Annotated in this window: 33 protein-coding genes; 4 read left to right on the top strand and 29 right to left on the bottom strand. The window is 53.9% G+C overall.

All coding sequences use genetic code 11. The features are described 5' to 3' along the window. Nucleotides 1–1,038, top strand: a 1,038-nt coding sequence (locus K0B87_01865; GenBank protein ID MBW6513482.1) for a M23 family metallopeptidase, incomplete at its 5' end; no start/stop codon positions are given. A gap of 108 nt (nucleotides 1,039–1,146) precedes the next feature. Here the strand turns inward: K0B87_01865 and K0B87_01860 are convergent. From K0B87_01860 to K0B87_01790, 15 genes are all read right to left on the bottom strand, one after another. Continuing rightward, nucleotides 1,147–2,928, bottom strand: coding sequence for a peptidylprolyl isomerase (locus tag K0B87_01860; GenBank protein ID MBW6513481.1), 1,782 nt, complete (start codon nucleotides 2,926–2,928; stop codon nucleotides 1,147–1,149). Between the two features lie 384 nt (nucleotides 2,929–3,312). Further along, nucleotides 3,313–6,129: a choice-of-anchor J domain-containing protein gene (locus tag K0B87_01855; GenBank protein ID MBW6513480.1), complete on the bottom strand. Its 2,817-nt coding sequence runs from the start codon at nucleotides 6,127–6,129 to the stop codon at nucleotides 3,313–3,315. Between the two features lie 169 nt (nucleotides 6,130–6,298). After that, nucleotides 6,299–8,467, bottom strand: a complete 2,169-nt coding sequence (locus tag K0B87_01850; protein MBW6513479.1) for an ABC transporter ATP-binding protein/permease — start codon at nucleotides 8,465–8,467, stop codon at nucleotides 6,299–6,301. Beyond that, nucleotides 8,464–10,215, bottom strand: a complete 1,752-nt coding sequence (locus K0B87_01845) for an ABC transporter ATP-binding protein/permease (protein MBW6513478.1) — start codon at nucleotides 10,213–10,215, stop codon at nucleotides 8,464–8,466. The genes K0B87_01850 and K0B87_01845 overlap by 4 nt, the downstream gene beginning before the upstream one ends. 295 nt (nucleotides 10,216–10,510) lie before the next feature. Beyond that, nucleotides 10,511–12,694, bottom strand: coding sequence for a T9SS type A sorting domain-containing protein (locus tag K0B87_01840; protein MBW6513477.1), 2,184 nt, complete (start codon nucleotides 12,692–12,694; stop codon nucleotides 10,511–10,513). Nucleotides 12,695–12,993: 299 nt separating this feature from the next. Further along, the gene (locus K0B87_01835) at nucleotides 12,994–15,150 is read right to left on the bottom strand and encodes a T9SS type A sorting domain-containing protein (GenBank protein MBW6513476.1); all 2,157 of its coding nucleotides are present in this window, start codon (nucleotides 15,148–15,150) and stop codon (nucleotides 12,994–12,996) included. 267 nt (nucleotides 15,151–15,417) lie between these two features. Next, the gene (locus K0B87_01830) at nucleotides 15,418–17,628 is read right to left on the bottom strand and encodes a T9SS type A sorting domain-containing protein (protein ID MBW6513475.1); all 2,211 of its coding nucleotides are present in this window, start codon (nucleotides 17,626–17,628) and stop codon (nucleotides 15,418–15,420) included. Between the two features lie 25 nt (nucleotides 17,629–17,653). After that, entirely contained in the window at nucleotides 17,654–18,685 is a 1,032-nt protein-coding gene (locus tag K0B87_01825) for a PorV/PorQ family protein (GenBank protein MBW6513474.1), read from the bottom strand. A gap of 10 nt (nucleotides 18,686–18,695) precedes the next feature. After that, on the bottom strand, nucleotides 18,696–21,770 hold the full coding sequence (locus tag K0B87_01820) for a hypothetical protein (GenBank protein MBW6513473.1): 3,075 nt from the start codon (nucleotides 21,768–21,770) through the stop codon (nucleotides 18,696–18,698). 18 nt (nucleotides 21,771–21,788) lie between these two features. After that, nucleotides 21,789–22,439, bottom strand: a complete 651-nt coding sequence (locus tag K0B87_01815) for an energy transducer TonB (GenBank protein ID MBW6513472.1) — start codon at nucleotides 22,437–22,439, stop codon at nucleotides 21,789–21,791. Nucleotides 22,440–22,448: 9 nt separating this feature from the next. Continuing rightward, nucleotides 22,449–22,874, bottom strand: a complete 426-nt coding sequence (locus K0B87_01810; GenBank protein MBW6513471.1) for a biopolymer transporter ExbD — start codon at nucleotides 22,872–22,874, stop codon at nucleotides 22,449–22,451. A gap of 12 nt (nucleotides 22,875–22,886) precedes the next feature. Further along, entirely contained in the window at nucleotides 22,887–23,360 is a 474-nt protein-coding gene (locus K0B87_01805) for a biopolymer transporter ExbD (GenBank protein MBW6513470.1), read from the bottom strand. Nucleotides 23,361–23,372: 12 nt separating this feature from the next. Continuing rightward, on the bottom strand, nucleotides 23,373–24,098 hold the full coding sequence (locus K0B87_01800) for a MotA/TolQ/ExbB proton channel family protein (GenBank protein ID MBW6513469.1): 726 nt from the start codon (nucleotides 24,096–24,098) through the stop codon (nucleotides 23,373–23,375). 47 nt (nucleotides 24,099–24,145) lie between these two features. Further along, entirely contained in the window at nucleotides 24,146–27,226 is a 3,081-nt protein-coding gene (locus K0B87_01795; GenBank protein ID MBW6513468.1) for a carboxypeptidase regulatory-like domain-containing protein, read from the bottom strand. A 996-nt stretch (nucleotides 27,227–28,222) separates the two neighbouring features. Continuing rightward, nucleotides 28,223–28,681, bottom strand: a complete 459-nt coding sequence (locus K0B87_01790; GenBank protein ID MBW6513467.1) for a hypothetical protein — start codon at nucleotides 28,679–28,681, stop codon at nucleotides 28,223–28,225. An 813-nt stretch (nucleotides 28,682–29,494) separates the two neighbouring features. Here K0B87_01790 and K0B87_01785 point away from each other — a divergent pair. After that, entirely contained in the window at nucleotides 29,495–30,070 is a 576-nt protein-coding gene (locus K0B87_01785) for a hypothetical protein (protein MBW6513466.1), read from the top strand. Between the two features lie 461 nt (nucleotides 30,071–30,531). Here the strand turns inward: K0B87_01785 and K0B87_01780 are convergent, their stop codons facing one another. The 5 genes from K0B87_01780 to K0B87_01760 form a co-directional block, all read right to left on the bottom strand. Beyond that, the gene (locus K0B87_01780) at nucleotides 30,532–30,972 is read right to left on the bottom strand and encodes a hypothetical protein (GenBank protein MBW6513465.1); all 441 of its coding nucleotides are present in this window, start codon (nucleotides 30,970–30,972) and stop codon (nucleotides 30,532–30,534) included. Further along, nucleotides 30,969–31,523: a helix-turn-helix transcriptional regulator gene (locus K0B87_01775; GenBank protein MBW6513464.1), complete on the bottom strand. Its 555-nt coding sequence runs from the start codon at nucleotides 31,521–31,523 to the stop codon at nucleotides 30,969–30,971. Before K0B87_01775 ends, K0B87_01780 begins: the two co-directional genes overlap by 4 nt. A 17-nt stretch (nucleotides 31,524–31,540) precedes the next feature. Beyond that, complete coding sequence (locus tag K0B87_01770; GenBank protein MBW6513463.1) at nucleotides 31,541–31,927, bottom strand: type II toxin-antitoxin system RelE/ParE family toxin; 387 nt, start codon at nucleotides 31,925–31,927, stop codon at nucleotides 31,541–31,543. Between the two features lie 70 nt (nucleotides 31,928–31,997). Next, on the bottom strand, nucleotides 31,998–35,105 hold the full coding sequence (locus K0B87_01765) for an N-6 DNA methylase (protein MBW6513462.1): 3,108 nt from the start codon (nucleotides 35,103–35,105) through the stop codon (nucleotides 31,998–32,000). A 392-nt stretch (nucleotides 35,106–35,497) separates the two neighbouring features. Next, complete coding sequence (locus tag K0B87_01760) at nucleotides 35,498–37,951, bottom strand: DUF3987 domain-containing protein (protein MBW6513461.1); 2,454 nt, start codon at nucleotides 37,949–37,951, stop codon at nucleotides 35,498–35,500. Nucleotides 37,952–38,388: 437 nt separating this feature from the next. On the opposite strand from K0B87_01760, the gene K0B87_01755 reads away from it, so the two are divergent. Next, nucleotides 38,389–38,838 carry a hypothetical protein gene (locus tag K0B87_01755; GenBank protein ID MBW6513460.1) on the top strand — a complete coding sequence of 150 codons (450 nt, stop codon included), beginning with the start codon at nucleotides 38,389–38,391 and terminating at the stop codon, nucleotides 38,836–38,838. A 199-nt stretch (nucleotides 38,839–39,037) separates the two neighbouring features. Here the strand turns inward: K0B87_01755 and purM are convergent, their stop codons facing one another. From purM to K0B87_01715, 8 genes are read right to left on the bottom strand one after another with little or no spacing between them, the layout of a single operon-like run. Further along, nucleotides 39,038–40,072 (bottom strand): phosphoribosylformylglycinamidine cyclo-ligase, encoded by a 1,035-nt coding sequence (gene purM, locus K0B87_01750; GenBank protein ID MBW6513459.1) that lies wholly within the window; start codon nucleotides 40,070–40,072, stop codon nucleotides 39,038–39,040. Nucleotides 40,073–40,094: 22 nt separating this feature from the next. Next, nucleotides 40,095–40,985 carry a sugar kinase gene (locus tag K0B87_01745; GenBank protein ID MBW6513458.1) on the bottom strand — a complete coding sequence of 297 codons (891 nt, stop codon included), beginning with the start codon at nucleotides 40,983–40,985 and terminating at the stop codon, nucleotides 40,095–40,097. Continuing rightward, nucleotides 40,982–41,227, bottom strand: coding sequence for a hypothetical protein (locus K0B87_01740; protein ID MBW6513457.1), 246 nt, complete (start codon nucleotides 41,225–41,227; stop codon nucleotides 40,982–40,984). Before K0B87_01740 ends, K0B87_01745 begins: the two co-directional genes overlap by 4 nt. A 13-nt stretch (nucleotides 41,228–41,240) precedes the next feature. Next, on the bottom strand, nucleotides 41,241–42,443 hold the full coding sequence (locus K0B87_01735) for a pyridoxal phosphate-dependent aminotransferase (GenBank protein ID MBW6513456.1): 1,203 nt from the start codon (nucleotides 42,441–42,443) through the stop codon (nucleotides 41,241–41,243). 10 nt (nucleotides 42,444–42,453) lie between these two features. After that, nucleotides 42,454–43,446: a phosphate acetyltransferase gene (gene pta / locus K0B87_01730; protein ID MBW6513455.1), complete on the bottom strand. Its 993-nt coding sequence runs from the start codon at nucleotides 43,444–43,446 to the stop codon at nucleotides 42,454–42,456. 1 nt (nucleotide 43,447) lies between these two features. Next, nucleotides 43,448–45,547 (bottom strand): glycine--tRNA ligase subunit beta, encoded by a 2,100-nt coding sequence (gene glyS, locus K0B87_01725; GenBank protein MBW6513454.1) that lies wholly within the window; start codon nucleotides 45,545–45,547, stop codon nucleotides 43,448–43,450. A 34-nt stretch (nucleotides 45,548–45,581) separates the two neighbouring features. Next, nucleotides 45,582–46,469 carry a PorV/PorQ family protein gene (locus K0B87_01720; protein MBW6513453.1) on the bottom strand — a complete coding sequence of 296 codons (888 nt, stop codon included), beginning with the start codon at nucleotides 46,467–46,469 and terminating at the stop codon, nucleotides 45,582–45,584. A gap of 25 nt (nucleotides 46,470–46,494) precedes the next feature. Then, nucleotides 46,495–46,968 (bottom strand): PTS sugar transporter subunit IIA, encoded by a 474-nt coding sequence (locus K0B87_01715; GenBank protein ID MBW6513452.1) that lies wholly within the window; start codon nucleotides 46,966–46,968, stop codon nucleotides 46,495–46,497. 680 nt (nucleotides 46,969–47,648) lie between these two features. Between K0B87_01715 and K0B87_01710 the strand changes: the two genes are divergently transcribed. Next, nucleotides 47,649–48,056: a hypothetical protein gene (locus K0B87_01710; GenBank protein ID MBW6513451.1), complete on the top strand. Its 408-nt coding sequence runs from the start codon at nucleotides 47,649–47,651 to the stop codon at nucleotides 48,054–48,056. Here K0B87_01710 and K0B87_01705 read toward each other — a convergent pair. Beyond that, the gene (locus K0B87_01705) at nucleotides 48,046–48,534 is read right to left on the bottom strand and encodes a hypothetical protein (GenBank protein ID MBW6513450.1); all 489 of its coding nucleotides are present in this window, start codon (nucleotides 48,532–48,534) and stop codon (nucleotides 48,046–48,048) included. The two genes, K0B87_01710 and K0B87_01705, sit on opposite strands and share 11 nt — an antisense overlap. Nucleotides 48,535–48,759: the final 225 nt, after the last annotated feature.

The raw sequence follows: 48,759 nt of genomic DNA, 5'->3' as shown, positions 1-48,759 counted from the left end.
TCCTTTCATTTCGGCAATTTTGTGGACGTAACCACCATTCAACCCGGCGACACCCTCAAGATCGAGCTCACGCCTGACGGGGAAAGGATCTCCAGGCTGGTCTTCGTGCAGGAGCCGACCGCAAGGCACGTCTTTACTGCCCAGGACGATTCCCTGGCCTACAATCTGGAGCAACTGCCGGTGGAGACCAGGCTGCGGATCCTGACCGGAAAGCTCAAGGGCACGATGGATTCCTCGCTGTTGGCTGCGGGCCTGGCACCAGCTGAAAAACAGCAGGTCAACAATGGTCTGGAAGCCGACATCAATTTCCCCCGCGACGCCAAGAACGGCGACACCTTCAGCATATTCCTCCAGGAACGCATCTTCGAGGGACGAAAGCTTTCCGGCAGCAAGATCCTCTACGTCTCCTACACCGGCATTCAAACCGGCAAACACGAGCTTTTCCGCTATGAGGACCCCGCCGAAAAATCCGTTCTTTCCGGACTATACACCGTCGAGGGTAAAAGCAACAGCATCACCGGGGTCGGTTATCCCCTCTCCTCCATTCATGTGATCTCCAAGTTCGGACGCAGGATAGATCCCTTTTACGGTCACTGGCGCCAGCACCAGGGCGTGGATTACCGCGCCCGCCACGGCACACCGGTCTACGCGGTCGCCAACGGCACAGTCATCAGCGCTCGTTACAGCGGCGGTTGGGGCAACGAGATCCGGATCAGGCACAGCAGCGGGTTGGTGACGCAATACGCCCACCTGAGTTCGATGCGGGTGCGCGGAGGCCAGAAGGTCTCGCGCGGGCAGGTGATCGGTAAGGTCGGCAGCACGGGGCGAAGCACCGGCTCCCACTTGCATTTCGGCCTGCTGAGCGGAAACAAGTACATCAACCCCAGCCAGTTGAGAATGGTCGGGGCGGAGAAACTCAATGCCAGCCAGATGGTCAAATTCACAAAGCAGATGCAGGCGATACGCGAGCAGATGGCGGTTTTCGAAGCTGTGACTGTCAGGACAGGGTCAGGCGCGGAGACTGTTGTTAAGAGTTGAGAGTTATTAGTTGAACTGAGCCGGCCCAACTCTTAACTCTTAACCCTTAACTCTTAACTCTTAACTCTTAACTCTTAACTCTCAACTCATCACTCTTGGCAGCCCAGATCATCCGCCCAACTGGATCTGCTGGGTCTTCCGGGTAGAACTCAGGTCGTAATAATCCGCACGGTTGTCGATGATGCTCACTTTTTGATATTCCTTGTAATACCAGTCGTTGAGGTGTTTTTGCTTGAGTTCGTCGCGGGCAGTTTGGATTAGTTTCTTTTTCTCCTGTTCCCAGATCGCCATATCAGGCAAAGTGTGCCTGTCCACCCGGGCCAGGAACCAGCGCATGTTTTCGCTGACCAGCGGACCGAAGCTCCCTTCCGGAGTGGAGAAGAGTAACTCGTCCAGTTCATCCTGTTTGCCGATGGAGGTGATGGGTTCACCCTTTTTGTGGTTGGATATCTCGATCACCGTGATGCTATCGCGCTCGGCCCAGATCAGGTATTGTTCCGGGCTGAGGTTGCGGACGAAGTTTTGCACGTAGCTGTTCATGTAGAATCCGCGTTTGGAGCGTGTAGCGGCGCTTTGAATCCTGCTTTGTTCCTCTTCGAAGGGGGTGTAGTAGGTGGGGATCACAGCCGAAACTGCGCAGACCAGAATGTCCCCACTGGGGGCGTAATTGATGTCCGCCACCGCGCCTTCTGGATTGGAAAAGGCAAAACTGATCAGATTGGCGTCCCTGCCGATCTCGCGGATGAAACCGTCCTGTTCCTGGAAGGGAGGTGTTTCCTGCACATTCAAGCCCATTTCCGCCGCTGCCTCGACCAGGCCCTTTTCACTTGCCAGTCCGTGGAGTTGGACGCTTTGGGTCTTCATCAGCTGTTGGGTCTCGCGGCCGGGTTCGATGCGGAGCAGGATATGCCGCGCGGAGACCTCATCCCCGGACTCGGTTTCCCGCCGGTCCGTGGTCTGGATGATGTGCCAGCCAAATTGCGAAAGCACCGGCTCGGCAATCTCCCCCACTGGAGTGTTGAAAGCTGTTTCTTCGAACACCGGGACCATCCTGCCCCGTCCAAACCAACCGAGGTCACCTCCGTTGGCTCCGGAACCAGGATCCTGAGAGCGTTCGCGGGCCAGTTCAGCGAAATCTGCCCCGTCCTTCAGCTCCCGGTAAAGCTGCATCACGCTGTCCCTCACCGCGCTGGAATCAGCGTGGCTGGGCACCTTGGCGAAGCGGACGTAGTGCAGCCTGCGCAAGTTGTCCTTGCGGTATTCCTCGATGCGTCCCTCGTAATACTCTCGCGCTTCCTCGTCCGTGGCGTTGACCGAGGTCATCTTGTTCGCGTCAAAGAAGATGATTCTGGCGTCGATCCTCTCCTGGTCTTGCATCCAGGCGGTCCGGACGCTATCCTCATCGGCGTCGACTTCAGCCTTGATCGCGTTTAAAAGCTTGTTAAACTGATAGAGGGAACGCACTTCGTCGAGCACGGCGCTGCGGAAATCCGGGGATTCCGAGAGGGCCTGTTCGTAGGTTTTCTGGTCGAAGCGGCCGTTCTTTTGCAGGTCTTTGATCTGTTTGACAGCGGCAGGAGGATTTTTCTTGGCCTCGGCCAGCAGCTCCTGGTTCGTGATCCTCACCTTGCCGGCCTTGATGGCCTTGTCGTAGATGTAGCGGCCCACAAGTTCATTCCAGCATTGGTCGTTCAACCTGGCCTTGTCCTCGTCGGTGAGGGGCGTCGATTGCTGTTTGCGGTAGTAGTCGAAGTAGTTGGCCAAAATCCTCTCGTATTCGGAATAGGTGTAGATCTTGTCGTCGATTTTGCCGATCACGGCCTTGGGGCTGGGCTTTTCGGCCCAGAGCAAGGCGCCGAGCAAGAGCAGTATGAGCAGGCAGCGTTTCATGAAAAAACTCCTGATATGTTGTGTTCTGAGGGAAAATAACCCTTCATTCCCAAAATATCGGCTCCGGAAAACCGTCAACCAAAAAGTCGGGCTTACAACCTGAACCGGACGGCAAAGCCTGATGAATTCGCCCTTATATGCCGAAGGTTCGTTTCCCGGACGTTTCCTGCCGGATGCCCGCCAAGCGGGCGGGAATCGGGCGGGATACGTGCGCGAAACGGACAGGCTGGATTTCAGGAAAATATCAGCGGGAATGGCGCTGGCATCTTTTGTGTCTGAAAGCGACCCAAAACCTGCATCACTGTGGACAGGGCAGATAAAAAAGGAGTGGCCGCGAGGGCCACTCCCTATGATCATTCCGAGCCTGTGGCTCAGGTTCTTGGCTTATTTGGCCAGCAGCATCTTGCGGGTGACCGTCTTGCCGTCACTGGTGAGGCGGTAGAAGTACAGGCCGCTGGAAACGTTGCTGTGGTTGTCGTCTTTGCCATTCCAAACAACGCTGTATTGGCCGGCCTCGCGGATATCGTCCACCAGGGTGCGGACAAGCTGGCCCTTCAGATTGTAGATCTTCAGGTTGGCGGGTCCGGAGCTGGGAACGCTGAAAGCGATGGTGGTTTCAGGGTTGAAGGGATTCGGGTAGTTGTTGGCGTCCAGTGTGTAGACGGGGACCATCGGATCGTCGTTGGAGGTTCCGTATTCCACGATGGCGCGCAGCATGATCTCACCCATGGTCAGAGGCGCCCACGGTGTGGTTGTTGACGCGCGGGTGTAGCTGTAGCCGTTACTGGATGTATCGAGGCCGATGGCGGATGCGTTGGTGGTCTCCAGGATGCCGAGATAGAATTCGCCGTCGGAAACGATGATATCAGCAGGCAGGGAGATCCAGTTCCAGCCTTCCACCACGGAGGCAGCGGGATACTGATATTGCGCAAGCTGGGTGCCGGGCATGCCGTCGGCGCCGTCGTTATCGTAGACGCGGATGATGATGCCGGCAGTTCCCACGGTATGCACAAAGACTTTGGCATACTTCACTGTGACCTGCTGGTTGTAGCTGTGTTTCACGGCCATCTGGCTGGTGGAACCGACGTTGTAGCCCTGCTCGGCGGTGCCGTCGTCATGGAAGAGTTCGGCGTGCATTGCGGGCATCACGAAAGCCGCAACCGTGTTGGAGGCAGTGGATTCGTTGGCGCCGTACATGGCGGTCAGATAGTAGGTATGGAGGCCGCCGTCCACGTTCATGTCCGTATAGGTGAGCAGGTTTCCAGCGATCAGGTCGATCTGGACCCCATCGCGGTAGACCTTGTAGTTGCTGACGTCGCGGGTGAGGGTGGTGGCACCGCTTTCGCCGATGGTGGCGTCGCTGAACTCGTGGATTTCCTGCGGATAATTTCCGGTGATCTCATACTCGCGCCCGTCCGCGTCCTCCACGTAGATGCGGATGTTCCAGTTGTAGGTGAGAGCGGCGTTCAGGGCGGTGAGGGTTGTCCAGGAGTTTTGCCAATACATCATGTTGCCATAACCTTCGACCACTGGTCCGTCATCGCAGCCAGCGGGATAGCCGCCGGTGGTGTTGACGCGGTATCCTGCCATGATCTGGGTTCCGGAGGGAATGGTGTAGGGTGTGGTGAGAATGATCTCGTTCCATTGGTCGGAGACAGGCGTGATGGCCTGTTCATAGGCGATGTTACCCGCGGCCCCGGTCCAGATGCGCAGGGTGTATTCGCACATGGTGGTGGGCTCACCAGGATAAATGCGGAACTTGGTGATGTTCATTCCGACCCAGGGGCTGATCCCGTTGTCGCCCAAGGGATCCCATTTGGCGGCAACAGAGAAATCCGCTGCGGCGTTGGTGCCGATGGAATTTCCGGAGTTTTCGCCGTCATAGTGCAACCAGCCTTCTTCTCCGCCGCCGCCACCACCACCGGGAGCAACCCAGTTCAGGATGACGTTGGAGCCGTTGACCGTGGCTGTGAGGTTTTCCGGAGGCGCGATGAAGACATCGTTGTAGATGACCACATCGTCGATCATGATGCCGATGCCCTGGGGCGTGTCGTCATCGGATTTGAAGTACCAGCGGAGTTGGATGGTTTCGCCGGCATAGTCGGAGATTAAGCCGTCCAGTGAATAGGCGCCGACCATGGACATCCAGGTATCCGGAGCATCAGAATAGACGTAATTTGTGCCGGTGGCACTGCCGTAGGGATTGCTCATCGCATACCAGGTCACGCCAGCGTTGGGTGAGATCTCCCAGCCGAAGTAATCAACCTCGGGGAAGGTGTTGGGATCGGTGAAGCTGCCCGTGATCATGAAGTCCGCGCGGATGTCGCCGGATGTGGGTAGCTGGATGGGAGGGCTGACCAGGTAGTTCATCATGTTGATGTTGTAGGTTCCCTGGGCGTTTTGGCATTTCATGATGTGGGTGGGTGACGGAGCGGCAGGATCGGTGGCTACATGCCAGATGTCTCCGCCGACCGGGACCATGCTGCTCCAGGTCATCTGTCCATCATCGACGCCGTTGTTGCTGTATCCGCCGAAGGCGATGTCGTCGACCATTATGCCGAACATCGCGAGGTTGTCGCCCGTGCTGTAAGCAGGATCGGAGGCAAAGGCGAAGCGGATCTTGACGCTTTGGCCGATGTAGGCGCTGAGGTCGAAAGTTGCGTTGGTCCAGGTCAGCAGAACGCCGCCCCAGGCAGGGATGTTCGGGCCTTCGCCATGCTCGAAGCCAAAGGCGTAGGACGAAGTGAAGGTGTAGGCGGGAGTCCCGTTGATCGGAGTCCAGGTGGTTCCGCCATCAGTGGAAATGCGGACGTTCGCGGAATCCCAGCCATTGTAGGGTGCCGTGGCGCCGGCGGGGTCCTCGAGGTTATAACGCAGCTTGAAGGTCAGGGTCGCGTTCGCGGCAGACAGGGTGCGTGCCGGGGTGTCCAAAACCAAATACTGGTGGTCATAGTAACCGCCGATATTGGCTCCGGAGGCGAGAGCGGGGTCTCCCATCCACCAGACGTTGCCCTGGGCATCTCCGTTGTCGTAGATGTGCCAGTTGTTGGGGGGCACGGAGCCGTCGAAATGGGTCCAACCCGTGGCTCCGCTTTCGAAATCTTCCTGCCATGCTATAACTTCGTAGCGATTTAGCGTACCGTTAGCAAACATGGCTGTGACGATTGTCAGGGCTAATATGATCAGCCATCTTTTTTTCATTGATCCTCCTTATGAATCAAGAGATAGTATTTTATAATTTCTAACTGTCTGGATAGCTTGATTTTGTCAACAGGTTTTTTCATAATGGGCGCGAGCGGCGCTTTCCAAAACCGGGAGGGAACCCGGAGTCCCCGTCTCAACCTGCTTTCATGCTTTAGCTTGGGCTTGCTTATGAGTATTGCAGTCGGTAAAGGTCGTAATAGAGGCCCTGCTTGTCCAGAAGCTCAAAATGCGAGCCTTCCTCGACTATCTCGCCCTTGTGCAGGACCAGGATGCGGTCCGCGTGTTGGATCGTGGAGAGGCGATGGGCGATGATGATCGAAGTGCGGTTCTGGATGATCTTTTTGAGGGCGTCCTGGATCAGGATCTCGGTTTCGGTGTCGATATTGGAGGTGGCCTCGTCGAGAATGAAGATGGAGGGGTCGTAAGCCAGCACCCGGGCGAAGGCGATGAGCTGCCTCTGGCCGGTGGAAAGGGTGGCGCCCCGTTCCATCACCGGTTCGTCATATTTCTCCGGCAGGCGGCAGATGAATTTGTCCGCGTTCACATATTTGGACACTTGCAGGATCTGTTCGTCGCTGAGCTGTTTGTTGTTCAGGGCGATGTTGTCCCGGATGTTGCCGCTGAAGATGAAGACATCCTGCTGCACGATGCCCACGTTTGAGCGCAGGTCTCTGAGGGCGTATTGCTTCAAGGTTTTTCCATCCAGCAGGATCTCCCCCCGCTGGTAGGGGTACATGCCCAGGATGAGGTTCACGATCGAGGTTTTGCCGCTGCCGGTGTGGCCAACCAGGGCGATCCTTTCTCCGGGCCGGATCTTGAAACTGACGTCTTTGAGCACCCATTCCCCAGTATTGTAGGCCAGCCAGACGTGGTCAAACTCGATCTCTCCCTCGAGCTTTCTATTGGTTGCCAATTCCTCGCGGTAGTCGTCCGGTTCCTGATCCATCAGGTCGAAGATGCGTTCGGCGCCGGCCAAAGCGCCTTGCAGGATGTTGAATTTTTCGGAAAAGTCGTTGATCGGCTGGAATAGCTTGGAGATATACTGGGTGAAGGCCATCAGGAGCCCGATGGTGATGGCGTTGCGCAGGATCTGCCCGCCGCCGTACCAGATGATGAAGGCCACCGCGATCTGGGAGCTGACGTGAATTATGGGGCGGAAAAAGGCGAACAGCCTCATCTGCCGGATCGAGGTGAGGTAGTATTTCTGGTTGATGTCCGAGAATTCCTGCCGTTTGTGGAAATACTGGTTGAAGAGCTGGATGATCTTCTGTCCGCTGATATGCTCGGCCAAAGTGGCGTTCAGCGAAGCCAGGTATTTGCGCACTTCGCGGTAGATCACCCGCGTGCGTTTGCGGAATTCCCTGATCACCCAAACCACGAGAGGCAGGATGGCGAAGCTCACCAAAGCCAGCCTCCAGTTCAGCACCAGCATCAAAATCACGATCGCGATGATCAGGATCACGTCCTGGAACAAGGTGATAACCCCCGAGGCCAGCATTTCATCGATGGCGCGGATGTCGTTGGTGACGCGGGTTACCAGCCTGCCCACGGGATTTTTGTCGAAGTAATTCACCGGCATTCTCTGCATGTGGGCAAAGACGTCATGGCGCAGGTCGTTCATCGCTTTTTGGGAATAGATGGTGGTCATCACCTGCTGGGAATAACCCGCCGCGAAGCGGATGATGCTGATCAGCAGAAAGGCCAGGGCCAGCCAGATGAGGTTGTGGGCTGCTTCACTGCGCACCTGGAGGCGCTCGGCGCCGGGGATCCGGTTCAGGCTTTCCCGCTGTACCGCGATCTGCCCCTTTCCCACTCTGAACCAGCCACCGAGGCCGTCAATGCGGCCCTGGGGTGCGGTGTTTTCCTGCAGGTATTTGCCCAGGATGGCGAGGTTGGAATCCTTTTCCACGATCAGGAACACCTTGCCTCCGCCAATGACGCCTCTGGCTTCCAGGTCCAGGATGTCTGGCCGGTCGATGCGGTTCTGGTCGCGGGCGGAGATAATCAGGAAATACCTGCCGCCGTGGGAGTATTTTTTGATCTTCAGCAGCTCGTATTTGGCCAGGAAGGCGTCGACCTCAGCCTCCTGGTCGAACACGGCAATGGTCTTGTCCGAAACAATATAGTCGTCAATGGCGCTGCGCTGGATGAGGGGCTGGACCAATTCGGCCCCGGCCACCAACATCAGGATCAGGAAGGAGATGATTACCCATTTGAGGTAGGGCTTCAGATAGCGTAGCAGTCTGCCATAGAGGCGCTTGTCATAGACCTTGCCCTTGATGTCGTCTTCTGTGAAACCGCCCCTGGCTCCGGGTCCGCCGCCGCCGAAATTCATAGCTCCTCCCCTTCCAGGCGGGCGCGGATGCGCTGTTTCTCATAGAGATCGTGGTAGAGGCCGCCCAGCTTCAAAAGTTCGGCGTGGGAGCCGCGTTCGGTGATGACGCCGTCGCCCAGCACGATGATGTGGTCCGCGTGCTGGATGGAGGAGATGCGGTGGGCGATGATGATGGTCGTTTTGCCCTGGCGGAGCTGGATCAGGTTTTCCAGGATCTGGCGTTCCGTTTTGGTGTCCACGGCGGAGAGGGCGTCGTCCAGGATCAGGATCTCGGGATTGGTCAGCAAAGCCCTAGCAATCGCCACACGCTGTTTCTGGCCGCCGGAGAGGGTCACTCCCCGTTCGCCGATCAGGGTGTCGAATTTCTGCTCGAACTCCATCACCTCGTCATATACCTGTGCCACTTTGGCGGCCTCATAAACCTCTTCGGTCGAAGTTTCCGGGCTGCCCAGGCGGATGTTGTTGGAGATCGTGTCCGAAAAGAGGAAGATGTCCTGGGGCACGAGCACCATGTCGCGGCGCAGAACGTTCAGCGGAACGCGGTGCAATTCGTGGCCATCGATCAGGATGCTGCCTTTAGGCGGATCGTAGATGCGCACCAAAAGCTCGATCAGGGTGGTCTTGCCGCAGCCGGTGGGGCCAACCACGGCCAGGGTCTTGCCGTCGTCGATGCGGGTGCTGATACCTTTAAAGATGAGGGGCAGGTCGGGGGCGTAGCGGAAACTGAGGTTGCGGATCTCGATCCTGCCCTGGATGGCTGTGATCGAGGGGTCGGCCTGCGAGTCGTCGATCTCCGGCTGTACGTCAAAGATCTCGTTCAGGCGCTTCAGCGAGGCGGTCCCGCGCTGATACATGTCCACGATCCAGCCGATGGCGATCATTGGCCAGACCAGCATGCCCAGGTATTGGAAGAAAGCGATGAATTCCCCGATCGTGATGTCGCCCCGGATGGTCGCGCGGCCTCCGAAATAGAGGGTGATGATCATCGAAATGCTGATCACGAAGCCCATGAAGGGATGGAAAAAGCCGGCGATCCTGGCCATCGCGATGTTTTGCTTCACATAGTCCAGCGAGACCTCGTCCACCTTATCCAGCTCTGGCTGCTCCTGCACGAAGGCCTTGACGATGCGGATGCCGGAGATGCTTTCCTGGATTCGTCCGCTGAGGGTGGCGAAGCTTTTCTGCACCCGGGCGAAGCTTTTATGCATCTTTTTGCCGAAGTAGCCGATGGTGAAGGAGAGGATGGGCATCGGGATCACGGCCAGCGCGGTCAGGCGCCAGTTGATCGCGCCCATGAAAGAGAAGGAGGCGATCGTCATCAAAACGATGTCCATCGCCGCGATCAAGCCCATCCCAAAGAGCATCCGCACCGCGTTCAGGTCGTTGGTGGCGTAGGCCATCAGGTCGCCGGTCTTGCTGCGGTTGAAGAAATTCTGGGAAAGGCGCAGCAGGTGGTTGTAAAAATCCTGGCGCAAAAACTTTTCGATCCGGAAGGAATTGCCGATGATCAGGATCCGCCAGAAATAGCGCAGCACCATCACCGCGATCGCCAGACCGAAGATGATCAGACCGATCCAGACCAAGCCCGCCTGGTCTATCCGGCGCTCCTGGATGCTGTCGATGGCGTATTGCATCACACGCGGTGTGATCAACTGCACGATGTCCACCAGGATCAGCATCACAATGCCCCAGGCTATCTTGCCATAACTCTTCTTCAGATAGGGAAGGATGGCATCAAAGGTCCGCATCGGGTCTCCCAAAATTTTCGTTCGCCGCCAAGGAAAGGGGTTCTTGCCGCCCCTCAGGCGCTTGTCCCGCCTTTCTTTGACATATATCGCGACAACAAGCCAATATTTGGCAGGCGGGGATTTTGTCAATGGAAATGTGCCACCGCAAGCATCGGCGGGGGTGGGACGGATTATGTGGTTAGTGGATTAATGGACGCAACATGTTTCAGTGGAATGTTGGTGCAGGTTCAAATTGTCAGCAGAAAATAGGGATGGCCTTTGTGGCCATCCCTATGGTTATTGGGTATATTTCCCGTTATTTGAGCAGCATCATCCTGCGGCTTTCTGTGTGGCCGCCTGAGCTCAGGCGATAGAAGTAGAGGCCGCTGGAAACGCTGTTTCCGCCGTTGTCGGTGCCGTTCCAGAGATAGCTGTGGCGGCCGAAGCCCAGGTCGCCATCGACCAGGGTTTTCACCAACTGGCCTTTGACATTGTAGATGGAAAGATTGGTCTTGCCAGCCTGGGGCAGGTCAAAACCGATCGTAGTTTCAGGATTGAAGGGATTGGGGAAGTTCTGCAGCAGCATGTTCGAAACTGCTGGCATGGAAGTGTCTGAATTTGAAGTGTTTCCTTCGGGGAATACGATCTGCAGTTCCATGAACATCACCTCACCGCCGTCAGGGGTGGGATGGTAGGCGGGGGCATTGACATTCGAGCCCCAGGTGAAATCATTGTAGAACATGATCCCGATCTTGCCGACTTTGTTGACACCCTGCATGCCGGCGAAGATCACTTGGTCTGCTGGATACACATACATCGGGATGATGCCAGCAAACTCTGGAGTTTCCACGTTGTTGATGATGATCGGTTCGCTCCAGGTGTTGCCGTTGTCCGGGCTGACCGCGATCCAGATCTCAGGGGTATTGGTAAAGGCGGAGTAGTCGGCATCGGAATAATAGTTGAACCATCTGGCGCGCTCGGAATCCTGCCAGACGCAAACCATCATGCCTTGGTCATTTGGCTCGGAAAGTTTGATCCCATTGTAATGGAACATCATGGCATCCGAGTGGGCGGTCTGGTCCCAGTGGGGGAAAGGCCAGGCAGTGAAGATCACAGGCCAGTAGGGGGGCGTATAGGCGGCGTCATAATTGTATTCATCTACTTCGCCCCAAGGAGCTTCCATGTCCCAGGGGGTGAAACATGTATTGTGGTTGTCATCGGGATGTTTCTGGGGATAGATCTCGCGAACCTCAAATTCGTGGGAAGCCGGATTGTAGACCCACTCCTTAATGTACTGCAAAGCGGGATAATAATACCCATTGTAAGTTCTGAGGGACCAGGTGCTGGGTTGGTGGATCCTGCCGTAATTGTCGATGACGGTGTTGATATGGCCGGAATTGATGATGCCAAAGAAGATCTCGTTGTCCCCGTAGGGAATGTCGCCGTTGTCCGAATCCGTGTAATAGCCTGTGGTATCGGAAGGCGTGGATTCAGGATTCCAGGTGGCCAGGTCGGCATCGCCAACATAGCGGACCCAATCTCCCTGTCCGTAGTTCGGCGATACCCAGACATTCATGTTGGGTTCACGGAGAAAATTGTCATTGGAATCCCAGGCTGAGTGATGACCTGCCCAGTAGAGGTTTCCAGCATCGTCCGCGGCAATGGCTCCGGCAGGGCGTCTGAGCGCAGTTGTGTCATGATTCCAGGCATCCTGGTCGGGGATGGTGATGTGGGTCCAGGACAGCGGAGTTCCCATCTCAAAATCGTCGCCGTTGAAATCGGCATAGGCGATGTAAATGTTTTCGCTGGGGCTTCCGTTGATGGCGTGCGATACCCGGTTGCGCATGCCCACATAGACCCGCCTTTTGTCTGCAACGGGCGAGGGGCCAACCACCACCGAGGGCCAGATGAATTCGTTGTCCGAGCTTGTGGTCCCGTCGGGCGCAGTGATATCCAGAGGCCCGTCGGAAACGAGCACGACATCGTTGAAGAGCCCGGCGATCCCGGCAATGAAGGCGTCTGAAGTGAATTGGGTTTCCAGGGCGGGATCGTCATCGGCGTCGGCGTGCCAGGCGTACATTGGCTTTCCGGATACCGGGTCGATGGCCAGGCCGGGGAAACCCTCATGGTTTTGCACGCTGGTGATCTCGTTATTGTTGATCACGTTGCCAGCGGGATCAAGATATGAATAGAACACCCTGCGGGTCGAAGTAGCCTGGCGGCGACCATGATAGGTCATGAAATATCCGCCGCCGGCGGATTGGGGTATGACAGCCAGGGGCATCTCATTGTAACTGCCGATCATGTAGTCGTAGTAATTGGTGATGATGGCAGTGGGCAGTTTGGTGAAAGTGTAGGCCGGCGCATCCCGAAAAACTGGGATGGGCCTTCCCTGCGGCGTTGCCTTGGGACTTGCCTGCAAGCCTGGCAGTTGGGATTCCGCGCAGACGATCGCGGGCAGCAACGCCAGCAGCAGTGTGAAAATAAAAATCATTTTCATAACTCACTCCTTGGTTTGTTTTGTGTTTTTTATATGCTCAGAGACGCCTTCGCGCACTGAAACCTCATAAACAAGATGCCGTAATAACCTGCCAAGATCTACCGGCAGAGATATTTAAGCTCATTAGTCGAATCCTGACCGTTCGGCAGAATCGCCGATATTCAAGTTGGTTTTACTTATGCCGATTCCAGAATAATTGTCAAGCAGAAACTCGGCCACATCAGTGCGATGTTTAATCGAGTGCAAAAAAGGGATGGCCGATGTGGCCATCCCTATGTTTATTGGGGTTAAATCTCCCGTTATTTGAGCAGCATCATCCTGCGGCTTTCTGTGTGTCCGCCTGAGCTCAGGCGATAGAAATAGAGGCCGCTGGAAACGCTGTTTCCCCCGTTGTCGGTGCCGTTCCAGACAACGCTGTGGCGACCGAAACCGAGGTCGCCATCGACCAGGGTTTTCACCAGCTGGCCTTTCACGTTGTAGATGGAAAGATTGGTCTTGCCAGCCTGGGGCAGGTCAAAACCGATCGTAGTTTCCGGATTGAAGGGGTTGGGATAGTTCTGCAGCAGCATTCTCGCAATCGTGGGAACTGTGCTGTCGTCATTGGCGACTCCCACCGGGAAAACGATCTGCAGTTCCATGAACATCGTTTCTCCTCCATCCGGGGTGGGATGGTAGGCAGGGGCGTTGACATTTGAGCCCCAGGTGAAATCATTGTAGAACATGACACCTATCTTGCCGACCTTGTTGTCGCCCTGCATGCCGGTGTAGATCACTTTGTCCGCGGGATAGACATACATGGGTTTGATCCCAGCGAGTTCAGGCGTTTCCACGTTGTTGAGGTTGATCGGCTCGCTCCAGGTATTGCCATTATCCGGGCTGGCGGAGATCATGATCTCCGGAGTGTTGCCGTAGGCCGAGTAGTCAGTGTCGGCATAATAATTGAACCAGCGGGCGCGCATGGCGTCCTGCCAAACCGCGACCATCATGCCTTCGTCGTTGGGCTGGGAAAGTTTTATCCCGTTGTAATGGAACAACATCAGGTCGCCGTGGGCCGTGGTGTCCCAATGCGGGAAAGGCCAGGTCGTGACAGGATTCAAATAGTAGTTGTTGTCGTCGGCCAGATAATACTCTGGCTCGCCCCAGGGCGCTTCCACGTCCCAGGGAGTGAACCACTGGTTATAAGTGTCGTCCGGAGATTTCTGCGGATAGATCTCGCGCACTTCAAATTCGAAGGTGGCGGGATCGAACACGAATTCCTTGACGTACTGGAAAGCCTGCCAATATCCTTCCACGACGGAGTGGCCCCAGGTGCTGGGAACATGGATCTTGCCCAGGTTATCGATCACGGCATTCATGTGCCCCGAATTGACAATGGCCCAGTAGAGTTCATTATCGGGATAGGGCAGTGAGTTGTCATCCACAAAGTATCCGGTTCCGCCTGGGGTTCCGGCCGGATTCCAGGACGGTAGATTGCTGTATTCGCTATACCGCACCCAAGTGCCCTGGCCATAATTGGGGCAGACGAAAACATCCATGTCTTCTTCGACTATCGTGTTCGAATCGGTGTCATAGGCAAAGTGGTGCCCTGCCCAGTACAGGTTTCCAGCGTTATCGGCCACGATAGTACCGGAAGGACGCCGTCCCTCAAGAGTATCGTGATTCCAGGCATCCTGTTCCGGAATGGTGATATGGTCCCAAACCAGGGGAGTTCCCATTTCGATTTCGTCTGCGTTGAAATCCGCAAAGGCAATATAGTAATTCTCGATCGGATTCCCGCTAATGGCATGGGACACATAATTGCGCATTGCCACATAGACGCGGCGCTTTCCGGCCACCGGGGAAGGGCCGATCTCCACAGCCGGCCAGATGAATTCATTGTCTGTAGTCGCAGGCCCGTTGGGAGGGGTGATAGTGGTGGGGGCATCGGCAACCAGCACGATGTCGTTAAAGAGCCCCGCGATGCCGGCTATGAAGGCATCGGAGGTGAACTGGGTCTCCAGATTGGCGTCGTCATCGGCATTGGCATGCCAGGCGTACATTGGTTTTCCGGATACCGGATCGACGGCTATGCCGGCGAAACCTTCATGGTTTTGCACGCTGGTGATCTCGTTGTTGTTGATGATGTTCCCCGCGGGATCGAGATAGCTGTAAAACACCCTGCGAGTAGCTGTGGCCTGACGGCGTCCGTGGTAGGCCATAAAATATCCTCCACCCGCAACATCCGGGATCACCCTCAGGGGCAGGCTGTTGTAGCTGCCGATCATGTAATCGTAGTAATTGGTTATGATGGAGGTGGGCATTTTGGTGAAAATGTAGTCAGGCGGGTCCTCGCGGGCGGGCGGAATTGGCCTGCCTTGGGTTGATTCCCAGGCTGTTTTCTGAGGGCCGGGCTGCATGCTCCCCGCCAGTATCAGAACCGGCAGCAGCACCATAACTAAGATTAAGACACGTTTCATAACAATCTCCCTTTACTTTATTAAGTTCGTTGTTTGTGCGGAAGCCCAATTACGGCTTGGCATGTAAAACTCGCGTAAACATGGCCGCGCTGATGTGAACTTTGTCTAGCGATATTTGAATAAGATCCACTATGATTTTAATCATTTTGAACAGGAAGTTTATGTCAAGCAGAAAGTTGGTGGTTTGAACTCTTGGCAGCGCACAAAAAAAGGGATGACCATTAAGGTCATCCCATGTTTATGATTGATTGACAGGTCTGTACGGACCTATTTCATCAGCATCATTCTATTGGTTTCGACACTGCCGCCTGCGGTCAGGCGATAGAAGTAGAGTCCGCTGGTGACGGCCTGTCCGTTGTTGTCGGTGCCGTTCCATACGAAGCTCTGCCTGCCGAAGCCCAGGTTTTCGTTGACGAGGGTCTTGACCAGCTGGCCTTTCACGTTGTAGACGGAAAGGTTGGCATGGCCGGAGGCGGGCATGTCAAAGCTGATGGTGGTTTCAGGGTTGAAGGGGTTGGGATAGTTCTGGTGGAGCATCTTCGTTACCGCGGGGGTGGAATTGTCCGAATTGGACACATCACCGACCGGGAACACGATCTGCATTTCCATGAACATCACTTCTCCGCCGTCCGGGGTGGGATGATAGGAAGGAGTGATGGCATTGGAGCCCCAGGTGAAATCGTTGTAGAACATGAAACCGATCTTTCCGACCTTGTTCTGGCCTTGCATGCCAGTGAAGAGCACCTTGTCGGCGGGATAGACCCACATGGGCTTGATTCCGCTGAATTCAGGAGTTTCCACATTATTCAGGTTGATCGGCTGGCTCCAGGTAGCGCCGTTATCGGGGCTGACGGAGATCATCAGTTCAGGGGTGTTCGCGAAGGCTGAATAATCCGTGTCGGAATTGTAGTTGAACCAGCGGGCACGCTGGGAATTCTGCCATACCGCGACCATCATGCCGTGATCGTTGGCATCGGATACCTTGGTGTTGTTGTAGTGGAACATCATTGCATCGCCGTGGGCGGTCGTATCCCAGTGCGGGAAGGGCCACATTTTGCCGGGATGACCGGTGAAGGCTATGCCCAGGTAATATTCATTGTCGTCGGCAAGCACATACTCCGCCTCGCCCCAGGGAGCTTCCATGTCCCAGGGTGTGAAGGTCTGGTTGACGGTATCGCTGGGATCCTTCTGGGGATAGACTTCCTTCACGTAGAATTCCTGGGTGGCTGGATCAAAGACGAATTCCTTGATGTTCTGATAATCCGGCCAATAACCGCCTTCCTTGGTGGACATGGCCCAGGAACCAAGAACGTGGATTCTGCCGTAGCTATCCACTCCGGCATTTATATGGGAAGAGTTGGCTATGGCCCAGGTAAGCGATGTATCGGGGTAAGCGATATCGCCATCACCAATGAAATAACCGGTTCCACCAGGCTGTCCCGGAGGATTCCAGGTTGGGATCCAACTGAAATCATGGAGGCGGGTCCAGGTGCCCTGACCATAGTTGGGGCAGACGAACACGTCCAGGTCATGCTCCCTGATGTTTTCAGAAGCATCGGGAGTTGTGGCAAAGTGGTAGCCGGCATAATAGAGATTGCCGGCGTTATCCGTGGTGAGGCTATGGAAGGGGCGGCGCCATTCGGCATCGACGTTCCATTGGTTCATTTCGGGAATGGAAATGTGATTCCAGACCAGGGGAGTACCCATCTCGATTTCGTCACCATCAAAATCCGCGTAGGCGATCAAGAGGTTTTCTGAGGGTCCGTAGGTCTGTGACTCGGAGTTCCTGGCAGCCAGATAGACCCTTCTTTTTCCGGCAACTGGGGAGGGGCCGATCTGGGCGGTGGGCCAGATGAACTCATTCAGGTTCGTGACCGTTCCGTCAGGCGCGGTCAGGGTATAAGGATTGTCGATGGCAACCTGGACATCGTTGAACAGACCGGCAATACCGGCGATGAAGGCGTCTGATGTCACCTGAACTTCCAGTTCGCCATCAGTGTCGGCATTGGCATGCCAGGCATAGATTGGCTTTCCGGAAACCGGGTCGACGGCAACAGTGGTATAACCCTCGTGGTTCTGCACGCTGGTGATCTCGTTGTTGTTGACGATGTTTCCGGCCGGGTCAATGTAGGTGTAGAAGGCGCGACGGGTCGCGGTGGCCTGGCGGCGTCCATGATAGGTCATGAAATATCCGCCCCCGGCGACATCCGGGATCACTCTCAGGGGCAAACCGTTGTAGCTGCCGATCATATAATCGTAATAGTTCGTGATGATGGCAGTGGGCAGTTTGGTGAAAGTGTATTCCGGTACTTCACGGGTTTGGCCTGCATTGTAGTTCAGGGGTTCGACAGGAGTTCTGTCGGCACCCAGGGCAGGTGTGTCGATGGGTTTCTTGTTTGTTCCAACCTGCATTTCCTTCGCGAAAGCGAAAGTCAGCAGCAGGCTGAGCGTTAATACTACCAATAGGATTTTTTTCATTTTTCCTCCATATTTTTTGGCAAGGTTAGTATCTCATCTTGATGGACAGCCGGTGAGCGCTCTTGAGGAAGTTTTCCGCGAGGGCGCCCATGTCCGTATAGGCATAGTCTATGTTGAAAATGGCAAAGCGGGTGGGGATCTGATAACCGACCCCGGCGCTGAAGCCGTTGGTGTCATAATTGAGTTGATATCCGGCACGCAGGAAGAGGTTTCCCAGCTTGTACTCCGTGCCGATGTTCCAGGTTTCCATGCGGTCAATCACGTTATCCAACTGGAGCGAGGCGATCCAATGCGAAGTGTCGCTGCGCATGAGGTCACCGCTGATCCCCAGGGAGAAACTCATGGGGATCTTGGAATCGAGTTCGGGGCCGTCTTCATCGATGAGGCCGTCTCCATCGTTGTCAAACAGGTCGAACGGGTCTTCATCAAAGGCTCCGTCCTCGTCGTCATCCACAAGGTAACGGATGTCCGGGCCGAAGTTGCGCAGAGCCATTCCAATCTTCACATTTTTCCAGCCAGTGTTGTAGATGGAACCGAGATCGAAGGAATAGCTGTTAACGGAGAATTCATAGAGATTCTCGCGCAGGTATTTGACTCCGATGCCGGCCGAGAATTTGTTCGTGAACTGCTGCGCATAGTTAAGGCCGAAGGCCATGCTGCTGTTCGTGAACTGTTCACCCGTCGGTCCGAATGTTTCTTCATCCGTGATGTCGATGTCATCCATGTGCAGAACGGAGGCGTAGGCGGCAAAGGTGGAAACGCCGTTGGTATATGTGCCGGCAAGGAATTCGTGCATGATGTTCGCAGGCCAGTTGGTATGGGAGATGAAGACCTGGTTTTCATAAGCTGGGGCGAGCCCGGCAGGATTCCAATAAACTGAAGATACATCGTCAGTTACGGCGGTGTAGGCCTCTCCCATGCCGATCGCGCGCGCGTCCACACCCAGTTTGAGGAATTGCAGGGCCGCGGTCCCAACCTTGCCGAAGGGCTTGGCGGAAAGCAGTCCCGGCAGCAGCAGGATGCTGATGGCGATAACGAGAATGATATGTTTTTTCACAATTCCTCCCCTATTTGATGATGACGAATTTGCCAACTTTCACTTTGTTGTTGGCTTTGTTTTCCACAGAGTAGAGATAGACTCCGGGCGCAATGATCTGGTTGTTTTTGGAGAGCAGGTTCCAGTCGTGAATGCCGCTAGAGGCGATACCCTGCGCAGCAGCCTTGGATACGGTGATTATGTCTGCCTGATAGGAGCCGTCATGCTTGATCGTATCCACAAGGTCTCCGGCCAGAGTGTAGATCCTGATGTCGCAACGTTCGGGAAGATTGATGAACCACAGCCTGCGGCTCTTGTCTCCTTTCTGGTCATTGGTGCGGCGTCCGTCGAACTTGCTTCTGCCTATGTAGGGATTGGGCACGACATAGATGTTGTCCATGGTTTCCTGAGCCACTGAGCCGGGGAAGAAGATCTTCATGTTGGCATCGGCGTCACGTCCGGTTTCCAGGAAGTTCAGGTTGTTGGAGGGAATCCCGCGATCGTAAGCTGTAACGGCAGCATAATATTCGACACCTTTGCGGGGATACAAGATCGCCGAGTGATAGTATCTGCGGGCCAGGCGTTGATTTCTGAGGTCAGTGAGCAAGGCCATTTCCTCCGGGTCGTCCGGATCAGCGGGAATGTACACCTGGCCACCGTGCCCCGGAATCGGGATCATCTTGGAGTCATAGAGTTCGTCAAAGATCTCAGCTCGCATTTCAGGATGCTTGAAGAGGCGGGCCTGCAGGTTCTTGATCTCCGCGTCGGGCAGCCCGGCGTTAGCTTGAGCGATCTGCAATGCCATATCCTCCAAATCGGGGCTCCATTCAACGCTGGGATCGTAGATTGGCCAACCGTAGAAGGTGTCCGCGAAATTCGGAATGTAGGTGTAGAATTCATCAAGCTGGGTGAAATCGGTATAAGTACCATTCCAGGCATTTTTATTGGGCAGTCCTTTGTCGATGCCCAGGTATCCGCCGAAATCAACAAAGAGGGAATCAGCATGCGGGCTGTTGATGTTAACCACATAATCGGCAAAATCCTGTGCCGTTTCCACCTTGTCCCAGCGGTCCATCATGGTCCAGTCTTCCGCCGAGCCGCTTCCACTTCTCCCCCAGGTGCTGTAGCCCTGGAAATCATGCCGCAGGCGGTAGGCCGTAAAGGGATTCACGATGGCATTCATGTTGTACAGATTTGGGTTCGTGGGTGGTTGGAACTGCGGCGGGAAATTGCTCCAGTCAACTGTGCTGGGATCGCTGTCCAGCCCGACTTTCAAAAAGGGGCTGTTCGGATTCTGCCAGCCAATAATGGCGCTGCTAACAGTCTTGGTGTCATAGGAGAATTCACTGCGGTTGTCCCAATAGAGGTCGACCTGGTCTCCGTTATCCATGAGCTCTGCATAGAGTTTGGGAATCTCGGGTGGTTCAGGTGGATTGTAATGTGGGAAGGTATCTGGCAAGACAACTGTGGTAAGGGTTTGAGCCTGGCCGTAGATCTCCTTGGCCCAGCGTGCGGTCCTTTTCAAGTCCTCTTTGTTGTCACCGGGAAACACCGCGATCACAATCTTCATGGTTTTTCCGGGTTCCAGGTTCCAGGAGTTCTCGGTGGCATTCGTGTAACCCTGCATGTCCCCATAGAAAGAGAAGAGGAAGCGCGTATCGTTGGGGGAGGGTTGTTCATACTCAGTCAGGTCGTCCTGTTCCGGGCGCAAGGGAGCGAATTTGGCCTCATTGGGATTTCTGCCGGTTAGCAGCCAGTACTTCTCGTTGGCTGTGCGCTGGGGTGAGAAGTTGAAGGAATAGGGATTGCCATCATCAGGGCCATCGCCGACCTTCCAATACCAGCAATGGAATTGAAGCTGCTCCGGATCAGGAGTACAAACGCGCGCGCCAACCAATCCGGTGGTCAGGCCGCCATCGCCGTCGGCGTCGCGAGTGTAGGCAAACTCGTATCCTTCACCCTTGACATAACCGGATACGTCATCTGCTGCTTTTTCCGGACCCATGCTTTGGGGACCGCAATCGCAATCCATGTATACGCCCATGGCGCAGTCAAAGAGAGTGTCCTGGGTGGCAATGTTCATATTGGTGATATTGAATTCGACATAGACCAGGTTTTTGATGTAGTCATAACTCCATTGGTATGACATCTGGCGAACGCGGACATTGAGTGGATAATGCCTGTTCTGGCCTCTGGATTGGCCAAGATCTCGATCACCGACGGTTCCGAAGGGGCAGTAATCGTAGTAGAACGAGACGAAGTCCTGTTCGGAAACCGGTGCCCCATCCTCGTCTATCAGGCCGTCCCCGTCATCGTCAAGCGGGTTGGAGAAAGCGTAATTTGTGTGTGACCTGTCGGACAGGTCCATGAATCCGAGCGGGAACCAGATCTCGATATTCGTTCCCTCGTTTATGATGTTAAAATTATTGGTGTTGTGGATATACTGGCCGCCAAACACCTGGAATTGACTTGGCAGCTCAGAAGCCACTCTCAGAGGGAAAGTGTATCCCACGAAGTCTTCATCGATGATCCCGTCGCCGTCGTCATCGACACCACGTTTTTGGGTGCGTGAGCTCGCCACGGCGATCCCGTCCAGGCCATTATAGGCGTTGTACATATCCACTGCCTGAGCGTTACCAGCCACAAGAGGGTTATAAGCAGGCAGGAACTCATACAAATCCAGATCGCCATCAAATCCCACGGTGACCAGGGTGTCAACCACCGGTTTCATCCATGGTTCCCAGCCAGGGGCTCCTTCGGCGACTGTGCCAGTGCTATCCGCGCTGGGATTGAGTGCCCGCCAGAAAAGCTTTCGGCCGGCATCATCACGGCGGTATTTCTTGGCCCCGAACCACAGGGCTCCCTGATAAAGGTAGTCAATACCGCTGCCTCCGGGATATTCCAGGGATGGATACTGCGGCACCACATCGTCGCCGGAGCCGAAAAAGCCGTAATTGCTCATCCTCAGCCAGATGTTGCCAACATCATGGTAGAGGGAAAGATCAAGCTTTTTGGTTCCTGTTGAGGATTCCACCATGGCCGCATAGGACAAACCGATGAACAGTAAGCCCAGCAGCAGGCAAAACACGATCTTGTTAAACTTCATGCATTTCTCCCAATATTTCTAATTTAACTTAAATTCTACAGGCACGATGACTGTGGTATCCACCGGATTTCCACTGCTCCGGCCAGGTTGGAACCTGATCGCCCGGATGGCACTGATGGCGGCTTCGTCAAGTCCGCCCGCTCCGGCTTGCACCGAACGCAGGACGCGGATGTTGCCGACGGAACCGTCCTTATAGACGTCAACTTCCAGCATGACCGTTCCCTGCACATTGGCGCGGCGGGCAAAATCAGGATAGACCGGCCTGATCGCTCCAATTGGAACTGGCGGGTCATCCCAGGGAACGAAATCAAAGGGACGGTCATCAGCGCCCTGTTGCAGTGCGGAACTTGTCGTGGACTGAAGATCGCCGAACTGCTGCAAGGCCATTGCCCTTTCAGCCTGAAGTTCGGGAGTATCTTCGGTGGCGAGTTCCTCGCTGATCACGGGGATGTCGATTTGGATCTCCTGTTCCTGGGGTGTATCTTCTTTTTCTCGGGTATCCGGCGGAGCTTCAGCAATTTCCGCTTGGATCACGGTATCCCTTTTTCTCTGTGACTCCATGCGGGGAGTCACCAGAAAGGCGAACAGCATGATGGTTATCGCCAAAGCAAGCGCTTTGCTGAACTGAGCGTTGGCGATGTCTTTCCAGTCAAATGTCTTTTCAGCCATGATATACCTCTATTGTCTCCTTTGCACTTCAAAGACAATGTTGCGCGTGTCCGCGTCCTGAAGGCGCATCATGACGTCGCGCACAGCTTGGTAGCGGGTGTCTTTGTCCGTGCGGAAACAGACTTGCAGCGAGGGAATCTCCCTGGCCTTGGCCTGCATGGCATCGATGATCGAATTGTCATCCACATAGCGCGGAAAATCATCGATCAGGATCTCTTCTTTGAGTGTGATATAGATCGTCGCTGATTCATTGCGGGAAACGCGGTCTATGTTTTCAGAGGCAAACGGGAATCGCTCCCGTGGCACCCAGAATATTCTTTCCTGGACAAACACGGTCGAGACCATGAAGAAGAGCAGCAGAAGAAACGCTATATCCGACATTGAGGAGTTCGGAATATAGGCATCGGGCCTTTTTTTGCTTTTTATCTTAGCCATTTCTTCACGCTCCTATATTTGGGTTGAAATCGAGATCATGGCCCTGTCCCGATAGGTGACCAGATGATCAACCACCCGCACCATATCGTTGTACTTGGCCTCTGTGTTGGTTTTCACCAGAAAGAGCATTTTCATCTGTCTCACTTCCGGATCAGTGCTTTCCCGGTTCAATCTGTCCCGCATTTCGATCTTCTCCAGGATGAGCCTATTCAGTTCATCATCGGTGAAGGATCTGGGTTCCTCGGTGTTGATCTTCAAAAGCCCTGATTCGGTGATCTCGATGCGCGTCATTTCGAGTTCGGTGAGCTTCACCTCTGTGGTTTGCTGCTGTTCCGCCGAGACAGCTTTATTGAGCTGTACCTTAACACCTTCCTTGATGTCAAACTTCGTGGTTGCCATAAAGAAGATGATCAACAGGAAAGCGATATCCGACATCGAAGCGTTCGGAATTTCAACTTTTCGCTTCCTTTTGCGGCTGACTTTCATTATTCCCCCTTATCAGGACTCGATGAGGGCTTCTGTAACCTTCTCTGAGGCACGCTGCATATCTATGACGACGCCATCGACCATGGTTGTAAAGATGTTATAAAAGAACTGCACCACAATACCCACGGCCAGACCGGCCTGGGTGGTGATAAGAGCGATCTTGATACCGTCCGCGACGATCGTTGCATCCACGGAGCGGGCTTTGGAGATGGCATCGAAGGCCACGATCATACCGGTGACGGTACCGAAGAATCCCAGCATGGGAGCCAGGGTAATGGCTGTCGACATCTCCACAAAACCTTTCTCAAGATAGGACATCTCGATCATGGCCGCGTTTTCCATGCTTTTTTCCACGGCGTCGATGCCTTTGTCCGATTTGAGCAGGCCGGCATACACCACCGCTGCCACGGGGCCGCGGGTACTTTTGGAGAGCTCTGTGGCTTCCTTGATCTTCTTGTCCTTGAGCAGCGGAAGGATCTTGTTCAGATATTCGTTGAGGTTGATCTTGGCATACATCAGGGCGATGAATTTCCAGATGATATAGGCAATGCCGTAAATGGCCACTGCCAGTAGGGGCCACATCACCCAGCCGCCGTTGATGAACAAGTTGACCAGCGAACGTCCGAACAGGAACTCAGCGACTCCTTTCAGGCCGGAGTTTCCCTGCACTTCAGGTTCGGCAGTTTGAGCAAAGGCAAAGCTGGTGAGCAGCATGCCCATCAGCATAACTATCAGCATGATCTTCGAGAATCTGTTTCTCATTTTATTATTCCTCCATGGGATTTCTAGAAATTGAACGATACACCCAGCGTTACGCCGCGGTGGTTATTGGTAAAGGCAGGGTTCCGGATGGCTTTGTTATATACAAAGGCCACTTCGGGGTAGGTGTAGCCGGTGTTGGAATCGGCAATGATCTCTCCGGTGGAATAGGGTGACCCTGTTTTCGGATACACGGTTAGGATGTTTCTGTTCTGGAACAGGTTTTCCACATCGAGGAAGACCCTGATGTTCATTTTATTGGAGAGGGTGATGCCTTTGGTCAGGCGCAGGTTGGCCTGTTGGGTCAGATCCTTGCGCTTGCTGTTGGTATCCAGGAAGCTGGTGCCGATCTCGCTTTGCGGAGTGTAGGGAGAGCCGGAGGCAAAGCTCCAGTTCAGGTTGGCGCTGAAATCGTCAAGCGGCAGGATGTAATCGGTGAAGGGAATGAAGAACTCCTCTCCCCGTCCGATCCTGAAGGTATAGTTGACGCTCATGTTGTGGCGAACGTCCCAATCCAGAGGAAATTCGCGCAGGTTCGTAGCCTCATCCTGGATCACTGTTGTGGAATTGTTTCCCTGGGCCCAGGCCAGCGAATAGGCGATCGTCCAGGTGTTGAAATTGGACATCAGTTTTTCCAGCTGGATGTCTATTCCCCGCGCAGAGCCGTAGTCTTCCGAGATGAATTTATACCAGCTGATCTGAGGCTCGTTGGGATCGTTTTCCTTGATCGTGCTGACATAGTTGTACAGATTCTTGTAGTACGCTGTCATGTCGATTACATAGTCGTCGGAGAGTTGATGGGAAAGGCCGACCTCGTAGGTGACGGTGATCTGAGGTTCCAAATTCGTGTTGCCCACGGTTATGGCCTGATCAGAAACATTGGCGTCGGCCGGAGTCTTGGAAGTAAAGATGAACTGCATTTGAGGCAGCTGATTCTGATAGTTGTAGGCGAAGCGCAGTACGTCGCGGTCCGTGATCGGATGGGATACTCCCAGGCGGGGGGAGACCATTACCTGCAGGCGTTCGTCTTTGTCAAACTCCACGGCCCTGTATTCGCCGCTGTCCAGCAGCACCTTGTATTGGTCGCCCAGATACCAGAGGTCAAACCGCAGCCCGGCATTGACGATCATTCCCTCCCATTCCATCTTGTCCTGGACATAGTAGGCAATCTGCCAGGGGTCGGCCTGATAGCCGTCGCGTTTGCCGGAGGCTTCCTTGGCCGCGTTGAAATAGGCATCGGGCTTGTAGATTGGGATAATGATGCCGTCATCGGTCTCGTAGATGTCATGCAGTTCGGTTGGCTTAATGTAGATGGAATCGGCAGGATTTTCAGGATCAGGTATCCAGACCAGATCATCCATGTCGAACACACGCCTCAGGCTGGCCTGGAAGCGGTCTTCGTAGATATTCAGGAAGTTTTGCAGTTGGTTCTTTTTAATGGTGTGCTTGATCACTTCCAAACCGGTTTTGGCCAGATGGGTGTCGTTTATCTGGTATTCAAAGTCGGCCCTGGCATTCAGGGACGTGGTTTGGTCATCAACGAAGAATGAATAGATGGAGCCCGGGGCGTTGAAACCCGGGATCCGGCGTGGGTCTTCAACACTGGCGATGCGGTAGGTCCACATGTAAGCGGGCAGGAAATCCGCGTCGCTGATCCCGTCGCCATCGTAGTCCGGGCTATAGACGCCATCGGACAGGTTGCCGATGCCATCCACCGTGTTCCAGCCCTGATAACCCATCAGGACGTTATCCACATAGTCCTCGCCGGGATTGTCGGGATCGATCACCTGGTAGATGTAATTGTCCCTGTCGATGCCGCGCGGCCCTGAATTACTGTTTTTCTCGTAATAGCTTGCCTTCACTTTCAGGTTCATGGCCGAATTGAACACATGGTCATAGGTTCCGATATATTGCCTCTGCTCAGTTTGGTCAAAGGCATAGTGATGCAAGGCGTAGCGCCAGCTGTAAGCCAGGGGCAGGTTGAAGGAGCGGTCTCCTCTGGCGGCCAGGGTGAAGCGCTGAGTTGGGCTGAGCACATATTTGGTCTTCAGGTTCACATTGTAGGAGTTGTAATTACGGTTGCCCAGATCAAAGCCCAGGAAATTGTCCCTGATCTCGTAAGGATCATAGCGGGGATACTCATATTCAAGCAGTTGCCTGTAGGGATCTTGGTCTTCATCATGGTCTTCATCATAGAAAAGGTAGTCCTGCATCGGGTCGCCGATGTAATAGTCCTTCAGCCGTCCATCCAGCCATTCGCCTCCTCCGTTCATATAGAACGTAAGGCGTTCGCGCAGGTCCTCTCCGCCCAAAGGCCAGATGGGACCGCCGAAGGCGAACTTGATCACGTCGGAATTTCTGCCTTCGCCGATCAAATGGTCGGTATTGAATTCAAGCTTTCCCGAATAGAAGGCGTCCCCGTCCTTGGTGACAATGTTGATCACCCCGGATTGCGCGTTGCCATACTCGGCCGGGAAACCGCCGGTCATGACCTTCATGTCGCTGATGGCGTCGGTATCGACCTGCAGGGCGCTGCCGCCGTCCACAGGATCGGATACGGACATGCCGTCCACGGTGAAGTTTATCTCGTTGGCGCGTCCGCCGCGGATATGCAGCTCTCCGCCGATGTTGGTGACCCCCGCCTGCAGGGAAACGATACCGGCCACGTCACTCACGGAAACGTCGCTGATGCGGTCCATTTCGATCTGGCGCGAGGAGCCGACGCGGTCCTTTTCCACCCTGTCCTGCTCAGCCGTCACGACAACCGTGGCCAGACGGATCCCGGATTTGTTCATCACGGGGGATAGGTTCGCGGTCTGATCCACCTGGATGCGGACATCGTTGAAAGTATAGGTGTCGTAACCTATGAGCGAAAATCTGACCGTGTACATGCCAGGGGGGATGTTGATGATGATCGCGGTTCCCTTGTCGTTTGTCTGGCCTCCGGTTACGCGTCTGGTACCTTGCATAACGACCACATTCACAAACTCGATGGGTTTTCCTTGGTTGTCACGCACCCGTACCGCGAGGCGGCCGGTTGTGGCGGCATTCAGTATGGCGACGCCGCCAATTAACATTATCAGCAGGATCAATGCAAATCTACGCATCGATAAACCTCCCTTCTCGAATATCTTTTTTTTATTCACTTTATTATAAAGAACTTAGGGGTCGTGTCACTCGATATTTCTTCGTAAGTTGCGATTATCTGGCCATCCCAAAATCGTCAAGTGTTTTTTCGATTTCCCGCATTTTAGCCCCGGCCAGATTCGTTCATGGCAGCGTAACCAGCTATCTGTCTAACGGATGCAAATTCCCAAACTCAGTAATCAGCCTGAAATTTGGATTTCCGGTTCGGGAAAGCTTTCAGCCATAAAAACAATGGCCATCTTTAAAACCGATTAGCTGGGTCTTCATTTTGTAAGACTATTGCACATAGTGATTTTCACTAAGATTACCGGCATTGCTTGTCATCCCGGGCTCCGGATTCCCCGCGGAGGAGCGAAGCGAATTCGTGGGGTGGTTAACCCGGGGATCCAGTCTTTAACATCCCTATTACACGGGCAACCAGTAGTTTGGACCCTTGTATGCAATCAAGAACACTGGATCCCGGGTCAAGCCTGGGATGACAAGAGCCATTGCCGAGAGACATAAACTTGGCTTTGTGTGTATTATTCAATAGTCTTAAAGAGCAGATCAGCGCTGATTAAATCGGGTGGAAGGGTGGCGCTTGGGAACGCCGACGTCCTCGTCGGCGAAGCTCCGCAGGAGCGGCATATTTTAGCCCAGGGTGTAAACCCTGGGGGTATGAGGCGTTGATTTCACATATTTGTCAAAGCCCCACCCCACCATTGTTCGCGGCTCATTGAGAGCCGCGCACTTGGTGGGGTGGGGAATCCGGGGTAGGGAGCGTTATCTTTCCCATACCCAGGGTTTCCACCCTGGGCTAAGTTTTATCGCCCCTCCGGGGCTTCCGCTTCCTCCCCTTGCGGAGGATCGGAATCCTCCGGCTACATGGTTCCACCCTTCCACCCTTTTGCCCTTTTCCCCTTTTCCCCTTTCGAGTCACGCGTAACCCGTAACCCGTAACCCGTAACGCTTAACGCCTAAAACACCCCGGTCAGGTCGTCGTAGACGCTCACGCTGTCCAGCAGGTCGTTGTCGATCGCGGCCTTGAGCGTATCCACCACTCCCAGGCCCACGGTGCCGATGTCGCTGGCGGTCAGGCTGGCGAGGTCGACATGCTCCGAATCCGCCTTCTGCCAGGCGTACATCAACTTGATGAAGATGGCGTAGGCAGTGGGCGGCAGCTTGGTCTTGGGCACGTTCTGGGAGCCGTTGCGCTGGCTGTAGCTCTTGAGGTCGGCCTTGTAGTCCACCGAAGCCGCGGCGTAGAGCGTGCTCAGATTCCTGGCGATACTGCCCAGCAGCTCATTGTAAGCCGTCAGCGTCGGATAGACGTACTCGCGCCCGATGCAGAGCTTGCCGTCGCGGTAGCTGCCATAGACCATCTGGTCGATGGTGCCCGAGTAGGTGCTGATCCCGTACTTGAAGATAACCTTCATTTCTCTGTCCTCCTTTGGGGGATGCCCGATTTTCCCAGGGGAATTACATCCCTCCATATATATAGAGGATGAGAATCCGGGTGGAAGAGCGATAAATTTTAACCGTATTTTTGGCAGTTGGATAGCAGAGGGAAACAAAGAAATGCCAAAAACAGTTAAAAATTCTTAAATTCTTTTATGCCAGTAAGTTGGCGAAGCAAAAATTTTTCCACTGATTCCTTGACAGGATATTTGCCCTGAAAATAATGGCACCAGATTGGCAGTCCCAAACACTGGCTGCCAGTTAACCAGTTCATAGCGTGCGGATTGACCCTCGGCGGAGTGGCGGCGAAGCGCTCCAAAACGAGGTAACGCCATTATAGGCAGGCATTTAAGTCCCAGCGAAATACATGTGGCTGGCCAGGATTTGGCGCCTGCTTAGATTGTCTTTCAGGTTGGCGGTCGAACATGGAGGCTGCTAATATGCCAGTTCATAGAGTGCGATATGCCCCAATCCGGGGCCAAAAATAAAGAAAGCCGGAAGCGTTGGCGCGCTCGCGGCAGTTCTGTAACAGCAAGTGTTACCCTTTGATGAGCCAACACTTGCAAGCTTGCGTAAACTGTCAAGAAGTTTTTTCCGGGTTGTCCCTTAAGGGACAGGGGAAAATTTCAGTCCAGAGTGTGAAAACGCTTCCGGAAAGGAGACACAAATGGCGCCATTAATCGCGGCCCATCCTAAGTCCATGCCGGAAGCCGGTCTAACCAGCGCTTCCACCCGGGCAGTGCCCAGGCTGTCAATCAGCCGACTCACCCCCAAACCCTCAAGGAGGCTCAATGATTGAGGGCTCGAGTAACATTGGAAGCCCCTCGTCCCAGACACCGGAGCATTCTCTGCTGAAGCAGGCCAGGGAAGCCCTGGCCAGATATCGGGGTCTGACAGGCGCAAGGTTGGTGGAGAGCATACTGCCGGTTGAGGGCACGTCCCTCGCGGAAGTCATCTCCCCCGACCCCGAGTTCGTGTTGGGTGTGGCGCAGCCGCGCTACACCAGAGGCGTTCTGGTCGAACGCAAGGTCGAGATGAGCGATATGCGGGCTCTCGCGGATTATATCCAATGCTGCGAGAGGCTGAAAAAAAAGATCGCCGCCGACCTTGAACTGGGCCACGAGCGCGAAGCCGCATCAAAGCAGAAGGAATATGAGGACATCCTGCGGCACATCCGCGAGATCACGCATCCCGGCGGGGGGATCAAGTATTTCCCCAGCAGCGATACGAAGGATTATCAGCGGAAGTTCCAGGCCTTCAAATACCTGCTGCGAAAGCTGCGGATCTCCGATCCCGACGTGTATCACTACCTCAAAGATCACGTCCAGACCGGGGTTGAATTTCGCTGGATAGAAAGCCCTGATTGATCAGGCCAAACCTACAACCACAACAGGCGGGGAGCTTTCCCCGCCTTTTTTCCTTTCTGGGAAAGGTATTGTGGAAATATCGAAGAAGAATTCAAGAAATATTTCTGGCTCTCTTTCAAATCGAGTGGGTGATTGGCGCGTCAAATCCGGAGTGAACAACCGGCGGGTTACCGATCTTGAGAAGCGGCAAAGGCAGCAAGATTGCCTTCAGAAGCGGTCTGTGACCGCTGTGGCAAATCGGAATTTGCCACCCCTTCTTGCCCCTGATGAAAACCTGACCCACTCAGTTTGAAAGTGAGCCTTAAGATCCCCGTTTTCAGCCCCTCCAGGGGCCCCAGAGCACAGGCGGGCGGCACAAGCCCCCGTACCAGGAATGATAACAAGGAAGAGCTCCGGAGGGGCGGCACAACAACATCCAAGGCGGCACGCCATCCCGGCGGCACCAACTGCCAAAAAGCTATTTACTTATAAAGTGGTAGAACGATCGGCGGTAACCCCGCATCAACAACTGCCTGCAATACCACCCTGCGGAAATAGGACCAAACCAATTTATCCGCCTGGTTACCGAGAAATGTTTTCTTGATCTCTTCAATTTCCAACATAGCGGAAATCTCATCTTTACTCTGATGCCCAAAGATGATCAAGAAATCGAAATTGCCCTGAAAAATTTCGGTCTCTTGGTTTAAACCTCTAATCCTAAATCTCAAAGCCAGTGATAATTTATCATCATCCAGAATAAACTTCCCGGTTGTGCGGTTGATTCTGGCCTCATAGTTGGGCTGAGGTATAACGCAACCCTCTGCCAGTTTGAAGTCAAACTTAGGCATTATTATGTTTATCAACCTTATCTTACCAACCAGGTCTTGAAAAGTCCTTTGTTCTTGGGGCTCAGAAATCGTCATACCATCCCCTGGATAAAATGAACAGTCGTTTCACTTTCGACCTTAACAGCATCTATCGAATTAACCGGGTCAAAGGATTTTTCGAAACCTTTCATCTTATCACTTTGCTCCTGTACGTATCTCACAAGACCATCAATCAGTATCTGTTTGACGGATGAGCCAGAATCCAGGCAGAGGGATTTCGCCTGTTCTCTGTAATCTGCGGGAAGCTCGATTATAAAATCAGTATCCAATTTGATCAGCATGTCCTTTCCCAGAGCCTTGGCGTATTTCATCAGAAATGCGATGGTGGGTTTGGTATCATAGCTTTCGAAACGGGATACTGAAGTTTGCTTGGTACCCATTCTGACAGCTATATCCTCTTGGGTCAGGTTTTGCTGTATTCTCTCTCTCTTGAAATCAATTATCAAGTCTCTGAATTTGTAATGGGTGGCCAATCGGATATCATCCTCAGCCTCGGGCAAATAGGGCTGATATTCCTCAAACTCATAACCCTCTTTCTTCAAGCGCAGCATCTCTTCCTTGCGCTTGAGCAGTTCTTTCCGCTCCACGGTCGCTCCTTTTTTTTTTATAGCTGCAATTCTTTCTTGCGCTCTCGGGCGGTCTCAATCATATCGGTATCACCCGTTTTATACTCTGCACACAGCACATACAAGGTCTCCCCGTCCATACAAAAATACAGCCTGATCGTTCCTTGTTGGGATTTCCTTTTCCCGCGATACTCATACAATCCATCTTTCAAACTTGCGATTGTGCGGTTCTCCCAAGGCTTCCCAGCCTCATCCCTGATCATTTTTCTCAGGTATGAAGAGTCATATATCCGGCATTCTTCCATCCAGGTATCCATCTTTTCCCATTGAGACGGGGACTTCTTGTACAAGCCGTGTTGCACAAATCTGGCCAGCCCTGTATAGGGCTTCTTATCCGGCCGTCCTGGATAATAAACAATCTTCATCCATCTACCACTGCTATCAGATTACAATATAACGCGGGCGTTATATCTGTCAAGAGAAATCTGCGCAAAGTCAGCCTTGCTCCGTGCCAGTCCCAACCGGTGACGCGCATACTCTGATCTGCGGTTCCATCTGCTTGATTATCTCCATCGTCCTCACGCTCACGGTGCAGACGCGCATCAGCAGGTCGATGACAGTGTCCTTGTAGTCGGCAAAGCGGTAGGTGTTGAAGAGGCGGGCGATGGTGGGGTCTTTGGGTTTCTTTTCCTTGTATTGGTCGAGGATCCATTCCAGGGCGCTTCTGTTGCCGAGTTTGTAGTCCCAGGCGCTTGAGGGGACGCCGTGCAGGGAGCTGTGGTCATCCAGGAAGATGATCCCGGCCTCTTTATCGGCTTTGAGCTTGGCTTTGGGGGCAATGCCTTCCTCCGGCTCCCGGGAGCGCAGTTCCAAAGGCCAGGGCTCCGCGCTTTCAAAGCCGAGGTGCAGTTCCATCAGTTCTTGGCCCCAGCCCGCCCAGCGCCAAAAATCCTCCTGCCAGGGCAGGCGCGGCAGCGAACGCTTGAGGTTGATCTCATACTTGGCGCGGTAGGCGGGAGCGTGGAGCACCCCATAGACATAGTGGAAAATGTTCTCTTTGCCGATCCCCTCGTCCTGATAGTGGGCGCGGAACTCACTTAAAGCCCAGTCCGTGATGTTGTCATGGCGGTGGCCGTCTTTGTCAAAGCGATAGAGAGAAACACATTGGATAGGGTCTAATGAAAACATAGCAAGATTCAGAATGCAATCAGAAGATAAGGTAGCAAAATCTAGTCTCTCACCAGTAACAAATGATATCACTTTGTTCTTAACATAATCAAATCCAGTAGGGAAAATTGATTCAAACTGATAGGTTCTGTCTATCAGGACTTTATCATAATATACTAGTTTCTTTATAAATGGGCGATACAGGGATTTTAAAATTTTGCTCTTGTCAAATTGAAGCACTGTGTTGCGTTTCATGTGTTTTTCCAAATCACCTGTCCATTTGATTGATCTGTCAACAAAGTCATTGGATTGGGCATTCTGACTATTTTCATTCCATCTTTTTACCTCGGAATTATACAGATCACAAAGGAACTCAACTTTCTTGGTCATTGGTTCGCTATCAAAATCTATAAGCCAATCATCACGATGAGAACAAATGCCTAAAGAGTATAATGAAAATATTGCGTTCTGACTTTCACCGTTCTTTACCTGTTTGTCGGCTAGCGGGATTAGCCTATCCCAATCATTCTCCACCAGATTTATCCAGTTGCTATCTTTGTCGGGGATAACGTTATCGAAGGGGATATCTTTGATTTGATGGGTTGTAAGGTATTCTATCTTCTCATCCCTGGTGGCGCGGATATCTGTCGGATGAATATGGGAAATTCTGCATTTGTCAAAATCGCGATTCTTCTTTTTGACCAGCCACATCATTGATATGCCGACCATGGCCGCCAAACCGAAGATGGTGTGCTTTTCACCCAGGAAGATGCCATCTTTGCCGGATAACTCGCGGATATTGCCTCCCAAGTCGATGATATAGGCATACTGGAACTCGTCATTCACTATCTTGCGAAAGCCGTCAAAGGTGCGGGCATTGATATAGGAGTTGTTGGAGATAAAACAAATAATTCCATCCTCGTCCAGCCTGTCCATCGCCCAACGATAGAACCGAGCATACATATCATAGAGTTTAGTCATCTGGGCTTTGCTTTCTTTCACATAGGTCTCTTTGATGCGCTTATCCACGGCGGGGTATTCGCGGTTCTTGTTGTTTTCGTTCTCGTTCATCTGGTTGGCGTTGTAGGGCGGATTGCCGATGATGACGGAGATCTTGCGTTCGTTTTGTCGTTTGATGCGCTCTGTATTCTCGTCGGAGAGGGAAAAGATATCCAGCTCCGCGCCTTCGCGGAGGTTCAGATAGTTATCCAGGGTGTCCACAAAGCAGAGGTTTTCAAATTCGCAATACTCATTCATCTTCTGTTTGTAGGTGAATTCGATGTTGAGGTTGGCGATGTAGTAGGGCAGGATCTCCACCTCGTTGGCGTGGAGTTCGTGTTGGTATTTGTATTTGAGTTTGTCCCTTCCGATATGGTCGATGAGGTCGCAGATGAAGGTTCCGGTTCCGGTGGCGGGGTCCATGATCTCCACGCCTTTATCCTCAAGGCGCTTGCCAAAGTGTTTCTGAAGCAGGTAGTCTGTGCTTTCCACCATGAAGCGGACGATCTCGTTGGGGGTGTAGACCACGCCCAGGCGGTCGGCTTTCTTGGGATCGTAGCTTTTGTAAAAGGTCTCATAGACCACCTTGAGGAAGCGCTGTTTTTCGTGGTGGTCATAGATGCGGGCGGCCTGGGCGTTGATGGTGTCGTAATAGTGTTTGACGCGGGCCAGGGTCTTGTTGCGCACCTCGCGGGTGAAGAAGGTGTTGGTGAGGGCTTCCAGTTCGCGGGCGATGTTGTTTTCCCGGTGGAAGTGGGGCTCGTCGAAGATGGTGTTGAAGATATCCGCGGTGAGGATGTGCTGGATCACCATTTCGCGGATGTCCTCGGGGGTGATGGCGGGGTTGATCACGTCGCGGCAGAGCTCCAGGAAGGTGTCCCGGGCTTGCAGATAGGCGGAATTTGTCTCGGCGTTGGCGATGATGCTGTCGCGCAGGGCGGAAGTGACCTTGGGGATGTCCTCCTTGAAACTCTCAATTGCTTTGCGGAACTCCCGCACTTCGGGGCGTTCGTATTCCACAAAGTTTTTCAGGAGGTTGTCAAACTGGGCGGGGTTGGAAACCTCGGCCCGTTGGACCTCGATCCCGTTCTGGAAAAGGACCGCGGTGCGGCTGTCCTCAAAGAGAATGTTGTCCTGGGGATAGCCTTTCTCGAACTTTTTGACGATCTCCAGATCGAGGTCGTCGTATTCGTCCTTGCTCTCCCAATAGCCCCAATCCAGGCGCAGGCTGTCTTTCAGGGTTCCGTCGGGGATCACTGCCCTGCCTCTTTGGCCCTGGACCTTGATCTCGGGCACCAGCACCAGGTCTTTGGCTTTGGCGTAGGTGGAAAGCAGATTTTGAAAGGCCGCGCGGATGGAGGCCTCATTGGCTGAACCGCCGTAGTGTTTCAGCTTTTCCAGTTCCCTCAGATAGGTGTTTATCGCGATCTCGCTCATTTATCCCGCCAATATTTATTTCCTGAATTTATTCTCTTCTCCCGGCAAGGGGAATAATGTCAAGCACAAAATCCCCCCCCGGATTTGAATAGTTTGAATATTTCAACAGTTCCCCGCCTTACCACCCTGAACCGGGAGAGGATCTTGAAAGAGGACAAAACCAAAGCCTAAACGCAAGTATACTATGTATATATGTATGTAAATACTAATTCCTACTATTTTAGTATATATTATATATAACTACTATATATACCATATACTTATATATCCCTTACCTCTATCTTCTGGATCTGGCTCAGAAACCCCGTAAGGCGGGGAACTGTTGAAATATTCAAACTATTCAAAAAGGGGCCGGGAATACCGGCCCCCTGATTTTCATTTGCATCCGGCGCTCATTCGAGGTCAACGTCGATCAGCGCGGGATTGAGCGAATAGATCAGGCTGACCTTGTTGTGGTAGCCGGAATCCTGCTCGTGGCAGATCACTGCCTGCCTTTCGACCAGGCTTTCCATGGCCTGACGCAGTTCCCTCGAGGTAAGGCGTGTTTTACAGAGCAGCTTGGAATGCGCCATCTCGTTCCCCGGCGCCTTCTGCAGGATCCTCAGGATCTTCTTTTCGCTGTCCAGCTTGGCGTTCTCCGCCAGGGATTTGAGGAAGGGCTGGGTGTTCTGGAAGTAGTATTCGCAGAGGTACCAGGCCTCTCTTGAGGTCTGCTCGTCCACCCTGTTGCGGGCGAACCAGGCTTCGAGGTGGTCGTTGTCCCGCGCTTCGCGGATGTCTTGCCAGCGTTTGATGGCGAAGATCAGGATGCAGAAGCGCCAGAAGTAGTTGTCGAAGATCCTGGCGCAGTAAGCCGCCTGGGGATCGTTGGCATTGAGGGCGATGTTTTCCATCAGTTCGCGGTAGATGGCGTCCCGGAAGCCCCTTGCCGCCTCGTCCGCCAAGAGCTGCCGCGAATCGGGCAGGGAGCGGAATACCGACAGTGCCTCGTCCCAGGCGTGGAGCCGGGTGTCGAACTCCGCGGAGGGCATGCTGTCGAAGCGGAGCTCGTTCACGTCCACGTTCTGGATGATGCAGATGATGAACCTTTGCAGGAAGCCGCCGCGCTGGTCCGCCACCTCGCGCAGTTCGCGGAAGAACCAGTCCTCGGTGGTGGCACCCACGATGGAAAAGGCGGGCCGGCGGATGTATTCGTCGATCTCCATTTTCGCAATTGACCTGTCCTTGCCGTCGAACATGTCCGTGATCTCCTGCTTCATTCCGGCGTTGTAGGCCTTGCCCATTTCCTGCATCCAGGCGCTGAGTTCCATGTGCAGCAGCAGGCGGTTGGGATTGATGGCCAGCAGGTTGTACATCCTGGCCTGGGTCACCCGGGAGAGCTCGATGTCGCGCTCGTTCCTTTCTTTGGCGGTGAGTTCCAGGAGGCCGTCCTTGAAGGGCTTGAGCATCTTCATGGCCTGGTTGATCACGGTGGTTTTGCGGCTGACCGTGGAAGGCCCGATGATGGCCGCCCAGACGTTGCAGAAGTGCTTGGTGCCGGCGTTGTACATGTAGATCCGGTTGCCGATGTTGGCGGCGATCACGGGCAGGAAGGCTGTCAGCTTGGCCCCGTCCTGGGCGTCCGTGATCCTGCCCACCAGGTCGAGGTAGGAGTTGATCTCCCCGGGCAGTTGGGTACGGTCCAGGGGGATGTTCTGCGGCCGGCCGAAGAGTTCCAGCAGCTCGGGGAAGTCGGATAATGAAAGAGAATAAGGATCGTCAGGAAAACGAGGATTTTTAGGATCACAAGAAGTATGATCCTCATTATCCTTTTTTTCATCTAAATCTGCGTTCTCTTTTCCCGTCACCGCGTTGATCCAGCCGTGCTGTTCGGCGATCCAGAAGAGCGTGCCGATGTTCAGCCCGGGGTACTTTTTGAGGCGCTCCCAGCTTTTGGACAGGGATTCCGCGGTGTCCTCGTAGTGGGGATTGCCCGCGAACATCAGCCAATAGCGCTTTCCGTATTCGCCGAAGTGGTTGTAGAGGGCTATGCCGCAGCGGGACCAGTCGCGCCAGTCCAGCTTGATCCGGCAGAGGTGCTCGACGGCCGATCGGACCTGGTATTCCGTGGGATCGATGGATTTCAAAAGAGAATAAGGATCGTCAGGAAAACGAGGATTTTTAGGATCAAAAGACCTTAGATAGTCTTTATCCTCTTGATCCTCTGTTTCCTTTTTTTCCTGGCCCTCTTTTATCCCATCCTTTCCATCCTCTTTTTCCTCTGAATCCGCGTTCTCTTTTATCCCGTCCGGGTCGAAGGGTTCGGCACCCTCCGCGTCGATGAAATCCTCATCCCAGCTAACGAAGCAGGCGCGCCCCATGTCCGGGGTGTTGTCCGCCCAGAATCCGGTCCGGATATGCAGTTCCGAGCGCAGATGGGCCCAGACGCGGGCGTATTCCGCTTTGCCGGCGATGGCACGGGAAAAGGGGATGAGCACCTTCACGCCGTCGATGGGCGAACGGAAGATCCAGCGCGCCCAGGGGACGCTCATCAGGAGCTGTTCCTTGAAGGCGGCGATGTCCTCGATGCCATCGAAGTCAAAGACGATGCCGCTGGCTTCCTTGACGTTCTCCTCAGCCCGTTTGCCCTCGATCAGCGCGTAGGCGAACCAGGGCAGGCGGAGCTTCATTTGTTTTTGAAGTTGGGGGTCAGATTCCGCGCGGATGGCGTTGATTTCCTTTTTCCAGCCGCCGTTTCTCATGTGTTCCATCAGTTTCCCGATGGGCCGGTGCGCGAGCTTCTCCGGGCGCGTGATGCTGCTGCCGTAGGTGATCGCGTCTTGGGATTGGGTTTGGTCTGTTCTCATTTGAGGTACTCCAATTTTTTTATTGGAGGAGCGCTCCTCATTTATATAGAGGATGAGAATTGGCGCGGGGCTGGAGCATATTTTTTCGCGGAAACCCTATCTTTCTGCCTCTCAAGCCTTTGGAATTTCCGCTCCGCCTCCCCCCACCCGGATCCGCAAATTTTTTCCCCCAAGAGGGCGTTTTCTCATCCTCTATATATATGGAGGGACATTTTTTTAGAATACATCCCGCTCCCCGCCCGTATCTCAGAGGATCCCCGCCCGCCCGGCGAGCATCCGGCGGGAGACGGGGCAATGAACGATGAAGAATGTAGAATGAGGCGTTGTAACGTTTTAGCGTTGTAGCGTTTTAGCGTGGCTTCCGGTTGGCCGGTCTCTTTATCCGTTCAATCCGTATAATCCGTAGAATCCGTAGGAAAAAATAAAGGAGGAAAAAAATGAGAGCCTACTTCAAGAACATGCTGCTGGGCTACCAGGGCAAATGCGACGGCCTGGTCTACTACTTCAACCGCAGCCTCAACCGCGTGATCGTGCGGCCCCTGGTGAAACCCAGGCCCACAGAGAACTCCCGCCGCTTCGGGCGCATCGCGTCCAACCTCAAGGCACTACAGCCTTCCATCGGTTACAGGAGCGACCTGCGCGTGTACGTGGACATCTTCAACAGCCGCGTCGCCAATCAGGATGTGGTCCTGCAAAACTGGTACAACGCCTTCACGCGCCTGATGTGGAACCTGGCCAAGAGCGACCCCGGCTACATCGACCTCGAGACCATCACCCGCGCCCAGATCGAAGCCAACGACCTGCCCTGCCGCTCTGTCAAAAGAGCGGTCGAAGCGGGACTGCTTGATCCGGTCAATGGCTATGAGCTGCTGGATAGGGAGATGTGATGGGTTACGCGTTACGCGTTACGGGTTACGCGTTGTGTTGGTGTCCACGAATTACACGAATTCACACGAATTTGAAAAGAGAGCAAGGGGCCCACCAGGGGGTATGGTGTCCACGAATTACACGAATTACACGAAGGAAAGGTAAAAAGAAGGTGTCAGAATGAGCAGGAAAAAAAGAAGCGTCAGGATCAGAGGGCGCTCAGCCCACGATGACGACTTTTGACTCTGAAGAGCGGCTTTCGTTCACTTCGCCGATGACGAAGGAAGGCAGGGAAGCCATGAACTCGGTGGCAAAACCTGGATCCAGGACGGCGATCATGCCGACGCCCAGGTTGAAGGTTTCGAGCATGGCCGCGCGGCTGAGCTGGCCCGCGTCTTGAAGCCAATGGAAGAGCGGTGGCATCTCCTGTTCGGAATAGCTCACATAGGCTGTGAGCCCGTTTGGGATGACGCGTTTGAGGTTGCCGGGGATCCCTCCGCCGGTGATATGTGCCAACCCGTGCAAGCCCGGATTCTGCAGATGAGGCTTGAGCAGGGGCAGATAGCTTTTGTGGACGGCCAGTAACAACTCTGAAACGGTTGATCCCAGTTCGGCGATATGGCTGTCCACGCCGAGGCCCAGATGTTCAAAAACGACCTTGCGGGCCAGCGAATAGCCGTTGGTGTGCAAACCGGAACTGGGGATCCCGATCAGGATATCGCCTTTGTGGATTCGGTTGGCGGGCAGGAGGTGCTGCTGGTCCACAGCCCCGACGATCGTTCCCACGAGGTCAAAATCGCCGCCCTGATAGATGCCTGGCATTTCCGCCATCTCCCCTCCGATCAGGGCGCAGGAATTTTCCTGGCAGGCTTTGACCATGCCGGAGATGATCTTTTGCACGTGTTCGGGATCCAGCCTGCCCATTCCGATGTAATCCAGAAAGAACAGCGGCAGGGCGCCCTGCACCAGGATGTCGTTGACGCAGTGGTTGACAAGGTCCTGGCCGATGCTGTCGTATTTTCCCGCCATGATGGCCACTCTCAGCTTGGTGCCCACGCCATCGGTGCTGGCCACCAGGATCGGGTCCCGCAGAGAGGGTTGATGGAATCTGAACAGCCCGCCAAAACTGCCCAGGTCGCTCAATACATCGGCACTGTAGGTGCCTCTGACCAATTCCTTGATGTTTTCAACGGTGCGTTCCCCGGCCTGGATATCCACGCCTGAGCTGCGGTAATCAAGATCTTTGTCGGACATGCTTTTAGTTCTCTTTTCGTACTCAAGCCCAGTTTCTGAGCTGGTGGACCTTTTTCTGCAGGGTGGATAGATCCAGGTTGATGATCCCCTCAACGCTGAAAGCAGCTACATTCAGCGCCGCAAGCACGGTCCCGAAGCGGACTGCGTTGCGGATCGTGTTTTTGCCAAGCTCTTGCTGAGTGGCGAGATAGCTCATGAAAGCGCCGGCGAAGCAATCTCCCGCTCCGGTGGGATCCTGCACCTGTTCGACGGGGTAGGCTGGCGCGAAAAACAGGTCATCGGGCAAAACCGTGACGCTGCCATACTCGCCGCGTTTGATCACCACCGCTTTCAGGTCTTGGGCGAGCAGTTTTTTGGCCGCGGTGAAAATGTTCTCCAGGCCGGTGTACTGGCGGATCTCTTCCTCATTGATGAAGAGGATGTCCACCCTGGCGATGACCTTGGCCAGGAGTTCGGGGCAGCGGGTGATCCAGTAGTTCATAGTGTCGCAGGCGACCCATTGGTAGCTTTCGATCTGATCCAACACCTGCATTTGGAGGAGGGGGTGGATATTCGCCAAAAGCAGGCTGCGGCAACATTTGCAGGAATCGGGAAGTTGCGGGGAAAAATCCGCGAAAACGTTCAGTTCCGTGCTCAGGGTGTCCGCCTGGTTCCAATTCTGATACTTGCCACTCCAGCGGAAGGTTTGGCCGGGCTTGGTTTCCAGCCCGTCGAGGTTCACGTTGTGGGCTTTGAGGAGTTCGATGCCGCTGGCGGGATAATCCTCGCCGATCACGCCCACGATCTGGGTCGGGCCAAAATAGGAGGCGGCCAGGGAGGCGTAAACCGCGGAACCGCCAAGCGCGTCCTCGACTTTACCCTGCGGGGTTTCGATCGTATCCAGGGCGACCGAGCCGACGATCACCAGGCTCATCGTGTGTCGCCTTCAGCAGGGGTTTCATAGATCTCCATTTCGCCGGAGGGCTGCTCCGCGTTTTCCGGCTCAATATACTCGGCGTCTGGCGCGGCCTGCATTGTGCCGATCCTATTCAGTTGGTTGATCAGGATGATCAGCGCCACCAGGATCAGGATCATGATGAGCAGCTTTTTCCAGTTATAGGACTTCTTTCGCCGGTCCTGCCAGCGTTCGCGGTATTTATCCTGGATCTCTGTCATGGGGATTTCCTCTTCAGGGTGTGAGTTCTTTCAGGAAAGCCGCAAACCGGGCGACGCCTTTTTGCAGGTTTTCCATGGAGTTGGCATAGGAAAAACGGACATTGTCGCCGATCCCGAAGGAACCGCCGGAAACCAAAGCCACATGGTGTTTTTCCAGCAGGACCTCGCAGAATTTGTCCGAATCCGTGATGCCCTGGTTGTTGTTTTTCAGATACCAGCCTATGTTCGGCATGATGTAGAAAGCGCCCTGGGGCTTGAAACAGGTGACATGCGGCAGTTTGCTCAGCTCAGAATAGAGATAGTCGCGCCGGGCCTCAAATTCCCTCCGCATCTTCTCGATCGAGTCGTCTTCTTCGTTCAGGGCGGCCACGCAGGCTTTCTGGGTGATGGAATTCACACAGGAGGTCGCGTGTTCCTGCACCCTGCCGGCAGCCGCGATGATGTGGGCGGGCCCGGCTGCGTAGCCCAGGCGCCATCCCGTCATGGCATAGGCTTTGGAAACTCCGTTGATCACCACCGTGTGTTCTTTCATCTCCGGGCTCAGCGAGGCTATCGAAACATGCTTGACGCCGTCATAGACGAGCCGCTCATAGATCTCGTCTGAGATCACCAGGATGTTGTGCTCCAGGCAGATCCCGGCAATGGCTTCCAGTTCGGCACGGCTGTAGACCGCTCCGGTGGGGTTGTTGGGACTGTTGAGCAGCAGCGCTTTGGCGCAGGGATTGGCCGCGATGGCCTCCTTCAATGAAGCCGCGGTGATCTTGTAGTTGTCAGCTTCCTGAGTGGGGATGCAGACCGGTTCCGCGTTGGCCAGCATCGCCTGATAGGGGTAGCTGACCCAATAGGGAGAGGGCATGAGCACCTGGTCCTGCGTGTCACAGACCGCGATCAGGATGTTGAGGATGGAAGCCTTGGCCCCGGGGGAGACCAATATCTGTTTGGGTTCGTAGGTCAATCCATTGTCACGCAGCAGCTTGGCGCAAATGGCCTGGCGCAGTTCAATGATCCCCGCGTTGGCCGTATAGCGGGTGAAATTGGCGTCGATGGCGGCGTGCGCGGAGGCTTTGATATAATCCGGAGTGTTGAAATCGGGCTCTCCGACCCCGAAATTGACCACATCGATCCCGGCGGCCTTCATTTCCTTGGCTTTGGCCGAAAGGGTGAGGGTGGGAGAAGGTTTGACCAGTTTCACCCGATTGGATATTTTGATTGCCATGCCTGCCTCTCTATTTGTTAGCCATGAGCAGAACCAGGACGCAGGTGTGGACAATGTCGTCCCTGGAACTGCCGCGCGAAAGGTCGCAGACGGGAGCCGCCAAGCCCTGGATGATCGGACCGATGGCATCCGCCTTGGCGAGGCGCTGAACCAGCTTGTAGCCTATGTTTCCGGATTGGAGGTCAGGGAAAATGAGCGTGTTGGCATACCCCGCGACCTTGCTTTGGGGGGCTTTCATTTTGGCGATATGGGGCACGATGGCCGCGTCGAGCTGCAATTCCCCGTCAAAATCAAAATCCACACCGCGTGCGGTGAGGATTTCCTTGGCGCGCTGAACCTTTTCCACCATCTCGTGCTGCCCGCTGCCCATGGTTGAAAAAGACAGCAAGGCAACCTTGGGCTCGTCGCCTATCAGGGCCCTGCGAGTGGCGGCAGTGCTGATCGCGATGTCGGCCAGTTGTTCCGCGTCCGGATTTGGCACCACGGCGCAATCGGCAAAAAAGTACACCCGGTCCTCGTTCAGGAAATCCAGCACCAGCATGATGAAGCAGCTGGAAACGGTTTTCAGGCCGGGAAGAACGCCCACGATCTGCAGCGCGGCCCGCAAGACATCCGCGGTGGTGTTCACAGCTCCGGCGACCATGCCATCCACAATGCCGAATTTGACCAGCAGCGAGCCGAAACAGATCTCATCGCGTACAGTTTTTTCTGCCTCTTCGCGGCTTACACCCTTATCTTTACGCTTTTCATAATAGAAATCCGCGAATTTGCCGATGTCAGGATAATTATCCGGATCATAGATCGTGGCGCGGCTTAGATCCAGGCGAAGGCTGCGCGCTTTGGCCAGGATCAGGTCCGGTTTGCCGACCAGGGCAACCTCTGCCAGGTTTTCTGAGAGGACGATTTCAGCGGCCTGCAACGTTCTTGCATCCAGGCTTTCAGGGAGGACGATGCGCCCGCCCTTGTGTCTGACCTTGTTTTTTAACTCTTGAATGATGTCCATTTTATTCTCCAGACGTTTCATTTTCCAAAACTATGCGGGAGATGTCGGCCACCCGCAGAAATTCTGTCTTGATCAGGTTCAATAAGGCGTAGCGGTTGTCGCGCAGGCCGGGATCCTCACAATTGACCAGCACCGCGTCGAAGAAACGATCGATATGTTTGCCGAAACCGACCAATAGATCGATCGCGGCACTGTAATCCGAGGTTTCCAGACTCTGCCCGATCGACTGTTGCAGCTTGAGCAGGGAGTCATGCAGTTCCCGCTCTTCCCTGATCTCCAGCTTTGCCAATGAGATCGGGGCGAAACTCTCCACTCCGCCAATGATGTTGCTGACTCGCTTGAATCCAATTACCAGGCGTTGGAAATCCTCTCTGGTCCTGTAATCCTGCAGGGCAAGGGCGCGGTGTCTGAGATCGGGCAGATCGCCCAGCGAAAGGTGCATGACGCTGTCGATCACGTCGTAATCGATCTGCAGCTGTTTGAGCAGCCATTCCACACGCTGGCGGAAGAAGTTTTGAACATCCGTTTCAGCGCTGGGAAAAAGAGGAGTTTGGGCTTTGACCAGGGTCAGCGCGTGGCGCAACAGCGCCGAAAAATCCAAGCCCCAACCACGATCCACGATGATCTGCACCACTCCGTTGGCGGCCCGGCGCAAGGCAAAGGGGTCGGTGGAACCAGTGGGCAGCAGCCCGATCCCGACGATGCCGCAGACGCTATCCAGCTTGTCTGCCAGCGCAACGATCGCTCCGGCAAGGGTTTGGGGCAATCCGTCATTTGTCCCGCGGGGCAGGTAATGTTCGTATATGCCTTCGGCCACTTCTTCCGGCTCGCCGCTGGCCAGGGCATATTGTTTGCCGATGTAGCCCTGGAGTTTGGTGAATTCCTTTTCCCCCAGCATTGTGGTGACGAGGTCCGCTTTACAGAGAAGAGCCGTACGCAGGGCAAGTTGTGTTGCCTCGGTGCCCAGATTCAATTCCTGGCAGAGGAATCCGGCGATCTTGCCGATCCGGGCGCTTTTATCGGCCATGGTGCCAAGCTTGGATTGAAACACAACCTCACTCAAGCGGGGCAGATAGCTCTCAAGGGGCCGGCCCGTGTCTTCCTGGTAATACCACAGAGCGTCTGCCAGCCTGGCGGCGACCACTTTTTCGTTGCCTTTGCGGATCAGCGCGGCATGCTCACGGTTGCCATTGGAGACAAAGACAAATTTGTTGCTCAGACTGCCTTCCGGCGTTTGCACCGCAAAGTATTTCTGGTTCTGGCTGATGGTGGAGGTAATGATCTTTTCCGGCAGCTTGAGAAACTCCGGGTCAAATTCTGCCAGAACGGCGGAAGGATATTCCACCAGGTCTGTGACTGTATCGGCCAGCCTCGCATCGGGGACGACCCTGAGATCCGTTCCCCGCAAAAGATTGTCGAGTTCGCCGGTCAGAACTGCGTGGCGATCCGTGCGGTCTGCCAGAACGGCGTTTTCTTTCAAGATGGCAAGATAAGATCCTGGGGAGGGTATCGCCAGTTTTTTCCCCAGCCCCTTGTACCGGTTTCCGAAAGTAAAATTACCGCTGTCCATGCCAGCAATCCGAACCGGTATGACCTGCTCTCCCCAAAGCGCGCACAGCCAGCGCAGGGGGCGTGAAAAAGCCAGGCGGGGATCGTTCCAGACCATGGTTTTGGGAAATGGGATGCGGGGGATCAATTCCCCGATCCATTCTTTGAGGATCTCCGCGCTTTCCCTGCCGGGCTGGACATAGCTCAGGGCGATGAATTCGCCTTTTTCGCTGCTTTGGATGTAGAGGTCCTCCGGTTTGGCAGAATTTTTCTTCAAAAAACCCAAAGCCGCCGGCAGCAGGTTACCCGCCTCATCATAGGCGATCCTTTTGGCGGGTCCTGTCTTCGAGACCTGGATGTCAGCCTGTTTTTCCTGGACCGACCGGGCCAGCAGGAACAAACGGCGGGGAGTTGAACTGGCCTGAGACGAGGCACATTCCAGAGCCGAAATCTGCATCAGCTTGGCAAAGGAATCGCGGATGAAGTCCATTGCCGGCCCCAAATGGGTGGCCGGCATCTCCTCAACCCCGATCTCCAGCAGAAAGTCACGCATCTCAGCTAAACCATGTCAACTTTCTTTGGGATCGTCAAAACTCGAGGCTGAGGCTGAGCTGATTGACCAGGCCCAGATCCCCGTATGAGGACAATCCATAGTCAACGCGATAGTTGCGCCATTTCCATCCGGCCCCCAGGGAAAATCCGGAAAGGAAGGCCAGGCTTCCGCCGTTGTAACCGTCGCCCGCGTTGGAGCGGAACCCGCCACGCAGGTCCAGAGAGGGATGGATCGCGTATTCAATGCCCGCCTTGGCGACGATGTCCTCGCCGTCGGCCTTGCCTATCTCCAAGCTGGAGAAGAGCTTGGGATTGAATTGATAGCTTAATCCGGCAGCTATGGTGAAGGGAAGTTTTTCCTTGTATTTGCCATCGGAATAATAGGTCAATTGCGCGCCCAGGTTTCTCAAGCTGACGCCCACCTTCACTTTTTCATTGTCTGGATGGTGGATGATGCCCAGGTCGATCAGCGCTGCGATGGCGGAGCTGTCGTCGATCTGGTCATAGACCACTTTCAAGGTCCCGCCCGCGTCGAGCGCGTCGGAGATATATTTGGCCAAAGACGCGCTGGCGATCAGGTTGAAGGCCCCAAAGGTCTCTTCCATGTCGATCAGATCGCCGTTTTGGTCGATCTCGGTGCGGTCAAAACTTCCCATGTCCAAATATTTGAGCGCGAAACCCCAGGCCGTGAATTTGTGTTTGGGATAAAGCAACTGCAATTGGCCGCCCTGGGTGTCCAGGAATGAATTGGTGTAGGTGCTGCCAACCTCTTTGTTCTGGATGCCGAGGATGGCGGCCGGATTGAAGTGGATCCCATCGGGATTTCTGGCTTCCCCGGCCAAAGATTGACCCATGGCGATGGCGCGGGCGGAGTGGACAGTTTTCAGGGCGGCGAATCCGGTCGTGCCGGCATTGTCGTTCACTGCCCAGGCCGGAGTTAGGACAGCGCTAAGAGCTAAGGCTGTCAGTAATGATATCTTGGATTTCAATGACTTCATTGTACAATTCCGTTTCATCGCCTGCGTTGATCAGTTTGTCGCGGTTCTCATCCTGGCGCAGGTATTCCGAGAGCGAGCGCAAAATCCGCATGTATTCTTTGTTGGAGCTTTGGGGAACGGCGATCATGAACACCAGTTGCACGGGCAGGCCGTCCACGCTGTCGAACTCCAGGGGGCTGCGGATCAGACAAACCGCTGTCTTCAAACAAGCCACGGTCAGATCGCGGGCGTGCGGGATCGCCACACCCTTGCCGATACCGGTGCTCATGATGTCTTCTCTGCCGCGGACTGCGGCCAAAAAACGATCGGGAAAGCTCAGGCAGCCGCTTTCCGCCAACATCGTGGCCAGATAATTCAGGCAGTCTGCCTTATTCTCGAATCCGTCGACGATCTTCACAAGGTCGGGTTGAAAAAGTCTGTCCATCTTCTCACCATATTTTTAGTAAGTAACATGATTTTACAGGGTCTGATTCCGTCAACCAAATTCTGCGCAACTGCGCCGCTCATGGCGCGAAAACGTCCCCAACACTTTTGCTGCAAAGGTGAAAAGCCCACTGACAAGCCCTTCTGCCAGTCGATTGGAAAAAGTATAAAGTATCACCCAAATCTGCAAATGGATATCACCCGTCACAGTGGTCGTAACTGTTTATCGGATTGTGAGATAAATATGACTGGCTTCGACTGTGTCACAGTGGTCGTTGGACGTTTTTGGACGTTTCGGTATCAGGGTTTATGCAAATTTGTACTCATTTACGGGTATTTTCAGACCATCGAATTTTGGAAAACTATTAGCTCATTTTTTACGCTGCGCCAGTAGTGCATTTACCGGCATCAGTAAATAACTCCCGGTCTGACCTGGGGCCGTAAATAGGGTTCACAAGTCTTAACAGCAGAAAACCTGGTTATCTCTGAAGATTCAGTAACGCAAAATGATACTTGATCTTGATACAGTGATAGAGTAGAATGTTCTTTTTTCAAGCTAGATACCTGGCTTAGCTGAGTTAACAGATTTTTTCTGCTTTACAGAATTACCCTTGAAGACAAACTGGACTTTACGTATGGAATACCTAGTTCAGACAAAATATCAAGAAGGAATATGGATGTATGGCTTCGAATAAGACCCATGGTTCTGTTGCAGATTCGGTTAAGGAAACCGATATCTATATCCTGTTGCCAGAAATAGAGCAGCAAGGAAAAACCATGTTTGCACAGAAGTCAGTAGTCGCAGATGTAAACAAGGCTTTTATGAAAATCTGTTTAACGATTGGAGAAGTTGAATCTACTCCTTCTAAAACCACGATGTTCGAATGGGCTGTGGAAACATGCTTTTCAGAGCTATTCACTTTCTGCCGCAATACTGTATTCAAACGATGCAGAAACCTGCCGTTGTCAGAGGAAATAGCCCAGGAGAGCATACTATGCTTGCTAAAAGAAAATAGCGACATCGAGCAACTCAAACCATGGTTGTTCAGACCATCCGACAATTTTGTGTTCGTGCGTTTTATTGATTAAACTCTGTCATCTTTTCCAGTATCGACTTCAGCTCCAGGAAAGAATACATCAGCTTGCCCCTCTCGAGGGGAAGACGATAGTTTTCCGGTTTTTTGTAAACTCCGGCAAGAGCATTTTTACCACATTCTTCAACTTCGATGCGATTCTTGGTATTGAACTTAAACTTAACAGTCGCTAACAATGGGCCTTCAGAGGGATTAAGACAGAAAACATAAACATAGTAGAGATCTCCTCCCTTATACGCAAGATCCCAATAATCGACAGCTGTTATGCCTTCGAATACTTTGCGCAGTTTTTCCATGCTTACTTCAGAAGAATACTTCTTCATGGTATTGAGTGATTCATCATCCCAAATTTTGGTCATGCTGTTAACAAAGCGCTTGAGCACCATATACTTTTGATAAGGAAGGATTTCCAGTCCCGCTTCCCAGCCGGATTGGCGCAAATAGAGGCTTTTCAGATCATGTTTTATCTTCACGCTTGCCTTTTTTGCCTGATCGAGTGTGATGTCTTTGACCCTTGCGTACTCCTGAAGGTCACAGCAATACCTATGACATCAGAACAACCACTGATACTTATAAGACCGTTGAATAATGCACCCACGCTTCGGTTGAGATGAATTCACTGTATCCCACATAAGCTTTTCTGTCCCGACAGGCCTTTTTTGGTCTATTTTTGTGCTTTTGCCTCTCTAATGTCCTTT

Source organism: Candidatus Syntrophosphaera sp. (genome assembly GCA_019429425.1).
In the GTDB taxonomy this organism is placed as follows: Bacteria; Cloacimonadota; Cloacimonadia; order Cloacimonadales; family Cloacimonadaceae; genus Syntrophosphaera.
The sequence above is the reverse complement of the archived record's forward strand: the minus strand, read 5'-3'. Positions and strand labels throughout refer to the sequence as shown.

What these genes read in the sequence shown, in the direction of transcription:
- K0B87_01835 (MBW6513476.1), bottom strand. Translation starts at nt 15,150, where the DNA reads ATGAAACGTGTCTTAATCTTAGTTATGGTGCTGCTGCCGGTTCTGATA.
- K0B87_01785 (MBW6513466.1), top strand. Translation starts at nt 29,495, where the DNA reads ATGATTGAGGGCTCGAGTAACATTGGAAGCCCCTCGTCCCAGACACCG.
- K0B87_01770 (MBW6513463.1), bottom strand. Translation starts at nt 31,927, where the DNA reads ATGAAGATTGTTTATTATCCAGGACGGCCGGATAAGAAGCCCTATACA.
- K0B87_01855 (MBW6513480.1), bottom strand. Translation starts at nt 6,129, where the DNA reads ATGAAAAAAAGATGGCTGATCATATTAGCCCTGACAATCGTCACAGCC.
- pta (MBW6513455.1), bottom strand. Translation starts at nt 43,446, where the DNA reads ATGGACATCATTCAAGAGTTAAAAAACAAGGTCAGACACAAGGGCGGG.
- K0B87_01745 (MBW6513458.1), bottom strand. Translation starts at nt 40,985, where the DNA reads ATGAGCCTGGTGATCGTCGGCTCGGTCGCCCTGGATACGATCGAAACC.
- K0B87_01710 (MBW6513451.1), top strand. Translation starts at nt 47,649, where the DNA reads ATGGCTTCGAATAAGACCCATGGTTCTGTTGCAGATTCGGTTAAGGAA.
- K0B87_01790 (MBW6513467.1), bottom strand. Translation starts at nt 28,681, where the DNA reads ATGAAGGTTATCTTCAAGTACGGGATCAGCACCTACTCGGGCACCATC.
- K0B87_01765 (MBW6513462.1), bottom strand. Translation starts at nt 35,105, where the DNA reads ATGAGCGAGATCGCGATAAACACCTATCTGAGGGAACTGGAAAAGCTG.
- K0B87_01735 (MBW6513456.1), bottom strand. Translation starts at nt 42,443, where the DNA reads ATGGCAATCAAAATATCCAATCGGGTGAAACTGGTCAAACCTTCTCCC.
- K0B87_01805 (MBW6513470.1), bottom strand. Translation starts at nt 23,360, where the DNA reads ATGAAAGTCAGCCGCAAAAGGAAGCGAAAAGTTGAAATTCCGAACGCT.
- K0B87_01715 (MBW6513452.1), bottom strand. Translation starts at nt 46,968, where the DNA reads ATGGACAGACTTTTTCAACCCGACCTTGTGAAGATCGTCGACGGATTC.
- K0B87_01815 (MBW6513472.1), bottom strand. Translation starts at nt 22,439, where the DNA reads ATGGCTGAAAAGACATTTGACTGGAAAGACATCGCCAACGCTCAGTTC.
- K0B87_01740 (MBW6513457.1), bottom strand. Translation starts at nt 41,227, where the DNA reads ATGACAGAGATCCAGGATAAATACCGCGAACGCTGGCAGGACCGGCGA.
- K0B87_01780 (MBW6513465.1), bottom strand. Translation starts at nt 30,972, where the DNA reads ATGACGATTTCTGAGCCCCAAGAACAAAGGACTTTTCAAGACCTGGTT.
- K0B87_01820 (MBW6513473.1), bottom strand. Translation starts at nt 21,770, where the DNA reads ATGAAGTTTAACAAGATCGTGTTTTGCCTGCTGCTGGGCTTACTGTTC.
- K0B87_01840 (MBW6513477.1), bottom strand. Translation starts at nt 12,694, where the DNA reads ATGAAAATGATTTTTATTTTCACACTGCTGCTGGCGTTGCTGCCCGCG.
- K0B87_01860 (MBW6513481.1), bottom strand. Translation starts at nt 2,928, where the DNA reads ATGAAACGCTGCCTGCTCATACTGCTCTTGCTCGGCGCCTTGCTCTGG.
- K0B87_01800 (MBW6513469.1), bottom strand. Translation starts at nt 24,098, where the DNA reads ATGCTGATAGTTATGCTGATGGGCATGCTGCTCACCAGCTTTGCCTTT.
- K0B87_01850 (MBW6513479.1), bottom strand. Translation starts at nt 8,467, where the DNA reads ATGAATTTCGGCGGCGGCGGACCCGGAGCCAGGGGCGGTTTCACAGAA.
- K0B87_01760 (MBW6513461.1), bottom strand. Translation starts at nt 37,951, where the DNA reads ATGAGAACAGACCAAACCCAATCCCAAGACGCGATCACCTACGGCAGC.
- purM (MBW6513459.1), bottom strand. Translation starts at nt 40,072, where the DNA reads ATGTCCGACAAAGATCTTGATTACCGCAGCTCAGGCGTGGATATCCAG.
- K0B87_01795 (MBW6513468.1), bottom strand. Translation starts at nt 27,226, where the DNA reads ATGCGTAGATTTGCATTGATCCTGCTGATAATGTTAATTGGCGGCGTC.
- K0B87_01810 (MBW6513471.1), bottom strand. Translation starts at nt 22,874, where the DNA reads ATGGCTAAGATAAAAAGCAAAAAAAGGCCCGATGCCTATATTCCGAAC.
- K0B87_01755 (MBW6513460.1), top strand. Translation starts at nt 38,389, where the DNA reads ATGAGAGCCTACTTCAAGAACATGCTGCTGGGCTACCAGGGCAAATGC.
- K0B87_01845 (MBW6513478.1), bottom strand. Translation starts at nt 10,215, where the DNA reads ATGCGGACCTTTGATGCCATCCTTCCCTATCTGAAGAAGAGTTATGGC.
- glyS (MBW6513454.1), bottom strand. Translation starts at nt 45,547, where the DNA reads ATGCGTGACTTTCTGCTGGAGATCGGGGTTGAGGAGATGCCGGCCACC.
- K0B87_01830 (MBW6513475.1), bottom strand. Translation starts at nt 17,628, where the DNA reads ATGAAAAAAATCCTATTGGTAGTATTAACGCTCAGCCTGCTGCTGACT.